This is a genomic window from Corynebacterium sp. LK14, from assembly GCF_008042215.1.
Classification (GTDB): domain Bacteria; phylum Actinomycetota; class Actinomycetes; order Mycobacteriales; family Mycobacteriaceae; genus Corynebacterium; species Corynebacterium striatum.
The window spans coordinates 1-56807 of sequence record NZ_NOVQ01000013.1 but is presented as its reverse complement, the minus strand read 5'-3'; the positions used below and the strand labels follow the sequence as shown (position 1 = coordinate 56807).

At 60.8% G+C, this 56807-nt stretch carries 50 protein-coding genes, 1 tRNA gene and 2 pseudogenes (1 of these 53 running past the window's edge); 27 read left to right on the top strand and 26 right to left on the bottom strand.

The genetic code is table 11. The annotated features are described in order from the left end of the window. Positions 1–13 carry the 3' portion of a membrane protein gene (locus CHU71_RS08835; protein WP_046646379.1) on the top strand. Its footprint begins 641 nt before the window's first position, so only the last 13 of its 654 coding nucleotides appear in the window; its start codon lies off the left edge, out of view; it ends in the stop codon at positions 11–13. Positions 14–19: 6 nt separating this feature from the next. On the opposite strand, the gene CHU71_RS08830 is transcribed toward CHU71_RS08835, so the two are convergent. Together CHU71_RS08830 and CHU71_RS08825 are read right to left on the bottom strand one after the other, a co-directional pair. Beyond that, the gene (locus CHU71_RS08830; protein WP_147760835.1) at positions 20–565 is read right to left on the bottom strand and encodes a gamma carbonic anhydrase family protein; all 546 of its coding nucleotides are present in this window, start codon (positions 563–565) and stop codon (positions 20–22) included. A 2-nt stretch (positions 566–567) separates the two neighbouring features. After that, positions 568–960 (bottom strand): hypothetical protein, encoded by a 393-nt coding sequence (locus CHU71_RS08825; RefSeq protein WP_034657182.1) that lies wholly within the window; start codon positions 958–960, stop codon positions 568–570. A 36-nt stretch (positions 961–996) separates the two neighbouring features. Here CHU71_RS08825 and CHU71_RS08820 point away from each other — a divergent pair, with 36 nt between their 5' ends. The 4 genes from CHU71_RS08820 (at position 997) to CHU71_RS08805 (ending at position 5010) form a co-directional block, all read left to right on the top strand. Next, positions 997–1866, top strand: coding sequence for a patatin family protein (locus tag CHU71_RS08820; protein ID WP_147760834.1), 870 nt, complete (start codon positions 997–999; stop codon positions 1864–1866). 76 nt (positions 1867–1942) lie between these two features. Then, entirely contained in the window at positions 1943–3133 is a 1191-nt protein-coding gene (locus CHU71_RS08815) for an acetyl-CoA C-acyltransferase (RefSeq protein ID WP_147760833.1), read from the top strand. 14 nt (positions 3134–3147) lie between these two features. After that, positions 3148–4224, top strand: coding sequence for an enoyl-CoA hydratase/isomerase family protein (locus tag CHU71_RS08810; RefSeq protein ID WP_147760832.1), 1077 nt, complete (start codon positions 3148–3150; stop codon positions 4222–4224). Between the two features lie 21 nt (positions 4225–4245). Beyond that, positions 4246–5010, top strand: coding sequence for an enoyl-CoA hydratase (locus CHU71_RS08805; protein WP_049062739.1), 765 nt, complete (start codon positions 4246–4248; stop codon positions 5008–5010). Between the two features lie 509 nt (positions 5011–5519). Here the strand turns inward: CHU71_RS08805 and CHU71_RS08800 are convergent. From CHU71_RS08800 to CHU71_RS08790, 3 genes are all read right to left on the bottom strand, one after another. Beyond that, positions 5520–5855, bottom strand: a complete 336-nt coding sequence (locus tag CHU71_RS08800) for a MarR family transcriptional regulator (protein WP_255456424.1) — start codon at positions 5853–5855, stop codon at positions 5520–5522. A gap of 147 nt (positions 5856–6002) precedes the next feature. Continuing rightward, positions 6003–7748 carry an AMP-binding protein gene (locus CHU71_RS08795; protein ID WP_147760831.1) on the bottom strand — a complete coding sequence of 582 codons (1746 nt, stop codon included), beginning with the start codon at positions 7746–7748 and terminating at the stop codon, positions 6003–6005. 145 nt (positions 7749–7893) lie between these two features. Then, positions 7894–8493: a TetR/AcrR family transcriptional regulator gene (locus CHU71_RS08790; RefSeq protein ID WP_370450510.1), complete on the bottom strand. Its 600-nt coding sequence runs from the start codon at positions 8491–8493 to the stop codon at positions 7894–7896. Positions 8494–8653: 160 nt separating this feature from the next. Here CHU71_RS08790 and CHU71_RS08785 point away from each other — a divergent pair, with 160 nt between their 5' ends. From CHU71_RS08785 to CHU71_RS08770, 4 genes are all read left to right on the top strand, one after another. Further along, the gene (locus CHU71_RS08785; RefSeq protein WP_049062742.1) at positions 8654–9862 is read left to right on the top strand and encodes an acyl-CoA dehydrogenase family protein; all 1209 of its coding nucleotides are present in this window, start codon (positions 8654–8656) and stop codon (positions 9860–9862) included. Positions 9863–9871: 9 nt separating this feature from the next. After that, on the top strand, positions 9872–10618 hold the full coding sequence (locus CHU71_RS08780) for an SDR family NAD(P)-dependent oxidoreductase (RefSeq protein WP_005530059.1): 747 nt from the start codon (positions 9872–9874) through the stop codon (positions 10616–10618). A 50-nt stretch (positions 10619–10668) separates the two neighbouring features. Continuing rightward, positions 10669–11490 carry a hypothetical protein gene (locus CHU71_RS08775; RefSeq protein ID WP_147760829.1) on the top strand — a complete coding sequence of 274 codons (822 nt, stop codon included), beginning with the start codon at positions 10669–10671 and terminating at the stop codon, positions 11488–11490. Positions 11491–11573: 83 nt separating this feature from the next. Beyond that, positions 11574–12425 carry a hypothetical protein gene (locus tag CHU71_RS08770; protein ID WP_147760828.1) on the top strand — a complete coding sequence of 284 codons (852 nt, stop codon included), beginning with the start codon at positions 11574–11576 and terminating at the stop codon, positions 12423–12425. Positions 12426–12536: 111 nt separating this feature from the next. On the opposite strand, the gene CHU71_RS08765 is transcribed toward CHU71_RS08770, so the two are convergent. Next, complete coding sequence (locus tag CHU71_RS08765) at positions 12537–13664, bottom strand: acetoin utilization protein AcuC (protein WP_005530055.1); 1128 nt, start codon at positions 13662–13664, stop codon at positions 12537–12539. Between the two features lie 9 nt (positions 13665–13673). Then, entirely contained in the window at positions 13674–16292 is a 2619-nt protein-coding gene (locus CHU71_RS08760) for a GNAT family N-acetyltransferase (RefSeq protein WP_147760827.1), read from the bottom strand. A gap of 179 nt (positions 16293–16471) precedes the next feature. On the opposite strand from CHU71_RS08760, the gene CHU71_RS08755 reads away from it, so the two are divergent. After that, a complete protein-coding gene (locus CHU71_RS08755) occupies positions 16472–17986 on the top strand; it encodes a CoA-acylating methylmalonate-semialdehyde dehydrogenase (protein ID WP_005530051.1) in 1515 nt (504 codons plus the stop codon). 16 nt (positions 17987–18002) lie between these two features. After that, the gene (gene mmsB, locus CHU71_RS08750; protein WP_005530049.1) at positions 18003–18881 is read left to right on the top strand and encodes a 3-hydroxyisobutyrate dehydrogenase; all 879 of its coding nucleotides are present in this window, start codon (positions 18003–18005) and stop codon (positions 18879–18881) included. A gap of 1 nt (position 18882) precedes the next feature. On the opposite strand, the gene CHU71_RS08745 is transcribed toward mmsB, so the two are convergent. Beyond that, the gene (locus tag CHU71_RS08745) at positions 18883–19500 is read right to left on the bottom strand and encodes a TetR/AcrR family transcriptional regulator (protein ID WP_147760826.1); all 618 of its coding nucleotides are present in this window, start codon (positions 19498–19500) and stop codon (positions 18883–18885) included. Positions 19501–19560: 60 nt separating this feature from the next. On the opposite strand from CHU71_RS08745, the gene CHU71_RS08740 reads away from it, so the two are divergent. Continuing rightward, positions 19561–21063: a GntP family permease gene (locus CHU71_RS08740; protein WP_147760825.1), complete on the top strand. Its 1503-nt coding sequence runs from the start codon at positions 19561–19563 to the stop codon at positions 21061–21063. 119 nt (positions 21064–21182) lie between these two features. Here CHU71_RS08740 and CHU71_RS08735 read toward each other — a convergent pair whose 3' ends face one another. Genes CHU71_RS08735 through pth (CHU71_RS08725) form a run of 3 tightly spaced genes read right to left on the bottom strand, consistent with a single transcriptional unit; the run spans position 21183 to position 24470 of the window. After that, complete coding sequence (locus CHU71_RS08735; protein ID WP_110301964.1) at positions 21183–22826, bottom strand: peptide chain release factor 3; 1644 nt, start codon at positions 22824–22826, stop codon at positions 21183–21185. Between the two features lie 60 nt (positions 22827–22886). Then, positions 22887–23726, bottom strand: a complete 840-nt coding sequence (locus CHU71_RS08730; RefSeq protein WP_147760824.1) for an SDR family NAD(P)-dependent oxidoreductase — start codon at positions 23724–23726, stop codon at positions 22887–22889. Between the two features lie 39 nt (positions 23727–23765). Continuing rightward, entirely contained in the window at positions 23766–24470 is a 705-nt protein-coding gene (pth, locus tag CHU71_RS08725) for an aminoacyl-tRNA hydrolase (protein ID WP_050765426.1), read from the bottom strand. A gap of 37 nt (positions 24471–24507) precedes the next feature. Between pth (CHU71_RS08725) and CHU71_RS08720 the strand changes: the two genes are divergently transcribed. Further along, positions 24508–25500, top strand: coding sequence for a nitronate monooxygenase (locus CHU71_RS08720; RefSeq protein WP_147760823.1), 993 nt, complete (start codon positions 24508–24510; stop codon positions 25498–25500). Between the two features lie 60 nt (positions 25501–25560). After that, positions 25561–27015 carry a glyceraldehyde-3-phosphate dehydrogenase gene (locus tag CHU71_RS08715; RefSeq protein WP_046646387.1) on the top strand — a complete coding sequence of 485 codons (1455 nt, stop codon included), beginning with the start codon at positions 25561–25563 and terminating at the stop codon, positions 27013–27015. Between the two features lie 67 nt (positions 27016–27082). Here the strand turns inward: CHU71_RS08715 and ppk2 are convergent, their stop codons facing one another. The 8 genes from ppk2 to CHU71_RS08675 form a co-directional block, all read right to left on the bottom strand. Beyond that, positions 27083–27961 (bottom strand): polyphosphate kinase 2, encoded by an 879-nt coding sequence (gene ppk2, locus CHU71_RS08710; protein ID WP_147760822.1) that lies wholly within the window; start codon positions 27959–27961, stop codon positions 27083–27085. Positions 27962–28195: 234 nt separating this feature from the next. Continuing rightward, entirely contained in the window at positions 28196–29068 is an 873-nt protein-coding gene (locus CHU71_RS08705) for a fumarylacetoacetate hydrolase family protein (protein WP_147760821.1), read from the bottom strand. A 17-nt stretch (positions 29069–29085) separates the two neighbouring features. Next, positions 29086–29634: an aminoacyl-tRNA hydrolase gene (pth, locus tag CHU71_RS08700; protein WP_147760820.1), complete on the bottom strand. Its 549-nt coding sequence runs from the start codon at positions 29632–29634 to the stop codon at positions 29086–29088. Positions 29635–29743: 109 nt separating this feature from the next. Beyond that, complete coding sequence (locus CHU71_RS08695) at positions 29744–30379, bottom strand: 50S ribosomal protein L25/general stress protein Ctc (RefSeq protein ID WP_147760819.1); 636 nt, start codon at positions 30377–30379, stop codon at positions 29744–29746. A 258-nt stretch (positions 30380–30637) separates the two neighbouring features. Then, on the bottom strand, positions 30638–30868 hold the full coding sequence (locus CHU71_RS13190) for a DNA alkylation repair protein (RefSeq protein WP_362911835.1): 231 nt from the start codon (positions 30866–30868) through the stop codon (positions 30638–30640). 161 nt (positions 30869–31029) lie between these two features. Then, positions 31030–32004, bottom strand: a complete 975-nt coding sequence (locus CHU71_RS08685; RefSeq protein WP_147760818.1) for a ribose-phosphate diphosphokinase — start codon at positions 32002–32004, stop codon at positions 31030–31032. A 15-nt stretch (positions 32005–32019) separates the two neighbouring features. Continuing rightward, positions 32020–33465, bottom strand: a complete 1446-nt coding sequence (gene glmU / locus CHU71_RS08680; protein WP_147760817.1) for a bifunctional UDP-N-acetylglucosamine diphosphorylase/glucosamine-1-phosphate N-acetyltransferase GlmU — start codon at positions 33463–33465, stop codon at positions 32020–32022. A 102-nt stretch (positions 33466–33567) separates the two neighbouring features. Further along, positions 33568–34791 (bottom strand): MFS transporter, encoded by a 1224-nt coding sequence (locus tag CHU71_RS08675; RefSeq protein ID WP_147760816.1) that lies wholly within the window; start codon positions 34789–34791, stop codon positions 33568–33570. 79 nt (positions 34792–34870) lie between these two features. Between CHU71_RS08675 and CHU71_RS08670 the strand changes: the two genes are divergently transcribed. Next, entirely contained in the window at positions 34871–36499 is a 1629-nt protein-coding gene (locus CHU71_RS08670) for a multicopper oxidase family protein (protein WP_147760815.1), read from the top strand. A 36-nt stretch (positions 36500–36535) separates the two neighbouring features. On the opposite strand, the gene CHU71_RS08665 is transcribed toward CHU71_RS08670, so the two are convergent. Further along, positions 36536–36874, bottom strand: coding sequence for a hypothetical protein (locus tag CHU71_RS08665; protein WP_147760814.1), 339 nt, complete (start codon positions 36872–36874; stop codon positions 36536–36538). A gap of 799 nt (positions 36875–37673) precedes the next feature. Between CHU71_RS08665 and CHU71_RS08660 the strand changes: the two genes are divergently transcribed. The 4 genes from CHU71_RS08660 (at position 37674) to CHU71_RS08645 (ending at position 44508) form a co-directional block, all read left to right on the top strand. After that, positions 37674–38282 carry a TetR/AcrR family transcriptional regulator gene (locus CHU71_RS08660; protein ID WP_065420416.1) on the top strand — a complete coding sequence of 203 codons (609 nt, stop codon included), beginning with the start codon at positions 37674–37676 and terminating at the stop codon, positions 38280–38282. A 12-nt stretch (positions 38283–38294) separates the two neighbouring features. Next, positions 38295–41945 (top strand): transcription-repair coupling factor, encoded by a 3651-nt coding sequence (gene mfd / locus CHU71_RS08655; RefSeq protein WP_147760890.1) that lies wholly within the window; start codon positions 38295–38297, stop codon positions 41943–41945. Positions 41946–42247: 302 nt separating this feature from the next. After that, entirely contained in the window at positions 42248–43207 is a 960-nt protein-coding gene (locus CHU71_RS08650; protein WP_147760813.1) for an HNH endonuclease signature motif containing protein, read from the top strand. Between the two features lie 275 nt (positions 43208–43482). Further along, entirely contained in the window at positions 43483–44508 is a 1026-nt protein-coding gene (locus CHU71_RS08645; protein ID WP_147760812.1) for a zinc-dependent alcohol dehydrogenase, read from the top strand. A 38-nt stretch (positions 44509–44546) separates the two neighbouring features. On the opposite strand, the gene CHU71_RS13045 is transcribed toward CHU71_RS08645, so the two are convergent. The 5 genes and pseudogenes from CHU71_RS13045 to CHU71_RS08625 all read right to left on the bottom strand — a co-directional run bounded on the left by CHU71_RS13045 (position 44547) and on the right by CHU71_RS08625 (position 49268). Next, the gene (locus tag CHU71_RS13045; RefSeq protein ID WP_275415482.1) at positions 44547–44918 is read right to left on the bottom strand and encodes a Dyp-type peroxidase domain-containing protein; all 372 of its coding nucleotides are present in this window, start codon (positions 44916–44918) and stop codon (positions 44547–44549) included. Further along, positions 44852–45742 carry a Dyp-type peroxidase gene (locus CHU71_RS08640; protein WP_255456421.1) on the bottom strand — a complete coding sequence of 297 codons (891 nt, stop codon included), beginning with the start codon at positions 45740–45742 and terminating at the stop codon, positions 44852–44854. The genes CHU71_RS13045 and CHU71_RS08640 overlap by 67 nt, the downstream gene beginning before the upstream one ends. Next, positions 45742–46815, bottom strand: a pseudogene (efeO, locus tag CHU71_RS08635) (iron uptake system protein EfeO). Before efeO ends, CHU71_RS08640 begins: the two are co-directional and overlap by 1 nt. A gap of 53 nt (positions 46816–46868) precedes the next feature. Continuing rightward, a pseudogene (locus tag CHU71_RS08630) lies at positions 46869–47550 on the bottom strand (FTR1 family protein). Positions 47551–47768: 218 nt separating this feature from the next. Then, a complete protein-coding gene (locus tag CHU71_RS08625; RefSeq protein ID WP_147760811.1) occupies positions 47769–49268 on the bottom strand; it encodes an amino acid permease in 1500 nt (499 codons plus the stop codon). A gap of 82 nt (positions 49269–49350) precedes the next feature. On the opposite strand from CHU71_RS08625, the gene CHU71_RS08620 reads away from it, so the two are divergent. Continuing rightward, positions 49351–50007: a MazG nucleotide pyrophosphohydrolase domain-containing protein gene (locus CHU71_RS08620; RefSeq protein WP_046645431.1), complete on the top strand. Its 657-nt coding sequence runs from the start codon at positions 49351–49353 to the stop codon at positions 50005–50007. Here CHU71_RS08620 and CHU71_RS08615 read toward each other — a convergent pair. Further along, complete coding sequence (locus CHU71_RS08615; RefSeq protein ID WP_046645432.1) at positions 50004–50441, bottom strand: hypothetical protein; 438 nt, start codon at positions 50439–50441, stop codon at positions 50004–50006. The genes CHU71_RS08620 and CHU71_RS08615 overlap by 4 nt on opposite strands. A gap of 208 nt (positions 50442–50649) precedes the next feature. Here CHU71_RS08615 and CHU71_RS08610 point away from each other — a divergent pair, with 208 nt between their 5' ends. From CHU71_RS08610 to CHU71_RS08580, 7 genes are all read left to right on the top strand, one after another. Next, positions 50650–51441 carry a lytic murein transglycosylase gene (locus CHU71_RS08610; protein ID WP_046645433.1) on the top strand — a complete coding sequence of 264 codons (792 nt, stop codon included), beginning with the start codon at positions 50650–50652 and terminating at the stop codon, positions 51439–51441. A gap of 143 nt (positions 51442–51584) precedes the next feature. Beyond that, entirely contained in the window at positions 51585–52862 is a 1278-nt protein-coding gene (gene eno, locus CHU71_RS08605) for a phosphopyruvate hydratase (RefSeq protein WP_005529983.1), read from the top strand. 182 nt (positions 52863–53044) lie between these two features. Continuing rightward, positions 53045–53722, top strand: a complete 678-nt coding sequence (locus tag CHU71_RS08600; RefSeq protein ID WP_147760810.1) for a septum formation initiator family protein — start codon at positions 53045–53047, stop codon at positions 53720–53722. Between the two features lie 87 nt (positions 53723–53809). After that, positions 53810–54358 carry a DUF501 domain-containing protein gene (locus CHU71_RS08595; protein WP_147760809.1) on the top strand — a complete coding sequence of 183 codons (549 nt, stop codon included), beginning with the start codon at positions 53810–53812 and terminating at the stop codon, positions 54356–54358. A 65-nt stretch (positions 54359–54423) separates the two neighbouring features. Beyond that, positions 54424–55380 carry a Ppx/GppA phosphatase family protein gene (locus tag CHU71_RS08590; RefSeq protein ID WP_147760808.1) on the top strand — a complete coding sequence of 319 codons (957 nt, stop codon included), beginning with the start codon at positions 54424–54426 and terminating at the stop codon, positions 55378–55380. 82 nt (positions 55381–55462) lie between these two features. Continuing rightward, positions 55463–55539, top strand: a tRNA-Leu gene (locus CHU71_RS08585). Between the two features lie 348 nt (positions 55540–55887). Further along, positions 55888–56730, top strand: coding sequence for a Bax inhibitor-1/YccA family protein (locus tag CHU71_RS08580; protein ID WP_005529976.1), 843 nt, complete (start codon positions 55888–55890; stop codon positions 56728–56730). Positions 56731–56807: the final 77 nt, after the last annotated feature.

The following is a 56807-nucleotide window of genomic DNA, read 5'->3' as shown; positions in this document are numbered from 1 at the left end:
GCTGAGTCTCTAGCGGCCCCTAGTCGTAGTAGACGTCCTCGAGGGAAACGACGGCGTCGGAAAGCGCCTGTGCCTTGGATAGATCAACGTAGCGTCCGGCGTGAGGGATAAAGGAATGCGATTGCTCATCGCTGAGTTCGCGGCGAACCTTCGCCGGGATGCCGGCGGCGAGGGACTTCGCTGGGATCTCCTGTCCCTCCATCACAAGCGCGCCGGCAGCGATGAGCGAGCCCGGGCCCACTACCGAACGCGACAGCAGCGTGGCCTTCATTCCAACCAGCGTGCCAGCGCCCACGTGCGTGCCGTGCAGCATCGCCATGTGACCAACCGTAACGTCATCCTCCAAGACACACGCAACGTCGTCTTCCTCGTGGATGACGGAATTGTCCTGGATGTTGACGCGGGCGCCTAGGCGAATGGCGCCCACGTCCGCGCGCAGGACGCAGCCGTAGAAGACCGAGGAATCAGGGCCGATTTCGACGTCGCCAATGATGGTGGCGTTCGGAGCAATCCAGGCGCTGCGGTGAATGCGCGGGTACACACCGTTGAAAGGCAAGATGAGCATGATTAATTTTCCTCCACGACGATGGCAAGGGATTCGGAAATTTCGTAGTCGCCCGGCTCGGCGCGCAGGGTCTCTAGGAGTGCGGCGCGCGTGTCCAGGTCGAGCGGGATGGCCCAGCCCTTCTTGGGATCGCGGACGGGGACCTCGGGGCGTGGGGCGGGGGAGAAGAAGACGCGGGTGGTGGAGGGGGCATCGGCAAGCCAGGCGGGCTCGGCGGCGCGGGCGACCTCACGGAGGGCTGCGGCGCCGGAAGAGTCGGTTACGACGATGAGCAAGGTTTCGGCGGAGTGGACCTCCAAGTGGCCGACCTCGACGACGGGCGCGCCGGACTCGGGCGTGGCGAGGCGTGGGGCCTTGGGGCCAGTGAGCGAGCGGAGCGCGTCAAGTAATCCCATGTGAACATGGTAAGCAGCCGCGTACAGTAAAACAACGTGTTTGATGCAAAAAATATCGCCCTGATTTTTGAAGGCGGCGGCATGCGCAACTCGTACACGGCGGCCTGCGTGGTCAAGCTCATCGAGGAAGACGTACAGTTCGGCTGGGTGGGCGGCGTGTCCGCGGGGTCCTCGCACGCCGTGAACTATCTCTCGCACGATGCGTGGCGGGCGAAGGAATCCTTCGTGGACTTTGCCCATAACCCTAGTTTCGGCGGGGTGTCTTCGCTGCTGCGCGGCACGGGGTATTTCAACGCGGAGTATATCTATGAGCGCTCCTCGGACAAGGATCTGCCCTTCGACTTCGAAGCATTTCAGGCGAACCCGGCGGAGATGAATCTTGCCACGACGCGCGCAGATACGGGCGAGTCCGTCTACATCACGCGTGCGGACATCCACGAGCAGTCGGACATGAATATGTACGTGCGCGCGTCCTCGACGCTGCCGCTCATCATGCCGTTGCGTTTTATCGACGGCGTGCCCTATGTGGACGGCGCGCTGGGCGAGTCCGGCGGCATCTCCATCGACCAGGCGGAGAAGGCGGGCTACGAGAAGTTCCTTTTCGTGGGCACGCACCCGCGCGGCTACGTCCGACCGCAGGTCACGCGTCGCCGCGCCGTGCGTCGCGTGCTGGGCCGCTACCCCGCGGTCGCGGAGGCGCTCATCCAACGTCCGGACCGGTACAACGCGTCGAAGGACAGGCTGCTCGAGCTCGAAAAGGAAGGCCGCGCGCAGCTGTTCTTCACCGAGGATATGCAGGTCGCGTCGACGGAAAAGAACGTGGCCAAGCTGCGGGCGAACTTTAACGCGGGGCGCGCACAGATGTACGCCGAGTGGCCCGCGTGGAAGGAATTCCTCACTTCCTAACCGAAAGGGTGGCGCAGGTCACGGATGATCTGTACGATTTATCCTAAATTCGTACAGATTTTTCTCGGGAGGCAATGTGACCCTGCAGGATACCGATATCGTCATCGTGGGCGCCGCGCGCACGCCCTTTGGCAAGTTGCTGGGCGGGCTTGCCGCACTGCCCGCCACCGACCTGGGCGCGCACGCCATCCGCGGCGCGCTTGAGCAGGCGCGCGTGGAGCCCGAGCTTGTCGATGCCGTCGTCTTCGGCCAGGTCCTCCAAGCCGGTGTTGGCCAGAATCCCACGAAGCAGGCCGCGCTCGCAGCCGGGATTTCGCCGCGGGCACATACGACGACGGTGAATAAGATTTGCCTGTCCGGGCTCACGGCCGTCATCGACGCGGCGCGTCTGCTGCGCGCGGGCGAGGCCGAGGTCGTCGTCGCCGGCGGCATGGAGTCCATGACGAACGCGCCGCACCTGCTGCCGCGCTCGCGCGCCGGCGTGAAATTCGGGGCGTTTGAGGCGCTCGATCACATGGAACACGATGGCCTGCGCGCCGCGGACCTGGGTATTTCCATGGGGTCGCTGTCCGAGAAATACGCGGGCCGCTATCCCGTCACCCGCGAAGAACAGGACCACTGCGCGGCGCTGAGTCACCAGCGCGCGCTCGCCGCGACGCAGGACGGCACGCTCGCCCGCGAAGTCGTGCCGCTCATCATCGAGACCCGCAAGGGCTCGGTGACGGTCGAGTCCGACGAGGGCATCCGCGAGGGCGTCACGGACGAGTCGTTGGCCAAGCTCCGTCCGGCCTTTGAGAAGGACGGCTCGATTACGGCGGGCAATTCCTCGCCCATTACGGACGGCGCGGCGGCGGTCGTGCTCACCACGGCCGCGCATGCCGCGGCGCAGGGCTGGGCGGTCCTCGCCGCGCTGCGTTCGGTGGGCCAGACCGCCGGCCCCGATTCCTCGCTGCAGCAACAGCCTGCCGATGCTCTCCTCCGCGCCCTTGAGCGTGAGGGCTGGGACGCAGGCTCCCTCGACCACGTGGAAATCAATGAGGCCTTTGCCGCCGTCGTCGTGCACTCCGCGCGCACCCTGGGCCTTGACCCGGACGCGGTCAACCCACAGGGCGGGGCGATTGCGATGGGTCACCCCATCGGGGCATCGGGAGCGCGCTTGGTCGTGCATGCGGCGCACCAGCTGGCGGCGGGCGCGGGTTCGCGCGCGGGTGTTGCGCTTTGCGGTGGCGGGGGACAAGGAGAGGCTCTGCTGCTCGAGGCGAAATAGAAAGGAACTGTGAGATGTCTGTAGAAATCACTGAGGGCGAGGTTCTCGCTTCCGTGTGCGACGGCGTGGGCACGCTCACGCTCAACCGGCCTCAGGTGCTTAACGCGCTGACCTTGGACATGATTCGTGAGTTCACCCGCGTTTTGCGTGCGTGGGCGGACGATGACGCGGTGCGTCTCGTGCTCGTGCGGGGTGCTGGTGAGCGCGGCCTGTGTGCGGGCGGCGACGTCGCGGCGCTCTACCGCGACGCGGTCGCCGAGGGCGGACCAGGCGACTTCGGCGCCACGTTCTGGCGCGAGGAGTACGAGCTTAACCACTATATTTCGGTCTACCCCAAGCCGTACGTGGCGCTGCAGACGGGCATCGTGCTGGGTGGCGGCATCGGGATCTCGGCGCACGGCAGCCACCGGATCGTCACGGATGACTCGCGCCTGGGCATGCCCGAGGTCGGCATCGGCTACTCGCCGGATGCCGGCGGTTCCTACGTCCTCGCGCGTGCGGCGGATCGGCTGGGCTTCCATCTGGGCTACACCGCGGCCCACGTCGGCGCGGCCGAGGCCATCGACACCGGCTTCGCGGATTACTACGTGCCGCAGGACCAGATTGAGTCGCTCGTGGCACGGCTGCACGAGACCGCGGACCCGGCCGTCATCGCGGAGTTCGCGCAGGACGCCGGTCCGGGCTTCGGCGAAGACCGGGCCGAGATGGTCGAGGCCTACGCCGCGCCCACGGCCGCGGCGACGCTCGAGCGACTCGACGCGCTGGCCGCCGAGCACGGCGAGGAGCACTGGGCCGCGAAGGCCGCCAAGCGCATTCGCCGCAACTCGCCGCTGGGCATCCGCGTGACCGAGGAGGGCCTGGAGCGCGCGGCGCATCACAGCCTCGCGGACGTGCTCACGCAGGAATTCTGGATGTCGCTCAATATGCAGCGCCACCCCGAGTTTGCCGAGGGCATCCGCGCCCAAATCATCGACAAGGACCGCACCCCGCACTGGAAGTACGCAACGATCGTGGACGTGCCGAGCGACGTGGGCGCCCTCTTCGCCCCCATCGACGGCATTGCACCGCCGGATTTCACCCAAAACGTTTAACGCACGACAGAAGGAGACACCATGGCCATCCTCACCGAGACCCGCGACCGCGTCGCGCTCATCACGCTCAACCGTCCCGAGGCGCTCAACGCGCTCAACAAGGCCACGATGGAGGAGGTGACCGCCGCCGTCGCTGAGTTCGACGCGGACGAGAACATCGGGGCTATCGTCATCACCGGCTCCGAGAAGGCCTTCGCCGCCGGCGCCGACATCAAGGAGATGGCGCCGCGCGGCGCGACCGAGATGTACTCGACCAACTGGTTCGCGGACTGGGAAAATCTTACTCGTGCGCGTACACCGATCATCGCGGCCGTCAACGGCTATGCGCTCGGCGGTGGCTGCGAGCTGGCCATGATGTGTGACTTCATCATCGCCGGCGACCGCGCCAAGTTCGGCCAGCCCGAGGTCAACCTCGGCGTTACCCCGGGCATGGGCGGCTCCCAGCGTCTCACGCGCGCCGTGGGCAAGGCGAAGTCCATGGACTTGTGCCTCACCGGCCGCATGATGGACGCCGAGGAAGCCGAGCGCTCCGGGCTCGTCTCCCGCGTCGTCCCCGCAGGAGAGCTCCTCGACGAGGCGCTGAAGACCGCCGCGACCATCGCGTCCAAGTCGCTTATTGCGACGACTATGATTAAGGAGCAGGTCAACGCCGCCTACGAGACGACCCTCGCACAGGGCCTCCTCTTCGAGCGCCGCACCTTCCACTCCATCTTCTCCTCCAACGACCAAAAGGAAGGTATGGCCGCCTTCACCGAGAAGCGCGACGCCAACTTCACGCACTCCTAAAACACGGCGGATTGTCGCGCCACAACAGCGGAAAGCCCCAGAACCCGCAACGACCCTGAGGCTTTCAGTGAGACTAGCTAGTCAGCCAGTTCCCCCTGCTGCGATAGCATCGCGCAAGTAGTTGGCTGCCAGCGTCCCGAGGGCCTTGGTCGCGATTTCGGTAACAATTGCGGTTAAGGTCTTCTTCTAATTCTTGTCGCCCTTGGGTGGTTCAGACGAAGAAGCGGATATGTGTCCTCTTACCTCCCTCCATCACGTAGGCGGACCCCAACGCCTCAGCGCTGGCGATGGCAGTTGGCCCCCGACCCCCATATGTGGCGGTGTAGACCCTGTGTGAACCCGGTTGACAGCACCGTCAGAAGGGGAGCGCTTGCGCGCTCGCTGCCTAGAATACCGAGAAATTAAACTGCTTTCATTGGCCCTGATGTGACCACAAGGCCTGGTGAGGAGCAACAAAAATCCCGCCGGTTCATGTGAGGACCGGTGGGATGTTCGTGTGTGTGCCGAGGTTATTCGACGTCGTCGCCGGCGGCGCGTCGGAAGATCGCGGCGGCATCGACAAGCTCGGCGGCGGCGTCCTGGTCGAGGCTGGCGCAGTAGTCGCTGAGGACGGGGCCGGCGGCGCTGGCGAGCGCGATGCCCTGGTCTGTGATGGTGAGCAACGTCGATCGCTTGTCCTTCTCGTCCGTCACGCGGGCAACGAGGCCTTGGCCTTCGAGACGGCGGACGGTGTGGGTGAGAGAGGCTGGCGGCATGTGGAGCCGGGTGCTGATTTTCGACATGGGCAGCGCGCCGGAGCGTGACCACATGAGGAGAGTGAGGAGCTCAAAGTGAGCAAAGCTCACGCCGAACGGCGCGAGCGCGTCCTCCGCGCCCGCGCGCAAGACGTGCGCGGCGCGGGCGGCGGAGGAAATCGCGGTGAGGCCTAAGGCGGCATCGGCAGCATAGTGCTTCTCCCATTGCCGGCGGCCCTCCGCGATGCTGTCCATGAGTTAGCCTTTCAGGTTCGGGAAGTCTGAATCCGCGAACTCGGTCTGTGCCTTGGTCTCGCCGCCGTCGGCGGAGTGGATATCGGTCTCGCGCTTGCGCAGTTCCACACGCCGAATCTTACCGGAGATGGTCTTGGGCAGCTCGTAGAACTCCAGGCGACGAATGCGCTTGTAGGGGGCGAGGCCGTCGCGGCAGTGCTTGAGGATGGCCTCGGCGGTCTCGGCCGTGGGCTCGTAGCCCGGGGCGAGTGCGACGTAAGCCTTGGGCACCGCGAGACGGATAGGATCCGGGGAGGGGACGACAGCGACCTCGGCCACGGCGGCGTGCTCGATGACAACGGACTCGAGCTCGAACGGGGAGAGGCGGTAGTCCGAGGCTTTGAAGACGTCATCGGCACGGCCGATGTAGAAGATGTAGCCGTCCTCGTCGCGCTCGGCCGTGTCGCCGGTGTGGTAGTAACCGTCGCGGAAGACTTCCTCGTTCTTCTCCGGGAAGTTGAAGTAGCCCGGCGTAAGCCCCACGGGGCGCGGGTCGAGCTTGAGGCAGATCTCGCCGGTGTCGCCAATCTCGTCCGTGGCAGGGTCGATGAGGACGACCTCGAAGCCCGGCAGCGGACGCCCCATGGAACCGGCCTTGACCTTCTGGCCCGGGGTGTTGGCGATCTGGAGGGTGGACTCCGTCTGGCCGAAGCCGTCGCGCACGGAGGTCTTCCATGCCTTCTCGATGGCGTTGATGAGTTCCGGGTTGAGCGGCTCGCCGGCGGCGACGAGCTTCTTCGGCGGGGTCTTCATGCGGTTCAGATCGGCGAGGACGAGCATGCGCCACACGGTCGGCGGGGCGCAGAAGCTGGTCACGCCTTCTTCTTCCATCTTGTCCATGAGGGCTGCTGCGTCGAAGCGCGTGTAGTTGTAGAGGAAGACCGTCGCGCCTGCGATCCACGGCGCAAAGAAATTCGACCATGCGTGCTTAGCCCAGCCGGGTGCCGCGACGTTCAAGTGGACGTCGCCCGGCTCGAGGCCGATCCAGTACATGGTGGTGAGATGGCCGACAGGATACGAGGTGTGGGTGTGCTCCACGAGCTTGGCCTTGGACGTCGTGCCGGACGTGAAATAGAGCAGCAGAGTCTCGTCCGCGGCGGTCTCCTGGGTGGGCGTGTAGGTCTCGGAAGCGGAGTAGCTATCGGAATAGCGTAGCGTCGGGTGGCTGGACTGCGCGTCCGGGGCGTCGCCGACCTGGATCATGGTGAACTCACCCGTGACGTCCTGGAACTTGGCGGCATCCTCGCCGTTGGCGATGACCCACGAGATATCGGCGCGATCGGTACGATCCTGAAGGTCAACCGTACCGAGCATCGCGGTGGCGGGATTGAGGACGAAGCCAGCCTTGATGCAAGCAAGCATGGATTCCCACAGCTCGACCTGGTTGTTGAGCATGACCATGACGCGGGCGCCGCGCTTGACGCCCTGCTCTGTGAGCCAATTGGCGAGCTGGCTCGAGCGGGTGGAGAGCTCGGCGAAGGTGCGGCGGGTGGACGTACCGTCCTGCTCGCAGATGACGAGGGCCTCGCGGTCCTTCGACTCGGCCTCGGTGCCCAGGTGATCAAACCAATCGAGGGCGAAGTTGAAGTGCTCGAAGCGCGGCCATTCGAAGTTCGCGCGAGCGGCTTCGTAATCGGTCTGCACGGAAACAAGCTGGTCGCGGGCGGCGCGGAACTGCTCGGTAACGCTGGGGCTGGAAACAGTAGTCATGATACTCCTCGAGAAGTGTCGGGGGTCCAAGCGGAAGATAATTGTGACCTGCGTCCCAACTCACCATAGTTCGAATTCGAAGTAATGGCTAGGCAATTTTCAAAGTATTTTTGTTTCCGCAGTACAGCGAATAAAAATAGCCGTGTTAGCGCTCGAGGATCCCGTGGAGGACGAGTTGTCCCAACGCGTGATAGGCGGTGGCGGGGGGCAGCGCCTCCGTGTAGGCGCCCTGCTGGATATCGGCCATGGTGCGCTGGATGACCAGCGAGGTAAACGCCACGGATTCGGCGCGAAATTCGCCCGTCGCGACGCCGCGCTCGAGGAGTGTGCGGATGGTCTGTGTCGCGCCGGAGGTGTTGAGGGCGTAGACCTCCTGGGCAACGGGCTCGGTGGCGAGATCGCGCATGAAGGCGGTGCTTGCGGGGGCGAGTGCGCTGGTCATTGCCGTGAAGTAGTCCTCCAGTGCGCGGGCGGCGCTCGTGGCGCGGTTTGCCTCGGGGGCTGTGCGGCGGGTGATCTCTTTGAAGAAGCTTACGAGCACACGGCGAATGATGGCGTCGCGGGTTTTGCCCAAGGCGTAGATAGTGGACTTGGAGCAGCGGTAGCGCTTGGTGGCGTCGTCGATGGTGAAGGACTCGAAACCCTCGGCCAGGAAGTTTGTGAGGAGCGCGGTAAAAATTTCGCGTTGGCGCGCGGTGGGCGGGCGTGCGGCTGCGGGGGACAGCGCTGCGGCGTTCTCGGTCATGGGGCTCATTCCTGTCTGTGTTTCGCGGTTTACCTGCGTTAACTCTAGGTCGGGGAACGCATGGGGGAAAATTTCCGCCCAGGAACCGTGACGTGCACCACGTCATACGATACGATCTTAAATGTAATCGTACTATCCCTTCGGACCTAGGGAGCATCCCATGCCACCGATTCTTGATTCTTCCCATCCGCTCGGCGCGCACCTCGCCGGCATCAAATACCCGCACGCGGACATCCTGGGCGTCGCGGATCGACTGCCCGAAGACGAGCAATCCAAGCTTGCCACCATCCACGAGTTCCTCCAGACCGAGATTCGCCCCGTGGTGGGCGAGTTCTGGGACCGGGAAGAGCTGCCTTTCGACCTGCTGCCCACGATGGCCGCGCACGGCCTCGGCGAGATCGAGCTCTCCGGCACCTCACGTCTCTACCGCGGCCTCGTCTACGCGGAGGTCACTCGCGCGGACGTGTCGCTCTCGGCGCTCGTGGGCATTCACAACGAGCTCGTGGTCGGGCTCATCGACAAGCTGGGCTCGGACGCACAGAAGAAGGAATGGCTGCCGGGCCTGCGCCAGTTTGAGAAGGTGGGGTGCTTCGCGCTCACTGAACCGGACCACGGCTCTGATATCGCCGGCGGCTTGGCCGCCACCGCGGAAAAGACCGCGGATGGCTGGGTTATCAACGGCGCCAAGCGCTGGATCGGCGCGGGTACTTTCGCGGACTTCTCGATCTGCTTCGCCCGCGACATAGAGGACAACGACATCAAGGCATTTATCGTCGAGCACAACCGCGAGGGCGTGACGACGCAAAAGATTGCCCGCAAGATGGGCCTGCGCATCATGCAGAATGCGGACATCAACTACGACAATGTCGTCATCCCGCACGAGAACCTGATCCCGGGTGCGGAGACCTTCGCCAACGTCAACGACTTCCTCTGCTACTCCCGCGCGTGGGTGGGCTGGCAGGGGGCCGGTATCCAGCTCGGCATTTTCGACAAGGCCCGCGAATACGCCGTCAAGCGCGAGCAGTTCGGCCGCCCCATCGCGAAGTTCCAGCTTGTCCAGGAGCAGCTCGCGCGCATTCTCGGCAATGCAACGGCCTCGCTCGCCATGATGGCGCAGGTCGCCGAGGTCCAGGAAAAGGGCCTGCTCGAGATGCCGTTCGCGGCACTTGCCAAGGCCACGACCACGCGCTTGGCGCGCGAGTCCGCCGCGGCCGGCCGCAATATTGGTGGCGGCAACGGCATCCTCACCGAGTATGACTTGTCCAAGTTCATGTCGGACGCGGAGGTCCTCTTTACCTACGAGGGCACCTACGACATTAACTCGCTCATCGTCGGCCGCGCCGTCACCGGTGTGTCGGCATTCGTCTAAGGAGAAACTATGCAGCTCGAGAACATTTCTGCCATCGTCACCGGCGGCGCGTCCGGCCTTGGCGCCGCGACGGCTCAGGCGCTTATCCAGCGTGGCGTGCGCGTCACGGCTTTTGATCTTCGTGCCCCGGAGTATGACGGCGTGGAGTTCGCCGAGGTCGACGTCACCGACGCCGCCGCCGTCCGCGAGGCCGTTCAGGCCGCCCAGTGTGCCGATGCCCCCTTGCGTCTCGCCATCAACTGTGCCGGCATCTGCCCCTCAGCGCGCATCTTCGGGCGCAAGGGCCCGCACGACCCAGACCTCTTCGTGAAGACCATCAATATCAATTTGATGGGCACGTTCCACGTCATGACTGCGGCGGCCGAGGCCATGGCCACGACCGAGCCGGTTGACGAGGACGGCCAGCGCGGTGTCATCATTAATACCGCCTCCGTCGCCGCGTTTGAGGGGCAGGTAGGCCAGGCCGCGTACGCTGCGTCCAAGGGTGCGGTCCATTCGCTCTCGATTACGGCTGCGCGCGACCTCGCGTCGCAGGGCATCCGCGTCAACGCGATTGCACCCGGCGTCGTGGCGACGCCGATGATGGAGCAGATCACGCCCGAGTTCAAGCAGCAGCTCGAGGCCACCGTGCAGTTCCCCCCACGACTGGCCAAGCCCGAGGAGTTCGCCCAGCTGGCTATCTCCATGGCGGAAAACAACTATCTCAACGGCGAGACCATCCGTTTGGATGGCGCGCTGCGCATGCCGCCGCGCTAGAGCGTCTGGAGAGACTACTTAACCCCAGTTCAGGGCTTAAGATAGGAGACTTGAACCAAGCAAGAATTTTTCTGAACTGGGATGAGGTGGAAAATATGGGACGAATTGAATGGAGCAGATATAGCGGCGAAGATATTGAACATGCGATCGCCATGTTTATCGCATCGGAAGACCAATATGCAGAAAAGATTTCGCCGTCACGAGGTGATGGTGGAATTGATATCCTCGTACGATATCCACGAACCATTGTCTACCAGGTGAAAGGCTTCTCTGGTCCGCTAAAAGCTGGACAGAAGAAACAAATTCTGGATTCCATGAAAACGCTCTCCGCCGACGACCGATGGAGCGAGTTGGATGTTGAAGAATGGCATCTGGTCATGCCGTGGGATCCCACTCCTGAAGCCTTGAAGTGGTTGATTGATCAGGGAAATCAGTTAGGAATGAAGGGCGTCGTATGGGACGGGCTGGCGAGATGTGAAGCTTGGGCTGCGAAATATCATGAGATTACTGACTACTATTTCAATGGCAGTCGCGAAACGGTGATTGAAATGGCGGACGCGTTCGTGAAACGCGGTCAGTTGCGCAATTTGATTCCGGAGGGTGCTGACAAGGAAATTGTTGACGTTCGCGATAGCCTGTCATCCGTCTTGGATCAGCTCAATAGGCTGGATCCGCACTACACCTATGGAATCTCAACTGGTCCATTTATCACTACGTTTCCCGAAGCCTTCGATATGCTTCCCGCACCACAGGCGCCAGAATTAGTATTTTCGACGTTACACGTTGTTAATGGACAATTAGTTCGCATTAATGTTTTGCTAAAAATAGTCTTTCAACCGAGCTCCGCCCTATTTCAATCCATTCATTGCTAACGGCGGTACAAGGGTCTCCAGAACATGTAGCAATTCAAAAATCTCTGAGATTCGGTGTACCGCTACACCTCGAGTCGGGGGTAATGGATATCGAAGTTGACGCCCCGGGAGGACTTAGCGGTTCGGCGGCTGAAGGGGCGATAATTCTAACCCCGATCGCAGGCAATCTTGCGAATGCGCCGGAGCTCCGGATTGTTGAGATCGATGAGGGGTTTGATGAGCTCGGTTCGCTAGAACTGGTTCGAGAATATATTGGTACCGGTGTTCCTGATGATGATGGAATTCCCGGGTTTTCCACTAGATTGCGCGATCGTTCGGGAGCGTTTGATATCGAACTTCTGACAGATGTTCGCGATGAACAGACGACTACGACACTTTCAATGAAGTTGCCTCAGGGTTGTTTAGTGGCAGAGTTACGGGCAGTCATTGACTTCTATTTGAAAGTGAAACTTTCGAGAGGTTTGATCGTTGCTCCTCGTTTTGGACCTATCCCAAAGCAGCTTCTGTCGCAGTTGATAATGCTGGAGCCGTCATTTATTGACCATGCAGAGAAAGTGGGCGCTTTCCTCAACGATTTAGCGACTATTCAAGAACATGTTACCTTCGGCGTCCGCGTTCCTTCAGCCGAAGACATTTCCAGAGATTGGATTGAATTGGTTCATCGAATGGCAATACTTCTGAGAGATGGTGCGGTGAGCATGCCAGTTGAATCAGTTCGTACGCATCATGATTCTCGTGAGAAATGGTCCACGGAAGCTACTCCCCTCAATATTGCCTTTGCAGTTGACATTCCTATATCGGGCGAAACTGCAACATTCAATTGCAAATACATTTTTAACGGTTTGCTTAGCGGAGAAGCGATAGAAACCGAAGATGGATTGGTAGACGAATGGAAAGTGGTCGATCGAGTACTTAAAATTGAGTTGGTGGAGTGAACCAAATACGGTAAACAATCCAACTCAATTTCTCGTTCTCCAAGCGGACGGCCCCCTGGACGATACGGTGCGCCACAGCATCCTCGCCGTGGAGTGGCGGGGTACGGCGGCCTAGCCGTAGGCGGGAAGCCCCCAGTAGGGGAAGACCGCGCGGGAGGTCTGCACGACGGCGGGCTCGGGGCGCGTGGCGAGAACCTGGCGCGGGTCGAACTCTGTAAAGTCCGGGCGTGCGCTCCCGAAGTCACCGAGAGTCGCCGAGCCGTGCCAGCCCTTAGGCATGGGCGCGGCCGGGTCGAGGTCCACGCCAGCGACGGCGGCGGTGACGTGCGTCCAGGCGCGAGCGACGGAGTCGAGGTTGTATCCGCCGCCGCCGAGAGCGACCCACTTTCCGTTGGCGTATTGGTCGGCCCACGCCGCAACGGAGCGGTAGGCATGCGCCATGGCGTCGATGCTCACCTCGAGGTCGGCGAGCGGGTCAGCCGCGTGGGGATCGGCGCCATGCTGAGAGATAAGCAGCTGCGGGCGGAAGCGGCTGAGGAGTGCGGGGATGAGGGCGTGGACGGCGTGGAGCCAGGCGGCATCGGAAGGCGAGCGGGGTAAGGCGATATTGACGGCGGTGCCTTCGGCGCCGGGCCCGCCGATGTCGTGCGCGAAGCCGCTGTGGGGGAAGAGGTAGAGGCCGGACTCGTGGACGGAGATAGTGAGCACGCGGGGATCGTCCCAGAAGATGCGCTCGACGCCGTCGCCGTGGTGGGCGTCGAGGTCGAGGTAGGCGACGCGGGTGGCGCCCTGGTCGAGGAGCCACTGGATGGCGACGGCGGCGTCGTTGTACATGCAAAAGCCGGACATGGAATCCGCGAACGCGTGGTGAAGTCCGCCGGCGAGGTTGAGCGCGCGCGGGGCGCGGCCCTCCCACACGGCCTGGGTAGCCTGGAGTGAGGCGCCGGCGATCCTCGCGGCGACGGTGGACAGACCGTGGCTGATGGGATTGTCCTCCGTGCCGAGGCCAAAGCGGCGGGCAGGGACTTCGAGGCGCGTGGCGGTGATGTAGTCCGGGGAGTGGACGGCTGTGAGCTCGGCGGTCGTGGCGGCGGCGGGCTCGACGACCTCGAATTCCTCGGTGAGGTGGAAGTAGTCCGCGAGCTCGTGGGCCAGCCGCACGCGGTCCGGGCCCATGGGATGGTCAGGGCCGAGGGAGTAGCGGCGCATTTCCTCGGCGTTGAAGAGCAATGGCTTCACGGCGGTCTCCTAGCGCAGCGCCCGGGCGAGCGGGTCGCGTTGTTCGTCGAGGGGAGCCACGCGCAGGCGCGCACCGACGACGGCTGTGCCGTCGAGGCCCGTGATGACGGGCGTGAGCTCGCAGTCGACAACTTGGACGAGCTCGTCTTTGAGAGCGGTCAGGCGCATGAGGACGTCTTCGACGCCGTGGAGCTGCGGGGCCTTCGCGCCCTGGTAGCCGGCAAGGAGCGGGGCGGCGCGCAGCTCGCTGAGCATGGTGAGCGCGTCGGTGCGGCGCAGGGGCGGGACGCGCCACGACACGTCGCCAAGGAGATCTGTAGGTAGGCCCGCGATGCCGGCGGAGACCATGGGGCCGAGGACGGGATCCTCGATGGCGCGCATGGTGAGTGAGGCACCGGCGGGCACGGTGCGTTGGATGGCGGGGGCGAGGACGCCGGGATCCTCGCCGAGGTGGAGGTCGCGGGTGAGTTGGGTAAGCGTGTCCCAGGCGCGGGTGAGGGCCTCGGGGGTGTGGATGTGGCGCAGGACGGTGGGCAGCTCGGAGCGGCCGCGCACGATGGGGGAGGTGCACTTGAGGACGACGTCCCAGCCGTGGGATTCCGCGGCATGGAGGGCTTCACCCAAGGTGGGCGCCGGCGTCCACGGCACGATGTCGATGCCGAAGGCGGCGAGGATGGCCATGCATTCCTCGTCCGTGGCCCAGCGGCCAGTGGGGGAGTCACGGAGGATATCGGCGATGATCGCGCGGGTGCCGTGGGTGTCGCCGGGTTCTGACAGTTGGTCCTCGGGCGTGGGGCGGGCGAGCGTGCGGCGCTTCTCGTTGTGGAGGATAGTGGCGAGCGCTTCGAGCGCGTCCGCGTACGTGGCGAAGACAGGCAGCTGGCCTTGGGTTTCCTCGCCGGTGTGGTCCTCGGACGGGAGGTCGAAGCCCACGAAGGAGGCGATGAGCGGGGTGGCGTGTTCGAGGGCGGGCCCGGCGGCGAGCTCGGTGAGCTGCGCGCGGGCATCCTTGGTGATGAACTCGCCGATTTCCACGACGGCGGTGAGCACCGCATCGACAGCGGGGTCCGCGAGAGCCTGTGCCACGGCGTCGCGGATGCTGGCGACGGGCTCGCCCATGACGGTGGTGCCGCGGACGCGCAGGCCGAAGCGACCGGCGGCGCCTTCCATCTGGCGGGTGAGCCCCGCCGAATTGGAGATGACCGCGACGCGCGGGCCCTGGGGGACGGGCTGGCGGGCAAGCAGCTGTGCGATGTCGTACATGGCGTCGCGCCGGGTGACGACCATGGCGCCGGTCTGCTCGATGACCTCGTCGAGGGCCGCGATGGGCGCGGCGGGCTGGGTGACGGCGACGTCGTCTGGGGCTGCAGTATAGCGTGCCGAGTGGAGCGCACGCGACGGCAGGAAGACCACGACGTGCTTTTCTAGGGCGAGGCGACGCAGCACGCGGAAGAATTTGCGGGGGTTACCCACCGTGTCGAGGGAGAGCAGACAGACCTGCGTGCGCTCGTCGTCGCTCCAGAACTGAATGACGTCGTTGCCCGTGACATCCGCGAAGGAGCCGGCCGCGATGAAGGTGGATAGGCCGACTCCGCGGGCGAGCGCGTGGGAAAGCGTGAGCGTCGCGACGCCCGCGGACTGGGTAAAGAGACCAGTGCGGCCCGCCCGCGGCATCGGCGCGGGTGTCGTGTTGAGCCGCACGTCTGGATCCGTGTTGATGATGCCCAACGAGGCTGGGCCCAGGGCGCGCAGCCCATGGTCGCGGGCGGCGAGAACGACGGCGCGGGAGGCCTCTCCCGCGAGGCCTGGGTTTTGGCTGCGGGAGACGAGCACGACGCCGGCCGCATGGACCGCGGAGGCCGCGTCCATGAGCGGGCCCGGGTCGGTGCCGGTCGGGGCGACAACGAGGCCGCCGGGGATGGCGGCGTCGGGGGAGGGGGCATCGGAAAGTTGGGCGAGGGAGCTGGTCGGGCCGTGGAAGGTGGCGGGGGCGTCGCCGACGGTAGCCACGTGGGTGGGATTGAGGAGACGGCGGATGGAGCTGGACTCGGCGCGCAGCTCGCGGCGCTCCATGACCTCGCGGGAGGTGGCGTTGGGCTCAATCCGGAAGTCCACGCTGATGTAGCCGTCCGCGAGCTCCGGCTTGGCGGAGTAGCCCGCGCGGATGAAGACCTGCGCCATCTGGCGGTTTTGGGTGAGCATCTCCGCGAAGAAGCGTTCGACGCCGCCCTCGCGGCCGATTTCGGCGAGGTGCTCGAGCAGGATATTGCCCACGCCCTTGCCGTGGTGGGAGTCCTGAACAAGGAAGGACACGTCGCCCACGCGGGCGGGCAGGAGCGACTCGACAATCCCGTAGCCAGCCACGGCCACGATGTTCCCGCGCTCCTCGACGACGAGGGTGACCTTGTCATAGCCGCGCGTGTCGAGCCAGCGGTCCAGGTCCTCGTTGGTGAGCTCGGGGTGGGTTCCGAAAAAGCGCAGATACTTGGAGTGATCGGAGACGCGACCAAAGAACTCCACGAGGCCCGCGCGGTCCGTATCCCGGACGGCGCGCAGCGTCGCGATGGAACCGTCGTTGAGGATGACATCCGCGTCCCAGGCTGTATACCTGCTGTTTTCGGGCTTCATGCCGTCCCACTCTAGCCAGTGAATGGCGTTCACCCCAGGGGTTTGGGCGAAATCCCATGACACTGGGGCCACTCCAGGGGTAAACAGTGGTTCAGCTCTCGCGAAAGATAGTTTTGTGAGGTGTGTCTCGTTAGGGTGAAAGGCAACGAAACCCCAATCTGGATGCAAAGGAGTCCGCTATGTACACCATTCACCACTACGTCAACGGTGAGGCCTGGGAGGGCACGACCGGCAACACGCAGCCGGTCCTCAACCCGTCCACCGGTCAGGAGCAGGCCGCAGTGGCGCTGGCTGACACGGCGGACGTCGACCACGTCGTCGCAGAAGCGGAGAAGGCCCAGCCGAAGTGGGCGGCGATGAACCCGCAGAAGCGCGTTCGCGTCATCATGGAGTGGATTCGCCTCATCCACGCCAACATGGATGAGCTGGCGCGCACGCTCTCCCTGCAGCACGGCAAGACCTTCGAGGATGCCAAGGGCGACGTCCTGCGCGGCGTCGATGTCCTCGAGTTTGCGCTCGGCGCGCCGCACCAGCTCAAGGGCGAGTACTCCACCGAGGTCGGCACCGGCATCGACACCTACTCCCTGCGTCAGCCGCTCGGCGTCGTCGCGGGTATTACGCCGTTTAACTTCCCCGCCATGATCCCGCTGTGGAAGGCTGGCCCGGCGCTCGCCTCCGGCAACGCGTTTGTCCTCAAGCCCTCCGAGCGCGACCCGGAGGTTCCGGTCCGCCTCGCCGAGCTCTTTATCGAGGCCGGCGGCCCGGCCGGTGTCTTCAACGTTGTCCACGGCGGCAAGGAAGCCGTCGACACGCTGCTCGACAACCCGACCATCAAGGCCGTGGGCTTCGTGGGTTCCACCCCGATTGCGAACTACATCTACGAACGTTGCGCGGCCAACGGCAAGCGCGCCCAGTGCTTCGGCGGCGCGAAGAACCACGCCATCGTTCTACCGGACGCGGACATCGAGGCCACCGCGGATGCCTTGGCCGGTGCCGCCTTCGGCGCGGCCGGCGAGCGCTGCATGGCGCTGTCCGTTGTCGTTCCCGTGGGCAAGGAGACCGCGGATAAGCTCCGCGAGGCGCTCATCCGCAAGATCCCGGACCTCAAGGTCGGCCACTGCCTTGACCCGGAGGCGGACTACGGCCCGCTCGTCACCGCGGACGCCCGTGACCGCGTCAATCGCCTCATCGGCGAGGGCGTCGAGGCTGGCGCTGACCTCGTCGTCGATGGCCGTGACATCGACATGTCCGGCAAAGAATTCGAGGGCGAGTCCCTCGCGGGCGGCTTCTACTGCGGCCCCTCCTTCTTCGACAACGTCACCGCAGACATGTCCATCTACACCGAGGAAATTTTCGGCCCGGTCCTCTCCATGGTCCGCGCGGAGACCCTCGAGGAAGCCATCTCCTACCCGAACGACCACATGTACGGCAACGGCGTGGCCATCTTCACCCAGAACGGCGGCGCGGCCCGCGACTTCGTCAAGAACATCAACGTCGGCATGGTGGGCGTCAACGTCCCTATCCCGGTCCCCATCGCTTACCACACCTTCGGTGGCTGGAAGGCCTCCGGCTTCGGCGACCTCAACCAGCACGGCCCGGACGCTTTCCGCTTCTACACCAAGACCAAGACCGTCACCTCCCGCTGGCCGGATGACCAGAACGCCGGCCCGCAGTTCACCATGCCGGTCATGTAAGAAAGGACTGATTTCAATGACCACCATCGCATTCATCGGCCTGGGCAACATGGGCGGCGGCATGGCTGCCAACCTGGTCAAGGCAGGCCACACGGTCCACGGCTTCGACGTCGTGGAGGAGGCCCGCGAGCGCGCCAAGGACAACGGCGTGGAGATCATCGCTTCGGCTGAGGAGGCCGCCCAAGGCGCTGACATCGTCATCACCAGCCTGCCTAACGGCGGCCTGGTCAAGCAGGTCCTCGAGCCCATCATCGCGGCCGAGGACACCGCCCCGCTCTTCGTCGATGTCTCCACCATCGCCGTTTCCGAAGCCCGCGAGCTTGCCGATGCCGTCTCCGCCGTCGGCTCCCGCTTCCTCGACGCCCCAGTCTCCGGCGGCATGGCCGGCGCCGCCAACGGCACCTTGGCCTTTATGGTCGGCGGCGAGAAGGAGGACTTCGACAAGGTCAAGCCGGTACTTGAGGTCATGGGCAAGTCTGTGACGCACTGCGGCCAGACCGGCAACGGCCAGGCCGTGAAGGCCTGCAACAACATGATTCTGGCCATCCAGCAGATTGCCCTGTCCGAGGCCCTCGTCCTCGGCGAGCGCCTCGGCCTCGACCACCAGGCCTTCTACGACGTGGTCTCCAACGCGACGGGTAGCTCCTGGTCGCTCACCGTTAACGCGCCGGTGCCAGACATCGTGCCGGGCTCGCCGGGCGACAACGACTTCAAGCCGGGCTTCGCCGCAGCACTCATGCTCAAGGATCTGAAGCTCGCCATGGCCGCGGCGGATGAGACGAAGACCGATACCGTCCTGGGCAAGATTGCCACCCAGCAGTACGCCAAGCTCGTGGACGAGGGGCACGGCGGCCTCGACTTCGGCGCGATTATCAACGACGTGCGCGCGAAATAGTTCATGCTCGCCGGTGCGCGCAGCGTTCCGGCGAGTGCCCGTCCAGCATCTCCTGGAGGACGGGCGCGTAGTACTCGATGAGCGTGTCCGTGTGGAAGGCCTCGAATTCCGTATCCCCGAAGCGGCGCATGAAGCTCAAACCCATGAGCAGTGCCACTGCCGACTGCGCCCGCAGCTCCGGCGAGGGACTCGGGTGCGGGGCCTCGTCCCGGATGCGCTGGGCGAGTACTTGCAGCAGGTCTGACTTGATGCGCTTGCCAATCGCGTTGAGGCTCTCCGGCGCACCCGCGGCCACGGAGATGTTCCGCGCCATCGAGTAGGGCGCATTGTGCGGGGCCGTGAGCGTTTCGATGACCGCGGTCCGTCCGAGCTCGCCAAACGGTCCGGCAAACAGCGCGGCTGAAGAAGCCGTGAAATCCACGGTGGCCTCGAAGAGGCTGTCCTTGTTACCAAAGTGCTTGACCACGAGCGCCACGGACACGCCCGCGGCCTCCGCGATGTCTTTGAGCGAGACCTGCGCGAACGTGTGCTCGCTAAAGAGCACGCGCGAGCATTCCAAAATCCGCTCCCGCGCGCTCGGCTTTACCTCGTTCGGCTCCTGTGCCGGGCCTGTATCCATGTCGCTTATCGTAGCGCCCGCCCCGCGGGCGCACGATGCTTTTCTAGGAAGGTTCTTTCGATGGTCATCTCGCTCATAGGCGTGGTCCTCTCACTCATATTCCTTGTCGTCTTCGCTTATCGCGGCCACTCCGTGGTCGTCGTCGGCCCCGCCGCCGCGCTCATTGCGGTGCTCTTTGCCCGCGAACCGGTCATGGGCACGTACACCCAGATCTTCATGCCGGCGCTCGGTGGGTTCATCGGGAAGTATTTCCCGCTCTTCCTCTTCGGCGCGATCTTTGGCTACCTCATGACCTCGACAGGCCTGGCACGCTACCTCGCCCGCGGTATCACCGCGCTCTTCGGGCCGAAACGCGCGATGCTCTCCACCGTTATCGCCACCGCGCTGCTTACCTACGGCGGCGTCTCCGCGTGGGTCGTGGCCTTTACCATCGTGCCGATTGCGACCGCGCTCTTTAAAGAAACCGGCATCCCCAAGCGGCTTATGCCCGGCGCCATCGCGCTGGGCACCATCACCTTCGCGCTCGCCGCGTTGCCGGGCTCCCCACAGATCCACAACGCCATTCCGACGAGCTACTTCGGCACGAATACGTACGCCGCGCCGGTGTTCGGCATCCTCTCGGCCCTCCTCATGCTGGTGGCTGGAATGGCCTGGCTCGAGTTCCGCATCAAGCAACTCCAGCGCGGCGGCGAGCGCTTCGAGCCGATCGACGCAAAGGGCAACGTCATCCCAACACCCGAGGGCATCGGCGATACTGGCGACGAAGCCTCCGTTGACATCGGCGGCGAGTCCTTCGACACCAATTCCGGCGGTCATCTGACCACCCACGCGCCACTGGGTATCAAGGAACCGTCCGTCAAGGTCCAAGGCATGTTGGGTCTGCTGCCCATTCTCGTGGTCATCGTGGTGAACTTCGCGATTGTCTACTTCTTCTCCAAGTCCTGGACCGCTGACTACCTTGCCCGAGAAAAATACGGCGAGACCTCTCTCACAGCGCTGCTCGGCATCTGGTCGCCGACCATCGCCCTGGCGCTCGCCGTCGTGGTCATCATCGCGATGTTCCCCTCGCGCGTGAGCACCTCGCTTAAGGAGCTATCCGAAGGCGCGAAGAACGCCATCCTCCCGTGTTTTACCACCGCGTCTGAGGTCGGCTACGGTGCCGTCATCGCGGCGCTGGCCGTCTTTGCCGTCATCAAGAACAACATGCTCGCCATCGCGGATAACGCGCTCGTGGTCTCCACCGTGTCCACCGGGGTCATCTCCGGCATCACCGGCTCGTCTTCCGGCGGTCTGTCCATCACGATGGAAACCCTCGGCGAACAGCTCGCGCAACTGGCCACGGAGCAGGGGATCAGCCTCGAGCTTATGCACCGCGTGACAGCCATGGCCTCCGTGAGCTTCGACTCGCTGCCGCACAACGGTGCGGTGCTCACCATGCTCATGGTCTGCGGCATGACCCATCGCCTGTCCTACAAGGACGCGGCCGTCGTGACCATCATCATCCCGCTCGCGACGTTGGCCATCATGCTGGGACTCAACAGCGTGATTCCCGGCTTGTCCTAAAAGATGCTCGCTGGGTAACGAGCGCGGTGGGTTATTGACACTTCAGGCCGGGGAAGCCCCAATCCATGCGACTTTGTGGGGCTTCCTCGGCCTGAAACGAAAATCTTCTGCGCCGCAGGTTAGTCCGCGACGAGCGGTTCAATTGTCAGCTCCGGGTGCTCCTTCTCCACGAAGGCGAGCTTCCACTTGTCGCCGAAGAGAGCGATGAGTTCACCGTCGGTGCGGGTGAAAATTTCCACGCCACGCTGGCGGCCGAGCTCCGGCGCGGACTCGGCGTCGGTGCGGCGGGCGACGGAGTAGGGGATGGGCTCGGTGACCGTCTCCACGTTGTACTCGACCTCCATGCGGGCCTGCATGACCTCGAACTGCATGGGACCCACCGCAGCCATGACAGGCGCGGCGTCGCCACGGGTTTCGTTGCGCAGGATCTGGACGACGCCCTCGGCCGCCAGCTGGTCGAGTCCCTTACGGAACGCCTTGTAATCGCCCAAAGACTTCGCGCGCAAAATGCGGAAGGCCTCCGGGGCGAACTGCGGCATCGGCTTGAACTGAACCTTCTTGCCGGCGTAGATGGTATCGCCAGGCGCCAAGGAACCAGCGTTGACCAAGCCAACAATGTCGCCAGGGAAGGCACTGTCCACTGTGTCGCGGGTGCGTCCGAAGACTGTCAGCGCGTACTTCGTGGAGAAGCTGCGGCCCGACTGGGCGTGGCTGACCTGCATGCCACGCTCGAACTCACCGGAGACCACGCGCATAAACGCGAGGTTATCGCGGTGCTTGCGGTCCATGCCTGCCTGCACCTTGAAGATGACACCTGAGAAGTCATCGGTGATCTCACGCGTTTCGTCGATTGCCGCCGCGCCACCAGAGCCAGCTGCCTCGATGGCCTTCGGATCGGAATCGCGCGAACGCGGCGCCGGGGCGATGGCGCACAGAGTGTCCAGAATCTGGTGCACGCCAAAGTTGAGCATCGCGGATGCAAAGATGAGCGGGGAAGTGATGCACTGCTCGAAGAGCTCTTGATCGTGCAGGGCGCCGTCGGCAGCCAGGAGCTCTGCCTCCTCGACAGCGGTCTCCCAGGCATCACCTTCCTTGGCTTCAGCGTCGCTCGGATCGTAATGCTCCTCAGGTGCGATCGTCGAGCCACCCGCAGTACGGATGAAGTGGATGTAGTTATCCGCCTCGCCGTCCTCATTGATGTGCGCCAAGCCGCGGAAGTCGCCAGCGATGCCTACCGGCCAGTACAGGGGAGTCGGCTGCAGCTGAATCTCGTTGAGGATTTCATCGACCAGCTCCAGCGGCTCGCGGCCCACGCGGTCCCACTTGTTGATAACCGTAATGATCGGCAATCCGCGGGCCTTGCACACGCGGAAGAGCTTGAGGGTTTGGGGCTCGAGGCCCTTGGCGGCGTCGATAAGCATGACCGCGGCATCCACGGCCGTGAGAACGCGGTAGGTATCCTCCGAGAAGTCCGCGTGACCTGGGGTGTCAACGAGGTTGATCATGAAGGGCTCGCCCTCATGGTTCTCCGGCGCGTACTCAAACTGCAGCGCGGAGGAAGCTACCGAAATACCGCGTTCCTTTTCCATCTCCATCCAGTCGGAGACAGTGGCCTTGCGGTTGCCCTTGCCGTGCACCGCACCGGCTTCATTAATAATGTGTGCGTGCAGCGCCAACGCCTCAGTCAATGTGGACTTACCGGCGTCTGGGTGGGCGATGACGGCAAACGTGCGGCGGCGGGTGGCTTCGGAGGCAATACTCATGCGGGCTAGTTTAGCTGCCCTTTGCGTCGACCCCTGAATTGCGCCATCACAGACGCACGGCTAGTCCCAACTAACCCCCAACTGCTCGCCCAAATCATCGAAGATGCGGCGGGCCACGGCCGGCTTCTTAGCCATCGGGCGCCGCAGACCCAGCTTGCGTTTGTTGTTGTAGTACTCGCCGGACTCGAAGTGAATCCCCGGCGTGCCGGTGAGGAAATACGCTAGATTGTCGCCACCTTCCTCCGCTCTGCCAAAGCTCTTGGACAGTGCGCTGGAGTAGAACTTCCGAGTCCGGCTATGAGAAGTGCGCGCAAAATTGGTGGCTAGGACACCGGGGTGGAAGGCCACGGAGGTCATGTCGTGGTTGTGCAAGTAGCTGGTGAGCAGGATGTCCCCCAACTTCGCGTTGCCGTAGGCACGCTCGGCGGTGAATTTCTGGAAGGTATTTGGGTCACCTGGGTCGAAGGCAGACATCAAGAGATTAGCCACGGATGCAGTCTGCACGATGGTGGCGTCGGTCTTGCGGAGCTTGTCCCGCAGCAGTGAGGTCAACAAAAATGGAGCCACGACGTTTACCTGCCACGTGCGTTCGAAACCATCTGCGGTGGTGAAGGGCCCGTCAAAAACGCCCCCAGCGTTGTTGCCCAGTGCGTGAATTTCCTCAAGTTCGCCGAGTTCGTCCGCCAAGCGCCGCACCTGCCCGAGGGATTCAAAATCCGCTACGTGGTAGCTCGCGCCCACGCTTTCGGCTACCGCGCGAGTTTTGTCCGGATTACGCCCCACCAGCACCAATGTGTCTTGTGGGCGCTTCGCACGCAGGGTGCGCGCGGCTGCGGCACCGATGCCATCGGAAGCGCCAGTAATGACTATTGTTTGCGATTCGTGTGGGGCGTGGCTCATGAAAATTTAGTTTAGGCGTAAACAGGTCCGTGTGGTGGGTTACTTGCGGGAATGAATCTCATTCTGTGCGCTTTGGATCCCAGAACTTACGATGAGGCGCACGGCGTCGGCAGCCGTCTCGATCGCGGCGTCGAAACCTGCGTCCGCGTCGATCGGACCCAAAACGTAATCAGGAATCGAAGAACCCTTGGGCGGGCGGCCAATGCCGATGCGCACACGAGGATAGTCGCGAGTACCCAGCCGCTCCGTCAGCGATTTCAGCCCGTTGTGGCCGTTTTCATTACCTCCAACCTTGATTCGAATCTTGTTCGGCGGCAGATCCAGCTCGTCATGGATAACGAGGACCCGCTCAGCCGGAATGCCCAATTGCTGCGCCAATGGAGCAATAGGATCGCCGGACAAGTTCATAAACGTCGCCGAGCGCACCACAAGAACCGGCGTGTCTGCAACATTCAACGGTGCAGCGGTGAGGGAGTGGCCGGCCACCGGCTGCAAGAGTTCCCCGGATTCCGCCAGCAAATCGTCGACGGCCATGTATCCCACGTTATGGCGGGTGGCTGCGTACTTGGCGCCCGGATTGCCTAAGCCCACCACGAGCCATTCGGCGTCGAGGTCTGCAGCTTCGAGAGCCGCCATTGACGACGCCCCCGTTTCCTTAACGGAGGACCCGAAAAGCCGCGACACGAGCCGCGCGAAGAAGCTGCCCGCGGAAGAGTCAGCAGAAGATGAAGCAGAAGCAGTCATGTGCCCTCACAATTGGTCGAGATCTAAGGTGGACGCTATGAGCGCCATTCTAAAAAGCCTAAAAATCAGAGTACTTCCCGCCCCCATGGCGGGTGGCCCCACCACGCCTGACAGCGTCATTGCTGCAGAGCACAACGGCTCCTTTGGTGCGTTGGCGCTGGGGACGGCGTCGTTAAACGCTGCTCAAGAGCAGATCGAGGCGTGCCGGGGACACCGCTTCGGCGTTAACCTTTTTCACGCGCAGGAACCGCTAAGCCCAGCCAATATGGAGGCGGTGAGTGCTATGGCACAGGAGCTGGGCGTTTCGGTGCCGGAGGCGGACCTGGAATTCGGCTGGACGGAGAAACTGAACATGGCGCTCGACGCGGGCGCTGCGGTGCTGTGGTCGATGTTCGGGACGTTTACGGAGGAGGAAATCACGTGCATTCACGCCGCTGGGGCAGAGGCGTGGACCACGGTGACCACCCCGGCCGAGGCAGTGGAGGCGGCGCGCCGCGGCGTCGACGCGTTGTGCGTGCAGGGCCCCGAGGCAGGCGGCCATCGCGGCGTGTGGGATGCGGAAGCAGAACCTGATTGGCGGCCGCTGGAGGAGCTCGTGTTCGCTGTGCACGCCGCGCTTGGCGACGCCCCCATTCCTCTCATCGCCGCCGGTGGCATGCGCAGCTCCGCGGATGTCGAACGAGCGTTGGCCTGGCCGGGGGTGGTTGCGGTGAGCTGTGGCTCGGCCTTCCTTTTGGCGTCGGAAGCAGGCACTTCGCCGGTTAACCGTAAGCTCCTTGCGCGTGGCGGGAGGAGCGTTTCTACGCGTGCCTTTTCCGGGCGTTATGCGCGTGGATTGGAAACGGAATTTACACGAAGCAACCCGCAGCTTTCTCCGCTTTACCCCTATCTCAATTCGATGTTGAAGCCGCGGCGTGCCCAAAAGGACCCGGCGGTGGGCTATTGCCTCGTGGGAGAAGAGGTTGAGAAAATCAACGGGGGTAGTGTGGCGGAGATCCTGCACCATCTATGCCCAAACGGGCACTCATAACAGTTAATATTTACGGTTGAATGTTGGTTTACCCCCATGACGAGTAAAGGAAAAGAACACGTGACTGCGAACGCACAGGTTGGACACGCTGACTGGAACGAACGTCTCGAGCTTGCTCAGGAGATGATTCCGCTCATCCACCAACTGCACCGCACCAACAATGTCGTGACCACCATCTACGGTCGCGTCTTGAGTGGCGTGACGGACATCGACATCATGAAGGCTCACCGCTACGCTCGCCGTATCGCGAACCGCGAATTGTCCACCGCAGAGACCCTTCCCATCCTGAAGGAACTGTGCGACATGAACCTCGGCACTGCCTCCATCGACTTGGGCCGCCTGGCATCTGGCTACGCTGAGTCCAACTCCACCAGTCTGCGCAACTACCTCGAGCAGGAGCTCGTTGACCTGGTTGGCGCTGCCGTGGACAAGGAGTGCACCGACGTTGTGCTTTATGGCTTCGGCCGCATCGGCCGTCTGCTGGCCCGCATCTTGATCGCTCGTGAGGCTGCTTACGGTGGTGTTCGCCTGCGCGCAATTGTGGTCCGCAAGAAGGGCGACGGCGACATCTTCAAGCGCGCCTCTCTGCTGCGCCGTGACTCCGTCCACGGTGCTTTCAACGGCACCATCGGTGTGGACGAGGAGAATGAGGTCATCTGGGCAAACGGCACCAAGATTCAGATGATCTACGCCAACGACCCAACCGACATCGATTACACCTCCTACGGCATCGACAACGCCGTCCTCGTGGACAACACTGGCGTATGGCGCGACCGCAAGGGCCTGGAGCAGCACCTGGAATCCAAGGGTATCTCCCGCGTCCTGCTGACCGCACCGGGCAAGGGTGACCTGAAGAACATCGTCTACGGCATCAACCACGACACCATCGAGGACTCCGACAAGATCATCTCGGCTGCATCCTGCACCACCAACGGCATCACCCCTGTTCTCAAGGTCATCAACGACCGTTACGGCGTTGTCCACGGTCATGTGGAGACCGCGCACTCTTTCACCAACGACCAGAACCTGATCGATAACTTCCACAAGGGCGATCGCCGCGGCCGCGCAGCTGGCCTCAACATGGTTCTGACGGAGACCGGCGCTGCAAAGGCCGTGTCCAAGGCCGTTCCGGAGTTCGAGGGCAAGCTGACCGGTAACGCTATTCGCGTTCCTACCCCGGACGTGTCCATGGCTGTGCTGAACCTGGAGCTGGAGAAGGAAGTTGAGCGCGACGAGGTCAACGACTTCCTGCGTAACGTTTCCCTGCACTCCGACCTGCGCCAGCAGATTTCCTACATTGCTTCCCCAGAGGTTGTTTCCTCTGACTTCGTGGGATCCACCCACGCAGGCATTGTGGACGGTTTGGCAACCATCGCTTCCGGTAAGCACCTGGTTCTCTACGTGTGGTACGACAACGAGTTCGGCTACTCCAACCAGGTCATCCGCATCGTTGAGGAGATCGCAGGCGCTCGCCCACGCGTGTTCCCAACCCGCGTTGATGCAACTGAGCTCTAAAACTTAAAGTGCCGCTGGTTCCCCTTCTCTGTAAGGGAGACCAGCGGCCTTTTAGTTGCGGTGGGTGCTACTTTTTCTTTTTCTTCTTCTTTCCATCGGACTTCTTGGCGGCGGCCACCTTGCTGCGCTCAAGGTTCGAGGCCACGTCTGGGACGTAGGCAAACTCGTCGCGTGGCGGGCGCTCGTACTCCTCGCCGGAAGACTCAGGGCGCTCCGGAATTTCTGGGACGTCTTGCTCGACGTGCTGATAAGGAACCATCTTCAAGATGTGATTGATGACGTTGATGCGCGAGCGCTTTTTGTCCTCAGATTCGACCGTGTACCACGGTGCGTTCGGGGTATCGGTATGCACAAACATCTCGTCCTTAGCGCGGGAGTAGTCTTCCCAACGGGTGATGGATTGAAGATCCATAGGGGAGAGCTTCCAGCGGCGAAGCGGATCGTTGCGGCGAGACTTGAAGCGTGCGATCTGCTCTTCATCAGACACGGAGAACCAGTACTTCAGCAGGATGATGCCGTCTTCGACGAGCATGTTCTCCAGCTGCGGGGCCTGGTGTAGGAAGCGAACGTACTCCTGCTGGGAGCAAAAGCCCATGACACGCTCGACGCCGGCGCGGTTGTACCAGGAGCGGTCAAAGATGACGATCTCGCCCTCGGTAGGAAGCTTTTCGATGTAGCGCTGGAAGTACCACTGGCCAGCCTCACGGTCGGTGGGCTTGGGCAGTGCTTCGATTCGGCAGGTGCGAGGGTTCAGGTACTGGGTGATGCGTTTGATTGCAGAGCCCTTACCTGCGGCGTCGCGGCCTTCCATGATGATGACAACACGGGCGCCGGTCTCAACTACCCACTGCTGCATTTCCACGAGTTCTGCTTGCAGGCGCTTGAGCTCTTCCTCGTATGCTGCCTTGTCAAGCTTTTCGGGGGACTTTTTCTTATCTTTGCTCATTCTATTAATTTTAGCCTCTAGCTGCGGAAATATTTAATGGTTTGGATAAAAACTCACCCCCGCATTGCGCTGAGTCGGCCTCTGCGGCCGCGATGCGCGGTGGAAAGCCTGAGCAGCGTAAGCAGAGCATGCCGCGCGTCGCTGACTCAGTCCAAGGTAGTCGTGTGCGGGTCACGCAAACAGTATTAGTTTTAACAGGTATGGCTATGGGAAGGGGATTTGAAAGGAAGTTACCTAGCTACCTTGGCAGGTGCATTCCGCGCCGCAGCCGACCGGGGGCTCACCAAAATGCGTGGTGTTGGAAATCTCTCCCAAGCCGTCGATAGCAATCCGTACATTTTGCCCATCCTGGATAAAAGCTTGCGGGTCGCGCGCAAAGCCCACGCCTTCTGGGGTGCCAGTCGCAATCACATCGCCGGGATTGAGCGGGTAGAGCTTCGAACAAAAAGCGAGGAGCTCAGCCACAGAGAAAATGAGGTCATCGGTGTCGTCGTCCTGGCGGATATCCCCATCGACGGTGGTCTTCACAGCTGCATGCCCACCTGGTGCCCACTCATCAGCGGTGGTTAGCCACGGCCCGAAACCAGCGGTGCGGTAGAAGGACTTACCGGCGTGGAACTGAGTGGTACGACGCTGGTAGTCGCGTAGCGTGTAGTCATTCATGATGGCATAACCAGCGGCGTAGTTGAGCGCCTCTTCAACCGGTACGTTGTGCGCACGAGTACCAACGACCACGGCTAACTCGCCCTCATAATCGAGCTGCTTGGTGCCCCATTCAGGAATGTAAATATTATCGAAAGGCCCGGTGAGGGCTTCCGGGAACTTGATGAACAGAGTCGGCTGCGTGGGCAGTTCGCGGCCCATTTCCCGCGCGTGCTTAGCGTAATTAACACCAACGCAGATGATTTTTCCAGGGGAGGGGATAACTGGCGCGAGGTCCTCATTGCGAAAGACAATGGGTTCGCCAGACAATTGTGCCGACTTCTGCCAATCTTCGGAGCGCAACAGCTCGCCGACGTCCTCGAAATCGAGCCCCACGCCGACGCCTGGGCCGTCGACGCGAATGGCTGTTGTTCCGTATTGGGTGCGGAGCGTGGCAAGTCTCATGGCGGACAGTTTACGCGTTAAGGAAGACGAGTTTCCTGAACTACCCGAATAATTTCGTCGGCTGCGTCGGCACAAATAATGGGGATTTCCGCCTTTTCCTGCTTCGACCAAGGCTTGAGCACAAAGCTCGCGGGGTCCATACGTCCCGGTGGGCGCCCAATACCGACCGAGAGGCGCTGGTAGTCCTTGGTTCCCAAGGATTTGGTGGTGGAGCGTAGACCGTTATGTCCATGATCGCCGCCGCCGAAGCGGTGCTTGACGACGCCGAAATCAAGCTCCAGCTCATCGTGCACCACGATGAGCTGGGCAGGGTTCATTGAAAAGTACTGCAGAAGGGCCTTGATTGGTCCCCCGGATAGGTTCATGAAGCTTCGCGGCTTGGCCAAAACGAGTTTGGAGGAACCGAGGCGGGTCTCAGCGAGCTCAGTGTTGGATTTCTTGTGCACTGAGAAGCTTGTGTAGTTCTGGCCCGCGATTTCATCGACCACGTCAAAGCCGATGTTGTGGCGTGTTCCTGCGTATTTGGGGCCTGGATTGCCAAGGCCAACAATGAGAAAACTATTCACTGCGCTATTGTCTCATGCTGCGAGGGATTTTGACCCCGAGAAGGGCATAGTAAAACGGTGAAACGCCCGAGCTAGACGTAAATCTAGCGCGGGCGCAGAGAAGAGCGATTTACTCTTCAGACTCTTCGGCGGACTCAGCGCCAGCCTCAGCGCCGCCTTCCTCAGCAGCCTCAGCAGCTTCCTCGAGCTCTTCGTCAACCTCAGGCAGGGAGATGGAAGCGATGATGGTCTCTGCATCTGCAACCAGGGTGGTGTCTTCTGGCAGGGTGATGTCGCCAGCGGTGATGACAGCGCCGTCCTCGAGGCCTTCGATGGAAACGGAGATCTCCTCTGGGATGTTCAGAACGTCTGCCTCAACGAGGAGGACGTCAGCATCCTGAATGGACATGAGGCCCGGTGCCGGCTCGCCCTCGAGAGTAACCGGAACCTCAACCTCAACCTTCTCGCCACGCTTGATGGAGAGGAGGTCGATGTGGTCGATGTCCAGGGTCAGAACGTTCTGGTCAACGTGCTTGACCATGACGAGGTGCTGCTCGCCCTCGAGCTCGAGCTCAAAAACAGCGTTGACGCCGTGTGCGCGAACCAGTGCGGTCAGCTCGATGCGGTCAACAGCGAAGTGCAGAACGTCAACGGCGTGACCGTAGACAACGCCTGGGACCTTGCCAGCAACGCGCAGGCGGCGAGCGAAGCCCTTGCCGAACTCGTTACGTACTTCTGCCTTCAATACCGGGCGGGTGTTTGCCATAGTAAAACTCCTAGTGTCAAAGATTGGTGCGGCGAGACTTTAGCGAGTTCGAAAACGGCGAAAGCCTGCCGATGGTCGTCTTGGTCGAGTCATCGCAGGCTTAAAACGTGTGAAATAACTTCTAATCGCGTCGATAACGGCTTTCCGATTCCGGGCAGCCCTCGCCGAGACAGCAAAAATTCTAACACGCAGCGCCGAGAGCAGGCAAGTTACTTCTGCTCTTCTTCGCCAACTACAGAACTATCGAAATTGAGTTGCTTAGCGGTGGTGTTTCAATGCTTCTCTGCGCGTGAGGTTTGCGACGTCATGCGAGCCTAGGAAGCCCAAAACCCAGGTGGGATTGGTGCGATAGAGATCGCGCAACGCCCAGCCGATGGCTTTGCTAATGAAGAATTCATTGCCAAAGCGGGTTCCTGGGAGGTTTTCTTTGATGGCATCCGCCAGTAGTTGCAGATCGGTAGCCTCACGTTTGCCGAGCTGACTGATAATCGCGGCGCGGCGTCGTTGCGCAAAGGCTCCAAAACCGCGCGCACTTCGCAGAAGGCCTCTGAGAGATTATCGGTCAAGGTCATCTATTTCTGTTTGGGGGGAATGGAAAGACCGCCCAGCTGTGTGCTGGACGGTCCTTTTACGTGCTGCTTATGAAGCGCTTAGTTTGACTCGAAGAGCGTGGTTACGGAGCCGTTTTCGAAAATCTCGTGGATGGTACGAGCCAGCAGCGGAGCAATCGACAAGACGGTGAGGTTGGACCAGCCCTCGGTGGACTGCGGAAGGGTGTCGGTGGTGATGACTTCCTCGGCACCACACTCGGACAGACGCTCGCGAGCTGGGGCGGAGAAGACGCCGTGGGTACAAGCGATAACGACGGACTTCGCGCCAGCTTCCTTAAGGACACGAACAGCGCCGGCGATGGTTCCGCCGGTATCGATCATGTCGTCGAGCAGGATGCAGTCCTTGCCCTCGACCTCGCCGACAACGCGGTTAGATACGGTCTCGTTAGCAACCTCAGTGGAACGGGTCTTGTGAACGAAGGACAGTGGGGCGTCGCCAAGCTCATGTGCCCACTTCTCAGCCACCTTGACGCGGCCAGCATCCGGGGAAACCACAGCGAGGTTATCCAGGGAGTACTTGGACTTGATGTAGTCCACGAGGATCGGCATTGCGTGCATGTGATCAACGGGGCCGTCGAAGAAGCCCTGAATCTGGTCGGTGTGCAGATCCACGGAAACGATGCGGTCCGCGCCAGCAGCCTGCAGCAGGTCAGCAACGAGGCGAGCGGAAATCGGCTCGCGGCCACGGTGCTTCTTATCCTGGCGTGCGTATGGGTAGAACGGCAGGATGGCGGTGATGCGCTTTGCGGAACCACGCTTGAGCGCATCGATCATGATGAGCTGCTCCACCAGCCACTTGTTCAGCGGCTGGGTGTGGGACTGCATCACGAAGCAGTCTGCACCACGCACGGATTCCTCGAAGCGGATGAAGATTTCACCGTTAGCGAAGTCGCGAGCAGTGGTTGGAACGAGGTCCGTCTTCAGTTCCTTGGCCACAGCCTCAGCCAGTTCTGGGTGTGCACGCCCAGAAAAGAGCTTCATGTTCTTGCTGCTGCCGGTTACCTTGCCTGTCATGGGCGGTAATTCCCCTTACTTGTTGTTGTCCTGTGCGCGGGCGGCAGCCTCAGCTGCCGGAGTTCCCGGACGCTTCTTTTGAACCCAGCCTTCGATGTTGCGCTGCTTGCCACCGGAGACCACGAGTGCTCCCGGAGGAACATCTTCCTTGATAACTGTACCCGCACCCGAGTACGCGCCGTCACCGACATTGACTGGTGCGATAAACATCGTGTCAGATCCGGTGCGCACGTGGCTGCCGATTACGGTGTGATGCTTGTTAACACCGTCGTAGTTGACGAATACGGAGGAAGCACCGATGTTGGATTCCTCGCCCACGGTGGCGTCGCCGATGTAGGTCAAGTGCGGAACCTTGGAACCGCGTCCAATCTGGGCATTCTTTGCCTCGACGAAGCCGCCGAGCTTGCCGTTTTCACCGACCTCGGTCTTCGGGCGGATGAAGGTAAACGGGCCGACATTGGCGTTAGCGCCAATCACAGACTCGGAACCGTGGGTGCGGATGACCTTGGCGCCCTCGCCGATGGTCATGTCGGTCAGGGTGGTGTCAGGGCCGATCTCGGCGTTATCTGCGATGGAAGTCTTTCCCCACAATTGGGTGCCCGGATGGATGAGAACGTCGGAGCCGATGGTGACGTCCACGCCGATCCAGGTGGTTTCCGGATCCACGATGGTGGCGCCACCGCGCATGGCGGCTTCCACGGTGCGGCGGTTGAGCTCGCGGCCAGCTGCGGCGAGCTGGACGCGGTCATTGACGCCTGCCAGCTCGCCGGCGTCGGCAGCAATGTGCGCGCCGACGTTGTGACCGGCGGTGCGGGCGATTTCCAGAACATCGGTGATGTAGAGCTCGCCCTGGGCGTTGTTGGAATCCAGCTTGGTCAGGGCGTCTCGCAAAATAGCGCCGTCGAAAGCGAAAACGCCGGAGTTGACCTCATCGATGCTCAGTTGCTCAGGCGAAGCGTCCTTTTGCTCGACGATGGCCTTGACGGAACCGTCCGTGTCACGCACGATGCGGCCGTAACCGGTTGGGTCATCCAGCTGCATCGACAGAACGGTGACTGCGTTACCGGCGGCCACGTGGGCGTCGTAAAGCCCGCGGATGGTTTCCGGACGCAGCAGCGGAACGTCGCCGTTGGTGACGATGACGGTGCCGGTGAAGTCGGGGAGTGGGGCAAGGCCGCACTGTACCGCGTGGCCTGTGCCGTTCTGCTCCTCTTGAACGGCCTGTGCGACCTCGCGGCCGAGCTCTGCAGCAATAGCCTCGACGGCAGGGGAGACCTGGTCGCGCTGGTGACCGACCACAGCAACGAGGTGCTTGGGGTTAAGACCAGCTGCAGCGTGTAATGCGTGGCCGATGAGTGGGCGCCCTCCGATTTCGTGCAGTGTCTTTTGCTTGGCGGACTTCATGCGGGTGCCAGCGCCTGCCGCTAAAACAACAATGGCGCAGTCAGTTGTATCTGCCACGAGTTTCTTCGTTCTCCTGTGGTTGGGTCTTAGGGGAGTATTGCCTCACATCTTAACGCCGGGGTGCGCACTGGGGGCAAGCGGCGGCAAGAACGCCGTCTCTTATTTCGAGACCTCACGCAACATGCGGGCTCGCCAGGCGCCCACACAACCCAATGCCGCGAGGAAGAGCAACGCGGCGGTTGGGCCAGCCAGTGAAATCACTGCCGAGATTCCGCCCACCACGAGCAAGATGGCACCCATCATGGTGTTAGCGGCGCCCACATAAAAAGTGCGCTTGTCACCGCCAGCCATGTCCACGATGTAGGTCTTGCGTGCCACGCGAATTGCCGTGTGTGCCAGATTGACAAGGAAGAATCCCAACGGCAGCGCCCACGCAGTTACCCAGTGAGGGGCCCACTGCGCGCAGGCAACGACTGCCAGCAACGTCACTGATGCGGCGGCAGAGGCCCATGCCATGACCAGCCGGGAAGATCGATCGGACCAGATGCCGGAAATCTTGCCGCCGACCAGGCTGGCCAGGCTGGAAGCGAGCACGAACCCACCTAGACCGCTGAGCGCAGTAGTGCCGGCTTGGTGAGACAGCGTGACAATGAACGTCGTGGACAATGCCGTCACGAGGAGAAGCGCACGCACGTTGACGAAGCGGCGGAAGTCCGCATCCTCGGTATAGAGTCCCCACGTGTCACGCCACCAATGCGACTGGCTGGGGTCTTGGGCATTGTCTGGAACCGGTTCATCGATGGCGTGGAACACCGCCGCGGCGATGAACCAGCTGGCCGCGCCGCATCCCAGGACCGTGGCTAGCCCGAGCGGTGGAAATTGGCCGAGGGCCGCGAGCACCAAACCGATAAGCAGCGTTATTGCGCCCGTGGCTTGGGCAGCAAGGCCGGTGACCTCACCGCGGCTGCCCTTTGAGATGGTGCGTCCCTGAACGTCCTTGCCGGTGAGCGAACACAAAGCGCGAAAGACGGAAAGCACCGCCAATGCGGCAATGGTGACAACACCGAGAAGCCAGCCGTGGAACAGTGCTGCAGCGACGGCAACGACGACGGCACAGCAGCCCTGGATGAGCGAGCCCCAGACCCACAGCTTCTTGCGCGCTGGCCGGGAGGTTACCCAGGGTCTGAGTGCGGCCTGCGGCAGCATCGATCCAGACTCGCGGATAGGGACGAGGAGCGCGGTGAAGAAGTGAGGGACTCCGACCTGGGCGAAAAGCCAGGGGAGAACCGTCTTGCCGGACACCAGTTGGTCGCCGATTCCTTGCAGCGCATTGGACCACGCGAAAAGGCGGGCAGGACGAGTTTCATTGTCTGGGATTGACATGGTTTAAAGCGTATGTGATTCAGGACCGCTTTAGCCTAATCCGGCGCGGTGGCGTCGCTATTTTAATAGTCTGGGGTACATGGCTTTTTCGCGTCGAGTGTTTTTCAAAGGCGGATTGCTCGTTACTACGGCAGTGGTCGCGGGGTCTGCGCTGGCAGCTTGTTCTTCGAATAAGGATCAGCCTGCGCCGGTGGGTTACGACTCCGAACCGCGCCCGCTTCCCATCCCGCCGGTATTGAAAGGCGAGATGGAAGGCGATACCCGGGTATTCAAGCTCACCGCCCAAGACGGATACTCCGAGGTCATTCCGGGCAACAAGAACACCCGCACCTGGGGCTTTAACGGCCCGTTCCTCGGCCCGACGCTGCGCGCCCACAAGGGCGACAAGGTTCGCGCGGAAATCACCAACAACCTGGTGGAAATGACCACAGTGCACTGGCACGGAATGAAGCTTCCGGCCTATTCCGATGGTGGACCACACTCGCCGATTGAGGTAGGCAAGACTTGGAAGCCACAGTGGGAGATCGTGCAGCCAGCGGCTACCGTTTGGTACCACCCGCACCCGCATATGGCCACGGCAACCCATGCCTACCGCGGACTTGCTGGCATGTTTATCTTGGACGACGACGTATCGGATAAGCTCGACATTCCTTCTGAGTACGGCGTGGATGACATTCCGGTGGTCATTATGGATGCGAAGTTCACTGAGGACGGCCAGCTCGATCACCAGGTTGACGGCACGCTCGGTCTCCTGGGCACTACCCCGGTGGTTAACGGCATCACGAATGCTTCTTTCGCCGCGACCACGCGCCGGGTTCGTCTGCGCTTGCTCAACGGCGCTTCGATGCGTTTCTACACGCTGGCCCTGGATAATGGGACGCCGTTTAACGTCATCGCTACTGACTCCGGGCTTCTCGACGCCCCCGTCGAGGTCGACGAGCTGCTCATCGGACCAGGCGAGCGCATCGAGGTCCTCGTGGACTTGGAGCCCGGCAAGGACGTGGTGTTGCAGTCGGTGCCGCGCAAGGACAACTTCAGTATCCCCGAAGATGAGTACTCCGCGGACTTTGGCTTCAAGGACAGCTTTGACATCCTGCATATCACCGCGCCGGGGGAGGATGCGCCTGCAGCGCCAGCTCTGCCGCAAACCTTGGACCCCGCGGCTGCCGACGTCCCATCGGCCGAGGGGCTGACTGAGCGCGAGTTCGTGCTCAATACCTTCATGATTAACGGTGAGACCATGGACATGGCCCGCGTGGACACCGTGATCGAGGAAGACAAGCCTGAGGTATGGACTGTGACCAACGAAAATAGCGATTGGCCGCACAACTTCCACATCCACAATTCGCGTTTCAAGGTCTTGTCTTATGACTATGGCGATGGCAAAGACATCGCGGTTCCGACGATGGGCTGGAAGGACATCGTCAATCTTCCGCCCAAGGCAACCGCCAAGCTGCTCGTGGAGTTGGGCTACTTCCCGGATAAGACCATTCCGTACATGTACCACTGCCACATGCTCCTGCACGAGGACAAGGGCATGATGGGTCAGATGGTTGTGGTGAACAAGGGCGAAAAACCTGACGTTCGCGTCAAGCCGGCGGCGCTTGTATTCGAGAAGTCTGCTGGGGCGTCGCATAGCGCACATGCTGGGCAAGTAGTGGACTCATCCCGTAGCCCGTACGCGACGCCGAGCGCGGAGGCTTCCTAGCGCTTAAGTGTCCTTTATTGTGGCCGTGCAGATGATTTAGTCAGGCTCCAAGACGCTGAAGAAGCAAACTTCCGGAAAGTCCGTCATTACGGCAAAGAAGATTTCGAGCAGTCGTTCACCGAGGTGATCTAGGTAGTCTTCAGTGAGCGCTTGCCCGTCTGTCGGCTGCAGCTCGATGCGCACCTGACAATTGCTCTTTTGCCACTGGCCACTTGGATCCTCTGGTGGTATTTCAAAATCTTCTTGCGGATCCATATCTAGAACTACGGATATCACAGTGGCTGCGGTGAGCTGATCCTGCAGGTGACTTTCCAGGCAGAGCAACAGGCGCTCGGCATCCGTGGCCGTGGCGTGCAGGTAAAGAGCTTCCAGCATGTTTTCCCTATTTAGCGTTAGCGGTCAACTACAGGCTCGGGGCTGTCGCGCAAGAGAGTTTAGTATCTGTTTCAAAACTAGGCTTGGCACGATGTGTAATATTTGAAGTTTTCGAGGCGAAAATAACAGACAATTTCAGAGCGCACTCTCGTCTAAGCTCTAATTCCTTTAACTCATCAAGAGTTTAAGCAGTACTACCCAGATCCTGATGTAGCTGAGTCGCTAAAGGCTAAAGCTCCCGAGGTTTATGAAACTTGGATTGCGACGACTCAGGACTCGATTGAGACGGAGAACTATGCCCGCAGAAAAACGGTTGATGGTTCATTTAAACCTTGCTAGGAGAGGTCAGCTAATCGGCGCTTTCAGCGTAGTTGCAGTGCTGCTCCTGGGTGGTTGGTGCGCGTATTTGGACAAAACGTGGATTGCTGGATTCCTTGTAGGAATCGATGTTGTTGCTTTGGCTGCGGTATTTGTGCCAGTTAAGGAGAAATCTACAAAGAGCAACGGCTCAACCTAGAAAGACGGGAAATCCTTCAAGATTTCGTCCGCATGCCCTTTTGCTACTTAGGCCTTGGGCCTTATTGTCAAAGCTAGAAACCCCCACCGACCAGCATTTTTAATGGTCGGCGAGGGTCGGAAGAAGCTTCCCCACCAGGACTCGAACCTAGAATGACGGTACCAAAAACCGTAGTGTTGCCGATTACACCATGGGGAATAACCGCGCGCTCAAGGCGTGCGTTGCTAATAGTACCTGACGCACATGCCTTAATTACAAATGCCACCCACTAAGCTTGATCGCATGGTTCGACAGAGGATGACTGGACGCGAACGTCGCGAGCAATTGATCGTGATTGGCCGAGCGGCTTTTGCCGAGCTGGGCTTCGACGGCGCCAGTGTGGAGGAGATTGCGGCGCGAGCTGGCGTTTCCAAGCCCGTGGTCTATGAGCACTTCGGAGGGAAAGAAGGCCTCTATGCGGTCATCGTAGACCGTGAGATGCTCGCGCTGGAGGAGGTGATTACGCATTCGCTTAGCGACGGCACCTGGCGCGAGCGCATCGAGAAAGCCACTGTCGCACTTTTAAATTACGTGGAGCAAGAAACCGATGGATTCTTAATCCTCGTGCGTGACTCCAAGCCCGGCGACGAACGCTCCTATTCCACTTTGCTTAATTCCTCCGTGGGGCAGGTTTCCTATATCCTAGGCTCCGCCTTCGAGCGCCGCGGCCTCGACGCGAAACTGGCAGGACTTTATGCCCAAGCGCTAGTCGGCATGGTCTCGATGACCGCCCAATGGTGGCTGGACACCCGCCAGCCGGCAAAGGAAGTGGTGGCTGCGCACATCGTAAACTTGTGCTGGAATGGGCTGTCTGGAATGGAAGCTAAGCCAAAATTGAGAGGAACTAACTAAGTGGCAACGCCGATGCTCGCCGGACTACTCAAGGTCGCGGCTTCCGACCCGAAACTCAAAGGGCTTGCCACCCAGGTAGGCGAGCCACACCTGCACATCACCGGCATCGACCAAGCGCGCCCGTGGGCTATCGGCACGCTGGCGAATCAGGCGCCCGTGCTTGTCGTCACCGCCACCGGCCGTGAGGCCGAGGACCTCACCGCGGAGCTAACCGCGATGATGGGGGACAAGGTTGCCCAGTTCCCGGCGTGGGAAACCCTTCCGCACGAACGCCTTTCGCCCGGCGCGGATATCGTGGGCCGCCGCGCGCAGGTGCTGCACCGCATTGCAGAAGGCAAGCTGCGCGTCGTCGTCACGGCAGCGCGTGGATATAGCCAACCGATCTTGAAAAACGTGGAAGGCCGCAGCCCGATCAGCCTGGCCGAGGACATGGAAATCGAGCTCGAGGCCATCGTCTCCCAGCTGGAGTTTCGTGCCTATAAGCACGTGGACATGGTGGCCAAGCGCGGCGAGTATGCCGTCCGCGGCGGCATCTTGGATGTCTTTCCCACGACGCTCGATTACCCGGTGCGTGTGGAGTTCTGGGGCGATGAAATTACCGATATCAGGCAGTTTTCCGTCGCCGACCAGCGCGCGATTCCAGAGATTGAGGTCGGCGCGGTGGACATCTTCCCGGCGCGTGAGCTTCCGATTACTGACGACGTCGCCAAGCGTGCCCAAGACCTTGCCCTGCAGCACCCGGGCAATGCTGCCCTCGTGGAGCTTTTGACCAAGGTAGGTGAGCATATTCCGGCCGACGGCATGGAGGCGCTGCTTGCAGTGCTTAGCGACGCCCCGCTGGTTACCCTTCCCGAATTCATGCCGGAGGGTACCCACGTGCTGCTGGTCGCGCCGGAAAAGATTCGCACCCGTATTGCGGATCTAGAGTCCACGGACGCGGAATTCTTGGCTGCCGGTTGGGAAGCCGCTGCCATGGGGGCGGATGGTCCTTTGGCTGCTGAAGGCCTGGATACCGAGGCCGCTAGCTACCGTTCCTACGAGTCTTTGGAAGCAACGTGCGCTAACGCGAATTTGCCGCTGTGGACCTTTGCTCCTCCTGGAATGTTCATGGCCGACGAGTCGCAGACCTTGCCGCTCGAGTATGAACCGGGCCCGACGCCACGCGGTGACGTCAAGGAGATCGACGCCATGATGGCGCAGCTGCTCGCGCATACCCGCGATGGCGGCCGTGCGGCGTTTATTGCGCCGGCTCAGGGTGCTATAAAGCGCATGGTGGAACGCTTTGCCGAGAAGGGGATTCGCACCAAGGTCGCAACGCCCGGCTGGGAACCGACCCCGGGTGAGGTCACGCTATACCAGGCGCTCTCGCATGCGGGCCTGGTGTTCCCCAAGGCACGCAGCCAGGGTGGCGCCACCAAGGAGGCCCTGCCGCTGGTTGTGGTGACGGAGACAGACCTGACGGGTAACCGCGTGGGCGACATTGCCGGCGCTAAGCGACGCCCCGCCAAGCGCCGCAACCGCGTCGATCCGCTCGCATTGAAGCAGGGCGATCACGTGGTGCATGAGACCCACGGCATCGGCCGCTTCCTGAAAATGGCTGAGCGCACGATCCAGTCTGGTGACGAGACCTCGCGCCGTGAGTACATCGTCTTGGAATACGCGGCGTCGAAGCGCGGCCAGCCGGCCGATCAGCTCTGGGTGCCGATGGACTCGCTGGACCTGTTGTCGAAGTACACCGGCGGCGAGAAGCCGACGCTGTCCAAGATGGGCGGCTCGGACTGGAAGAACACCAAGAAGAAGGCGCGTGCCGCTGTCCGCGAGATCGCGGGCGAGTTGGTGGAACTTTATGCCAAGCGTCAGGCTTCGCCGGGCCACCAGTTTGCGCCGGATACACCGTGGCAGGCGGAGATGGAAGACAACTTCCCGTACGTCGAGACTGAGGACCAAATGCTGGCCATCGACGCGGTCAAAGAGGACATGGAGTCCACCGTTCCCATGGACCGGGTGGTCGTGGGCGACGTAGGCTACGGCAAGACCGAGGTAGCGGTGCGCGCAGCCTTCAAGGCAGTGCAGGACGGAATGCAGGTGGCGGTTCTCGTACCTACCACTCTGCTTGCGCAGCAGCATGCGGATACCTTCCGCGAACGCATGACGGGTTTCCCGGTCAATATTCAGGTGCTGTCCCGCTTTACGTCGACGAAGGATGCCAAGGAGATTGTCTCCGGCCTGGCAGACGGTTCTGTCGATATCGTCATCGGAACGCATCGCCTGCTGCAAACAGGTGTGCATTGGAAGAACCTGGGCCTCATTGTGGTTGACGAGGAGCAACGCTTCGGCGTCGAGCACAAGGAACACATCAAGGCGCTTAAGGCTTCGGTGGACGTGCTGACGATGTCGGCGACGCCAATTCCGCGCACCCTCGAGATGTCCATGGCGGGTATCCGCGAAATGTCTACTATTCTGACCCCGCCGGAGGACCGCCATCCGGTCCTGACTTATGTGGGTGCCTACGAGGACAAGCAGATTGCCGCGGCCATTCGTCGCGAGCTGTTGCGTGATGGCCAGACTTTCTTCATCCACAACAAGGTCTCTGATATTGAGAAGAAGGCGCGCGAGCTCCGCGAACTCGTGCCAGAGGCCCGCATCGTGGTTGCGCACGGCCAGATGAACGAGGAAGCCCTCGAACAGACCGTGCAGGGTTTCTGGGATCGCGAGTACGACGTCCTGGTTTGTACCACCATCGTGGAGACAGGCTTGGATATCGCGAATGCCAATACGCTCATCGTGGAGAACGCCCACCACATGGGCTTGTCCCAGTTGCATCAGCTGCGCGGGCGCGTGGGTCGTTCCCGTGAGCGCGGCTATGCCTACTTCCTGTACCCGAAGGGCGCCACGCTGACGGAGACTTCCTACGACCGCCTGGCCACCATTGCGCAGAACAATGATCTGGGCGCCGGCATGGCCGTGGCGATGAAGGACTTGGAGATGCGTGGTGCCGGTAACGTGCTGGGTGCCCAGCAGTCCGGTCACATTGCAGGCGTGGGCTTCGACCTGTACGTGCGGTTGGTGGGCGAGGCGGTTGAGACCTTCAAGGCCTTGGCACGTGGCGAGGTTCCCAAGGCCACTGACGACGGCCCGAAGGAGATCCGCATCGACTTGCCAGTCGACGCCCACATCCCTGAGGATTACATCAACTCTGAGCGTTTGCGCTTGGAGGTCTACCGTAAGTTGGCGGCGTCCAAAGACAATGCGGACCTGCAGCTGGCAGTGGAGGAGATGGAGGATCGCTACGGCCCGCTGCCGCAGCCGGTTACTCGTTTGCTTGCGGTAGCACGCTTGCGCCACCAGGCCCGCCGCGCCGGCGTCTCGGACATCACGGTCCAAGGCACGCGCATCAAGGTCCACCCAGTGGAGCTGCCAGACTCCAAGCAGGTTCGTCTCAAGCGCCTGTTCCCCGGCTCGAACTACCGCGCCGCAGCTAAGGCTATTCAGCTCAACTTCCCGAAGGCCGGCCGCAACGTCACGGACCCGAAGCTACGCGACGTCGAGCTGCTGCAGTGGGTCGCGGACTTCCTGTCGCAGATGTTCGACATCGATCAGGCGGACGTCACCGGCGGCAAGACCCCGCGGAAGATGGGCAACGTTATTTCCGTGAGCGAGTAGCGCTTTCTAGAAGTTGCGCAGGAACGACAGCGTGCTCAGTGCAAAGAGTATCGCCGGGCCCGCAAACAGCGGTCCAAGCCCGGCCTCGCTGGCCGCGGCGAAGAGCGAATCCATAACGCTATCCTTTCAGTCCGCCGATTGATAGTGGGCCTTCAAGCTAACCGAGGCCACCGGCACGCTCGCGCCGAAATGCGCGGACCTGCACGTTTATCCCCTCGTTACCCCTGTTCGAATACCCCTGTTCGACAAATACATTGGACAATCGGTTGCAGGCTTTCCGATGCCTCCTTAACCTCCGTGGCATGACCGTCTCCATCTTCGATGCTCTTGCTCTCGGCGTCGATTCTCTCAAGGAAGCCGCTGGCCTCACCGTGGCTGAACTCCGCGACCGCGGCCTAACACTCGCCGACGCCAAGTTCATCCACCCCTTGGCCGCCGTCTACTGGCGCACTAAGCCCAAAGGCATCGCCGAGGCCCGCAAGGCCGCCCGCGCTGCCGGCCATTCCCTGCGCGTGCTCGCCCGCATCGAGGTGCTCGCCGCGCGCTGCGACGACCCCAACGCCGCCCGCGTGACCTTGTGTGGCACGGCGGAGACCAAGCTCGATGAGGTCGGCGCGCAGCTTGCCAAGCCGAAGACCCGCGTGGAGTCCGCCCGCCATACCTATGGCAAAGACGGCTGGCACCGTTTGGTGATTAACACCCAAGACCCGTGGCTGATGGACATGCTCGGCGCGCTGCCCGGCGACGACCTGCTCGACGGGTTCAAACAGTTCGTCGCTGGCGGGGAGCAAATTCAGGCCCCAGCCCGTGCTGCGCACGTAGTTATTCGTCTCGACGAGCATGAGGAGTACCTCGCTGAGGGCAAGCTTATTCGCGCCACGGACGGGACGGTGCGCCCGGCGCGCCTATTGGCTCAGGAAAAGCTGGCCGAGGTCGGCTACGTCACGTTGGTGACCAATTGGGGCGAGCCGGTGGATTGTTTTAAGTCGACGCCGATCTTCAACGAGAAGCAAACACTCATGGCGTTTGCGCTGCATCCGCAGTGTATTCACCCAGGATGTGTGACCCCGGCTCTGTTGTGCGAGCGTGACCACTTCATCCCGCGGAACAAGGGCGGTGACACGAACGTCGCGAATCTTGTGCCGTTATGCCGTTTCCATAACGGACGCAAGGCCGACGAAGATTCGTATACCCGCGATGCCGAGGGCAATTACTGGTACGTCACGCCCTACGGCAAGCGCTACCTCTGCACCGTGGACTAACCCCCACAAACGACAACCCGGCCGCGGCCGGGGCGATTCGGCATGCCTTCGCGCGGTATGGGGAAACGACCGCGGTTAATGAAATAGGTATTCATTTATGCAGGTCGGGGGTAAAAATGCAATCTTTGCAGACTGAATGCTCTATATCACTCATCGCGTCGGATTCGTGTTAATTCACAGATTTGCGGAATTTGCAGCGGGGTAGAGCGGTTCACGCGCGCGGGCGAGATTTCTAGTCTGGGTGACGTCATCGACCCGTAGTAAAGGAGTACATAATGAGTGATACATTCACCGCCGCTGTCGTCGAAGAATTCGGACCTACTCTGAATATCCGTGAGGCGGATCTTCCGGAACCGGGGCGCAACCAAGCGCTCGTGCGTAACCTTGCGTCGGGCATCTGCCACACGGACGTCCACGCCGCGGAAGGCGACTGGCCGGTTAAGCCGGAGCCAGCCTTCATCCCGGGGCACGAGGGTGTGGGCGAAGTGGTCAAGCTGGGACCAGGCGAGCACACCGTCGAGGTAGGCGATATCGTGGGCAACGTCTGGCTGTGGTCCGCGTGTGGTGTGTGCGAGAAGTGCCGCACCGGCTGGGAAACGCTGTGTGACGAGGCGGAATATGGCGGCTACACCGTGGACGGCTCGTTTGGCGAGTACATGCTCGTGGACACCCGCTACTGCGCACGCATTCCGGAAGGCTCGGACCCGATCGAGGTCGCGCCGATTCTCTGCGCTGGCGTCACGGTTTACAAGGGGCTCAAGGTCTCAGAGACGCGCCCGGGCCAGTTCATGGTCATCTCCGGCATCGGTGGACTGGGACACATCGCGGTGCAATACGCCGTCGCCATGGGCATGCGCGTCATCGCGGTGGATATCTCAGAAGAGAAGCTAGCGCTGGCGAAGAAGCACGGCGCCGAGTACACCGTCAACGCCAAGGAAGCGGACCCGGCCGAGGCCGTTACTGAGTACACCAAGGGCGGCGCCCACGGCGTGCTCGTTACGGCCGTCCACCCGCAGGCGTTCGGCCAGGCCATCGGCATGGCGCGCAAGGGCGGCACCATCGTCTTCAACGGCCTGCCGCCGGGAGAGTTCCCCGCGCCCATCTTCGACATCGTATTCAAGGGCCTCACCATCCGCGGCTCGCTCGTGGGTACACGCCAGGATCTCGAGGAGGCGCTCGACTTCTACGCCCGCGGCATGATTAAGCCGACGGTCGAGGAAGTCAAGCTCAACGAGGTCAACGAGGTCTTCGAGGGGCTTATCAAGGGCGGCATCGAAGGCCGCCGCGTCATTCGCTATTAGGGCGGAGTCCGCGCCGCACGAACGCGGCGCGGACGCATCTAGGCCGTGGCCTCGAACAGCGTGCGGCCCCACCAGTCGTCTTCGCCGGTGGTGCCCGGAGGGCAGGCGAAGATGGAGGAGGACTCGTAGCGCACGTATTCGTTCATCTTATCCGACTTTGCCAGCTTGGACTGGATCGGGATGAAGCGTTGCTCAGGCGAGTTCACGATGGACACGAAGAATAGGCCCGCATCGAGGTGTCCGAAGTCGTCGATTCCATCCGTGAAGTTGTACGCGCGGCGCAGCATGCGCGCGCCCTGGTTTTCCTGATGGCTCGCTAAGTGCGAGTGTGCCGTCAGCGGAATCACCGGGCCAGAAGTGCCGTGGTATTCGTCCAATGGCAGCTCGTCGAATTCGTCGCTGCGGCCCAGGGGAGCGCCGCTGCCCTTGGAGCGTCCAAAGGTCTCCTCTTAGTCGGCAAGTACCTGGCGGTCCCAGTTTTCCAGGAGCATGCGGATGCGGCGAAAGTACCGCCGTCAAACCACGAGTCGGTCCCAGAGACCCACACGTGTTCGTTGACGATGTCCTGATCTTCAGCCTTGATGTTGTTCGTACCGTCTTTGAATCCAAAGAGGTTGCGCGGCGTTTGCTGGCCGCGCGTGGTGGCAGTGGCGTGGCCGAATCCTAGCTGGGACCATTTGTATTCCACGACTCCGCTGCCAGCGCGCGCCAGGTTGCGGATGGCGTGGATAGCCACCTGCGGGTTGTCAGAGCACGCCTGGATGGCGATGTCGCCGGAGAACTTCGGCAAGTCTTTGAGCTCTTTCGGACGCGCCGACCCCAGGCCAAAGCGATCGTTGAAAAGCGAAGGCCCAAACCTAATGGTGATCGTGAGGTTCGCAGGCTCCAAGTCATAGGCCTCGCCGGTGTCCTTCGGCACCGAGTGCTGGCCGACGTCCTCAATCGTCTCATCCACTGTGGTCTCGCCGCGGGTCATGCGGCGCGCCATAGCGGTCCACTTCTTGAGCAGCTCCTCCAACTCAGAGCGCTCCTTAGTCACCACGTTAAAAGCCGCGAAGTGCATGCGGTCCTGCTGGGCCGTGGTGATGCCCGCCTGGTGCTCGCCGTCGAACTTGATGGCAGCGTCGCCAGAAGTGGTACCGGCAGAATTAGTCGCGCAACCAGCCACAAGCGTGGTGGCGCCCAAAGCGGATGCGCCCGTCAGAAATGCGCGGCGGCTGAATGCGAATGACATTATTTAGCCACAACTTCCTGGACGGTGGAGACCTTCTCAGTCAGGACATCGAGGGCGTCGGAAAGCTCCTTGTACTTGTCCAGCAGAGTCTGCACCTTCTCGAAGCGCTCATTGATCAGCAGCTGTGGATCGCGCTCATTGAGAGCCTTCTCCAGGGAGGCGATGGCTGCTTTCGAGCCGTCCAGGTTGGCCTGGAAGTCATAGAGGTCGGTGTGGGAGAAGATGTCTTCTTCACCGGCGATCTTCGAGGTTGCAATCTCGTCCAACAGGCCCTGGGCGCCGGAGGCAATCTGAACCGGAGTCAGAGTGTAATCGTCGGCTGCGACGCCGTCGACAAGCTCAGCGATGTCCTTCTTGAGCTGGGCGGCATCCTTCTTGGTCTCGTCGGTGATCTTCCTGTTCACCCACAGATCCTTCTCAATCTTGTGGAAGCCGGTCCAGGTGTCGCCCTCTTCGATGTCGGCCTCGCGCAGGTCGATGCGCGGGTCGAGGTCATCTGGGAAGGACTCCGCCACGGGCTCGATGCGCTCGTATGGGGTGCGGGCAAGCGCGAAGAGCTCCTTGGATCTTTCAAGGTCGCCTGCCTCGATGGCGGCAACGAACTCGTCTACCTGGCCCTACAAGTTATTGGTTTGGGAGCGGACGTAGGAGATGTAACCGTCAACAGCCTGGGTCAGAACCTCATCCTCGGTGGCGGCAACTGCCTCGCCGGTGACGTTGAGCTTCTGGGAAATGCCGTCGCCCACCATGCCTGGCTTACAGGTCAGGGTGTACTCGCCCGGATCGGTGATCTGCACAACCAGCTTGCGGGTAGCACCCGAGCCGATGTTCTCGACCTCACCAACCACGCGGCCGCCAGAGGTGTAGACGTAAAACTCAGTGGTCTTCTTGCTGTTGTTCGTCACGTCGAACGAGGAGGTACCAGTGGTGGCCTCGGCTCCGGAGACCTCACAGGACTCGTCGGAGGCGGTGACGGTGAAGTTGGTGGACTCTGCCTCGTCGACCTTGTCCGCACACGCGGAAAGGCTCAGTAGGGCAGCGGTGCCGGCGACGGCAGCGAGAATGCGCTTCATTGGGTTTGTTCTCCTTGGTTTAAAAAATTGTGAGGCGATGAGATAGAAAAGTGTTAGTGCGCCATGCTTTGCGTGTCTGCTTGCTGCTGCTTAGCTGGCTTTGGCGCTGGGGCAGGGCGGAGGAAGAGATACATGGCGACGACGAGATAGACCGCCCATGCGATCATGGACAGCAAGGTCGGCGCCGGCACGAGGTTGAAGATTCCTTCGATCAAGGTCGCAAGTGCAGTGCCAGGCGCAATGACGTTAGAGATGTCGAAGGCGAGTGTGTGCAGGCCCGGCAGCAGGCCAGCTTCCTGCAAGTCCGTGATGCCATAGCGCAGGATGCCCGCAGCCACGACGACCAGCAAGATGCCGGTGACTTTAAAGAAGGTGCCGAGGTTGATGCGCACTGCGCCGTAGTACATCGCTACGGCTACGGCTACGGCGATGAGGATGCCTAGGGAAAGGCCGAGCGCCGGCGTCATGGTGGAGCCGTAGGCAAAGGTATCGAACACCAGCAGCGCTGTCTCGATGCCCTCGCGGACCGCGGCCATGAATGCCAGGACGAAGACGAAACCCGCGCCCACTGCGATGGCCGCCTCCAGCTTTCCCTCGAGTTCTGCCTTCATGTTCTTCGAAGCACCGCGCATCCACAGCAGCATGTAGGTGACCAACGCCACTGGCGACGCCGACCCACACCCACCGCATATGGTCCTTACGGCCGGACTTGGCTAGGTAGGCGGCGAGGATCATAACGACCATGGCTGCTTCAAGACCTTCGCGCAGGCCGATGAGCAAGTTAGCAAAAAGCAGCAATTTCTTTCAGGGCAGTGACGAAGGGACGGTGTTCCGCCACTTGAATTATCTAACCAAGGTAAGGCTAACTTGAAATTTATTTGGCGTGATTTGGCGCAAAAAGAAAAGAGGCAACTCACACGTCGTGTGGCTACCCCTTTTAGGAGTTAAGAAGCTTAGAGTGCCAGACTGCCGGTGCTCAGACCCCAAATCGCAGCGATCGCGCCGATGAAGACGATGGCCACGACGCACCATTCAAATGCGTTGAAGACGCGCTCCTTCTTATACAGGCGCGTTCCCACGTAAGGGATAAGACCTGGAATAACGGCGAGCGCACCGAGCAAGACATAAACCAGGTCGGCGGCGTAGATAAGCCACAGCGAGTAAACGAATGCGATGGCGCCGATGACGATATGACGGCGGTTTTCCCGCTTCGAGATTTCCGGGCCCGAAAGATCGAACTTCACACCTGCGTGCGGGTGTGAAAGGCCCTTGCCGCGGATACCCAGTAAAAGCAGGTAGAGCGAGGTGAAGATATAAGGCAGCAGGTACATGATTGTGGCCAGCTGCACCATGGCGTTATATGAGGTCTCATTCAAGAAGAACACGATGATGAAGACCTGAATAACAGCGGTGGAGATAAACTGCGCTACCCATGGGGCGCCGGCCACGTTGATGGTGCCGATCTTGCGAGGCAGCAGGCCGTCGATAGCCATCATTACGATGGGCTCAGCACACAGCATCTGCCAAGACACGTAAGCGCCCAGCACAGAAAGGCAGAGGCCGATGGAGATAAAAGCCGCGCCCCATGGGCCGACGACAGCCTCTAGTACGGAAGCCATGGAGTTATCCGGCAATGCTGCCAGTTCAGCTTGGGAGAGCACGCCGAATGACAAGGTGGAGACCGAAACCAAAAGCGCCAGCACGGAGAAGAAACCGATGACGGTGGCACGGCCGACGTCGTTGCGGGAGCGGGCCTGCTTGGAGTAGACGGAGGCGCCCTCTACACCGATGAATACCCACACGGTGTAGAGCATGATGCCCTGAATCTGCTCAAAGACGGTTGAGCCGGAGTCCTCGCCCCAGAAATCAAAGGTGAACTTATCCCAGCTAAAGCCGAGGAAAGCAATGAAGACCATGAAGGCCAGAATCGGCACTATCTTGGCAATCGAGGTCACCATGTTCATCACAGCGGCCTGCTTAATGCCGCGCGTCAAAACTGCAAAAATGGCCCAAGACATTACCGACACTGCGATGGCGGAGGCCCAGCGATGATCGGCGTCGAAAAGCGGCACATAGTGGCCCACGGTGTTAAAGAAGAGTGTGGCATACCCCACCTGTGCGATTACGGAGCCAATCCAGTAGCCCCAGCCTGCGGTAAAGCCGATGAAATCACCTAGGCCCGCGCGGGCGTAGGAGTACACACCGGAGTCGAGGTGTGGCTTGCGGTGCGCCAAGTACTGGAACACGAACGCGACAGAGAGCATGCCCACGCCGGCGATGAGCCAACCGATGAGCATTGCGCCGGGACCTGCAACCGAGGCGATGTTTTGAGGGAGCGAGAATATTCCACTGCCCACGGTGGAGCCGATAATCAAGGCGACGAGAGTCCACAGAGTCACCGTGTGATTGCGCGATGACTCGGCGTTCGCCGGGGAGGAAGTAGTGGAGGTCATTCGACTAAAATACCCCGCAAAAGCCACGGAGCGAAGTCAGCATTTAAAACCTGATTACTAAACTGCCCTATACTTTGTGGCCATGACTGTTCTGCTGCTCGATGAACGCTGGCCCACGATGATTCCGATGGAGGCCCAGGGCTTGCTCTTGGGTCCAGTTTCATTTACGGGTGAAGTTCCAGTGCGTGTGCGATGGAACTTCAGCGATCTCCTTTCGGGAGAGGATCCAACCGGGCTCGGGCTGCTCGTTTCTACCGACGCGCACGACGAAGAAGTAGAAGCGCGCCTGGCGGCAGGCGAAAAACTGATTGAGGCGCCCTCGCGCCAGGATCCGATGCTTCAAGCCCGCGAAGCGATGATGCAAGCGGTGCGGATAGGGCAGTGGGAGCGGGCGCAGACTCATGAAAGCCTTTTGCCGTACTTGGCGGAAGAATCTCAAGAGTTTGCGGAGGCGGTCCGGGAACGCGCGGGGGATGAAGAATTGTGCAAGGAGCTTGGCGACGTCCTTCTGCAAGTTCTCTTCCATGCCGAGCTCGCCTCGCGGCGAGGCGCGTTTACGCTTGACGACGTCGCGGCTTCCTTCGTGACCAAACTTCGCTCGCGCGCACCGTATCTTTTTGATGGAACCCGTGAGCTAGTCGACGTCGAAAAGCAAGAGCTCCTGTGGGCAGAAGGAAAGGCCCGCGAGAAGTCGCAAGCCTTGGGTTTAGACTCCGGAAATTTGGAATCGGAGTCTTAAAGCTTCGGCAGGTTCAGGGTGGAGGAGAGCATTGGCAGGTAGTCCGAAATCTGGGATGACAGGCCGGTGCCGCCGGTGAGCAGGGTGTCCTGCTTGACGATGCCGCAAGCCAGTGCGCGGTCGGCGGTCAGGCCGGAGTACTTGATGGCTGCGATAGTCAGCGGGGAGATCTGAGCCTTCCGCTCGCCACCGAGATTCTGCAGGTTGTGTGCGAGTTGATTGCGGGTGGTGTTTTCATCGAGCAAAACGCCCGGGGTGTTCTGATCAATTAGTGTCAGGGCGGTGCGGACGGTGCCGCAGTCGGCTCCGGAGATGAGCTGCGCTGCGAGGCTGTTGATGTCGCCCAGCAGGTTCTGGGCCTGTGCAGCAGCCGGAGTGGCGGTGCCAAGGGCGATGGTGGCCAGGGCTGCGGCGGCGATTCGGCGGATGTTCATGTGACTCCTTCGGGAGGGGAAATGCGGGTTGAGTAAGAGGAGGGTTAGGAAAAAATCCAGACTTAACAGGGTTACTGTAGCGCAAAATGTTACGGGTGTGAATATAGCGACATAATTTTTGCTAGTTTGCTGGATTTCTTCTGGGAGGATGCTCTCTGTCGAAGTGTCAGGTGGGGCAGGGATGTGTTGCCCGTTAAGATTGCTACCCATGACTAAGCGGCTGCGGAAACTCGGGGGCTGCGGCCTAGCCGCAGTCCTCGCTGTGGTCGTTATCGTTTCCCTTGTGGGCTGGGTTCTCTCCGCATTGGGCAAGCCAGCGACCTTGAAACAGCTGCAACCCGTGCCAGATGCCATGCCACCGTTGGCGGGAATGGCGGTACCCGATATCGACGTGCACGCTGAGGGGCGTACAGCCGACAAACTAACGTATTGGTCCTCCCAACTGGAAGCTGAAACCGGTATCTCCGGTCAAGCGTTGCGGGCCTATGGAAATGCAGAGCTTATTGCTCGTGACGCATGGCCAGAATGCAATCTTCACTGGACGACCCTTGCGGGGCTGGGATGGGTGGAGACCCGCCACGGCACATACAACGGAAACTGGTTCCGTCCGTCGAAGTTGGATGAGAATGGCTATCCCGATCCGCCGATTATTGGCATTGCGTTGGATGGAACGAATGGGACGGCCCATACGCCGGATACCGATGGTGGGCATTTTGATGGCGATGCCGAGTTTGATCGCGCAGTTGGCCCGCTCCAATTCATCCCTTCCTCGTGGGAACATGTCGGCCGTGACGCAAACGGGGATGGTGTAGCCGATCCCAACCAAATCGACGATGCAGCACTCGGTGCGGCGGCACTCTTATGCTTTGGTGGAAGAAATTTGTCGGTTCCTGAAGATTGGCGTGCAGGCGTACTTAATTACAACCAGTCGGAGGACTACCTGCGACGCGTGGCTGCTGCAGCCAATGCTTATTCGATTCCGCAGCCCGCTGCTTCGTAGAAAAAATCACGTTTTAGCTCACTATGTGACTTTCTGTCCGACACGTTCCGAAGTTTTCTGGAACAATTGGCGGCAGGTGATTTGGGGCAAGAAACCCAAAGCACATATCTAAACCAATTTGGCTCAATAGGAGTGAAAGCAGCATGGCTGACATCATCCACGTATTTGCTCGAGAGATTCTTGATTCCCGCGGTAACCCGACCGTCGAGGCAGAGGTTTTCCTTGATGACGGTGCACACGGCGTAGCCGGCGTCCCGTCTGGTGCTTCCACAGGTGTTCACGAGGCACACGAGCTTCGTGACGGTGGCGAGCGCTACCTGGGCAAGGGCGTTCTCAAGGCTGTTGAGAACGTCAACGAAGAGATCGCTGACGAGATTGCTGGCTTCGAGGCCGACGACCAGCGCCTCATCGACCAGGCCCTCATTGCCCTCGACGGCACCGAGAACAAGTCTCGCCTCGGCGCAAACGCCATCCTGGGTGTTTCCATCGCTGCTGCTAAGGCTGCTGCTGAGTCCGCAGCCCTACCGCTTTACCGTTATATCGGCGGCCCGAACGCCCACGTTCTTCCAGTTCCAATGATGAACATTGTTAACGGTGGCGCACACGCTGACTCTGGCGTTGACGTTCAGGAGTTCATGATTGCTCCAATCGGTGCTGAGTCCTTCGCAGAAGCACTGCGCATGGGCGCTGAGGTTTACCACTCCCTGAAGTCCGTCATTAAGGAAAAGGGACTGTCCACCGGTCTCGGTGACGAGGGCGGCTTCGCACCAGAAGCTGAGTCCACCAAGGCTGCTCTGGACCTTATCGTTGAGGCAATCAAGAAGGCTGGCTTCGAGCCAGGCAAGGACATTGCCCTGGCACTCGACGTTGCTTCCTCTGAGTTCTTCAAGGACGGCAAGTACCACTTCGAGGGTGGCGAGCACACCGCTGAGGAGATGGCCAAGGTTTACGAGGAGCTCATCAACGAGTACCCAATCGTCTCCATCGAGGATCCGTTGCAGGAGGATGACTGGGAGGGCTACACCAAGCTCACCGCAACCATTGGTGACAAGGTCCAGATTGTTGGCGACGACTTCTTCGTCACCAACCCAGCCCGTCTGGCTGAGGGCATCGAGAAGAAGGCTGCTAACGCTTTGCTCGTGAAGGTTAACCAGATCGGTACCCTGACTGAGACCTTCGACGCTGTCGAGTTGGCTCACCGCAACGGCTACCGCACCATGATGTCTCACCGCTCCGGTGAGACCGAGGACACCACCATCGCTGACCTTGCAGTGGCACTGAACTGTGGCCAGATCAAGACTGGTGCACCGGCTCGTTCCGAGCGCGTTGCTAAGTACAACCAGCTGCTGCGCATCGAGCAGGAGCTCGGCGAGGGCGCTGTCTACGCAGGCCGCTCCGCATTCCCTCGCTTTCAGGGCTAATTCCTCGGGGCTAGCGCCCCAGAGTTAATTGCCTTTGAGCGTTAACGACGCCGCCGTCCGCAGGTAATTCCTCCCATTCAAGGAGGGACCGCCGCGGGCGGCGCTTCTTTTTGTGAGAATTTACTCCAATCACACGCGCGTCACCCGTTTCAAACAGTGCCCGCCGCTAGGATAGGAACCCTATGGCACGCCAGAATCACACTTCCAAGAAATCCCGGACCACTGTTCCAGTGGTTTCGCGTGCCACTAGACAGCGAGAAGCCGCGGCTAAGGCGAAAGCCAAGGGGGCGTCGCAACGCATTAAGTCAATGGGCCGCATGGATATTGTTGGCTTTGCCGTAATTCTCGTGGTTGTGCTAATCGTGCTGCTCACCATCGCGGTGCCATTGCGCAACTATTATCACGTGCGTTCTGAAACAGCCCGGCTCGAGCGATCCATTGCCGCAAAGCAAGCGGAAAAGGAAGAGCTGCTGGAAGAGATTGATAAGTACCGCTCCGAGGACTACTTGCAGCAGGAAGCGCGTCGCCGTTTTGGCGTTATTGCGGAGGGCGAGACCGCATACCGCATCATGGATAACCGGATGAATCACAACAATACGGTGACTACCGACAAGCTGAGCGATGTAGATTCTCGTCCGTGGTATGAAATTCTTTGGGGGTCTATCTCTGAAGATGAAGACGCAAGCGTGACGGGGTCGACAAACACCGATCCAGGACACCTGCCGACGGTTGCGCCGTCGTCTGGCCCGGAGGCAGTACCGGGGCAGGAAGTCCCTGCTGGCGACGGTGAGCCTGCAGTTCCAGGAGCTCCCGTAGCGCCGGCAGCTCCCGCAGCGCCGGCAGCTCCTGCAGCGCAGTAGCGCTTTGTAGCCTACAACCGTGGAGTTTTGTGGTCGCAGTGAATCCTAAGCGTCTTAGAGTTGCACTGGCATGAGACAATAACGGTCATGATCGTCAACGATGCAGATCTCGAAATTGTTAAAGAGCAACTTGGCCGCGCTCCGCGTGGTGTGCTCGACATTGCTTATCGCACACCGGACAACCAGCCGGCCGTGGTGAAGACTTCCCCAAAGCTACCTGACGGCACGCCATTTCCTACCCTCTACTACTTGACTGACCCGCGCCTGACTGCGGAGGCTTCGCGCCTCGAGGTAGCGCACGTCATGAAGTGGATGGAAGCTCGATTGGCAGAGGATAAGGAACTAGCTGAAGATTACAAGCGTGCGCACGAGTATTTCCTCGCTAAGCGCAACGAAATCGAGGACCTAGGAACCACCTTTTCCGGCGGTGGCATGCCTGATCGCGTGAAGTGTCTCCACGTGCTCATCGCATATGCCCTCGCTGAGGGGCCACATCACTTCCGTTTGGGCACGGAGGCAGTTGCATTGGCAGCAGACCACGGCCGACTGCGTGGTACTGCTATTCCGCAAGATTGGCCCACCATCGAGGAGCTCGGTATCGACTTGAGCCAGTTCGATTTCTCGAACGCCGAGTAGCACACGCGTAATAAGAACCCCGTTGCTGCCAACGCACACTTAATTTTTGAAGGGAAAGAGTTTCAATGACTCGCGTCGCCGCCGTTGATTGCGGAACCAACTCAATTCGGCTCCTCATCTGTGAGGTTCAGGAAGACGGAAAGATTCGTGACATCGTACGCACGATGGAAATCGTCCGCTTAGGCCAAGGAGTTGACGCAACAGGGGAGTTCGCTGCTGAAGCTCTGGAGCGTACTCGCGTGGCGCTCGAAGGCTACGTCCAGCAGATGAAGTTCGAGAATGTCAAACGTGTGCGCATGGTGGCTACATCCGCTACGCGAGATGTAAAGAACCAGCGTGAATTCTTCGACATGGCGGCGCAGCTGCTTGGCCAAATCCAACAAGGGGCACAGGCTGAGGTCATCACCGGCGAAGAAGAGGCTTTGTTGTCTTTCAAGGGAGCGGTCACTGACTTGGCGTCACACAAGGGACCATTTTGCGTCATCGATCTCGGCGGCGGTTCTACCGAGTTCGTGGTGGGAACAGCAGAAGGTGAGATCCTGGGTGCGCACTCAGCACAGATGGGTTGTGTTCGCTTGACTGAGCGCATCATGAGGACGGATCCGCCGACGGAAGCAGAGATTGAGATCGCTGCTGACTACGTGGAACAGCGTATGCAGGAAGTAGAGAAGATCGTTCCGATTTCGGACGCACAGACCTTTGTGGGCTGTGCTGGTACCTTCACCACTCTGTCAGCCTTGGCACAGGGTCTAGAGCGCTACGACGCCGATGCTATCCATGGTTCTGAGCTACGCTTTGATGCGCTGCGTGTGCTGACGCGTCAATTGATGGACGTGCCTTCCGACGTCCGCGCGCTTAACCCAGTCATTCATCCTGGTCGTGCCGATGTTATTGGTGGCGGATCGGTGGCCGTTGAGGGAATTATCCGAATGATTGAACGTAACAGTGATGCAAAGTCCTTCTTCATTAGTGAGAAGGACATCCTCGATGGGATCGTTGCCGGTATTGTGGCTGACCTGTAAGTATCGCTAACGCCATCCCTCTCGGGTACCCCACTGTCGGCGTGTGCATGTGGGGTGCCTTAAAATAGGAGCACACCTTAAAGCCCCTATAGCCCAATCGGCAGAGGCAGTTGACTTAAAATCAATTCAGTGTGGGTTCGAGTCCCACTGGGGGCACCAAATTTGTAGGTCATGGGCTTTTGTCCATGACCTTTTGCTCTGCAGAACCAGTTTGCATTTGTGCGCTAAACCTGTCATTTCGTGAATTGGGTGAGGTGGGACGTCGGAAAGCGCGTGCGCAATGAACCCCAAGCGTAACGATAAGTGAAACCCGGGATTTCGATTCCCCGAGGCACTGCAAAATAGTTCAAAGTAAAACCGTACGGCTGGGAACTTTTGAAGTATTGCACGCGTTGAACTTAGTGGAATCTTAAATAAAACCGCTTGGCCCATATGGTGCGTGATTACTGTTAGGCTGGGCGTTCGCTAACCCTAGTGACTAAACCTGTGAAAGGAATCGGTACCTTAATGCGTTCAAGCAACCCGGTAATGAACTCTTTGACGAAGAGTCAAGGAACTTCTACCAATCCGTTCGGTAACAACAACCCTTACGATGCTGGCCAGAATGTAAACTCATTTGGCCAGCAGGGATATGGACAATCAGCCGGTCAGACTTCTGAGCGACCAATGACTGTCGACGACGTTGTTACTAAGACCGGCATTACGCTCGCGGTGTTGATCGTCTTTGCAGTTGCCAACTTCTTCATCGGCACTCAGGTCAACTATGGTGCGGCAATCTTGTTGACTGTAGTTGGTGGCTTGGGTAGCTTCATCGTCACGCTAATTGCTGCGTTTAGTAAGAAGTTCGGCTCTGCGCCGCTGACGCTTACCTACGCTGTACTCGATGGTTTCTTTGTTGGTGGCTTCTCGCTTCTGTTTGCTGGCGTTAACGTTGCCGGTTCTGACGGTATGGCACTTATCGGCCAAGCAATCATGGGTACCGTTGGCGTATTCATCGGCATGCTTGTCATCTACAAGACTGGCGCTGTGAAGGTCACCCCGAAGTTCAACAAGATCATGTTCGGTCTTATCGCTGGTGTGGCGGTTCTGGCTCTGGGTAACTTCATCGGTGCTATCTTCTTCGGGTTTAGCCCACTGCGCGATGGCGGCGCGATTGCCATCATCTTCTCTTTGGTCTGCATCGTGCTTGCAGCGATGTCCTTCCTTACGGACTTCGACCACGCTGACCGTCTCATCCGACTTGGCGCTCCGTCCAAGACTGCATGGGGCGTTGCACTCGGCCTGACTGTCACCTTGGTCTGGCTCTACACTGAGATTCTGCGCCTGCTGTCCTATTTCCAAGACCGCTAACGGTGTTCTGAATAAAGTAGCTTTTCTTAGACCCCAGCTTCCAAGGCGAGCCCTTGGCGGCTGGGGTTTCTTATATG

Excerpts from the sequence above, each read along its gene's own strand:
- CHU71_RS08830 (WP_147760835.1), bottom strand. The coding sequence starts at position 565 with ATGCTCATCTTGCCTTTCAACGGTGTGTACCCGCGCATTCACCGCAGC.
- CHU71_RS08825 (WP_034657182.1), bottom strand. The coding sequence starts at position 960 with ATGGGATTACTTGACGCGCTCCGCTCGCTCACTGGCCCCAAGGCCCCA.
- CHU71_RS08810 (WP_147760832.1), top strand. The coding sequence starts at position 3,148 with ATGTCTGTAGAAATCACTGAGGGCGAGGTTCTCGCTTCCGTGTGCGAC.
- CHU71_RS08805 (WP_049062739.1), top strand. The coding sequence starts at position 4,246 with ATGGCCATCCTCACCGAGACCCGCGACCGCGTCGCGCTCATCACGCTC.
- CHU71_RS08795 (WP_147760831.1), bottom strand. The coding sequence starts at position 7,748 with ATGACTACTGTTTCCAGCCCCAGCGTTACCGAGCAGTTCCGCGCCGCC.
- CHU71_RS08790 (WP_370450510.1), bottom strand. The coding sequence starts at position 8,493 with ATGACCGAGAACGCCGCAGCGCTGTCCCCCGCAGCCGCACGCCCGCCC.
- CHU71_RS08785 (WP_049062742.1), top strand. The coding sequence starts at position 8,654 with ATGCCACCGATTCTTGATTCTTCCCATCCGCTCGGCGCGCACCTCGCC.
- CHU71_RS08780 (WP_005530059.1), top strand. The coding sequence starts at position 9,872 with ATGCAGCTCGAGAACATTTCTGCCATCGTCACCGGCGGCGCGTCCGGC.
- CHU71_RS08770 (WP_147760828.1), top strand. The coding sequence starts at position 11,574 with ATGGATATCGAAGTTGACGCCCCGGGAGGACTTAGCGGTTCGGCGGCT.
- CHU71_RS08760 (WP_147760827.1), bottom strand. The coding sequence starts at position 16,292 with ATGAAGCCCGAAAACAGCAGGTATACAGCCTGGGACGCGGATGTCATC.
- CHU71_RS08755 (WP_005530051.1), top strand. The coding sequence starts at position 16,472 with ATGTACACCATTCACCACTACGTCAACGGTGAGGCCTGGGAGGGCACG.
- mmsB (WP_005530049.1), top strand. The coding sequence starts at position 18,003 with ATGACCACCATCGCATTCATCGGCCTGGGCAACATGGGCGGCGGCATG.
- CHU71_RS08745 (WP_147760826.1), bottom strand. The coding sequence starts at position 19,500 with ATGGATACAGGCCCGGCACAGGAGCCGAACGAGGTAAAGCCGAGCGCG.
- CHU71_RS08740 (WP_147760825.1), top strand. The coding sequence starts at position 19,561 with ATGGTCATCTCGCTCATAGGCGTGGTCCTCTCACTCATATTCCTTGTC.
- CHU71_RS08735 (WP_110301964.1), bottom strand. The coding sequence starts at position 22,826 with ATGAGTATTGCCTCCGAAGCCACCCGCCGCCGCACGTTTGCCGTCATC.
- CHU71_RS08730 (WP_147760824.1), bottom strand. The coding sequence starts at position 23,726 with ATGAGCCACGCCCCACACGAATCGCAAACAATAGTCATTACTGGCGCT.
- pth (WP_050765426.1), bottom strand. The coding sequence starts at position 24,470 with ATGACTGCTTCTGCTTCATCTTCTGCTGACTCTTCCGCGGGCAGCTTC.
- CHU71_RS08720 (WP_147760823.1), top strand. The coding sequence starts at position 24,508 with ATGAGCGCCATTCTAAAAAGCCTAAAAATCAGAGTACTTCCCGCCCCC.
- ppk2 (WP_147760822.1), bottom strand. The coding sequence starts at position 27,961 with ATGAGCAAAGATAAGAAAAAGTCCCCCGAAAAGCTTGACAAGGCAGCA.
- CHU71_RS08705 (WP_147760821.1), bottom strand. The coding sequence starts at position 29,068 with ATGAGACTTGCCACGCTCCGCACCCAATACGGAACAACAGCCATTCGC.
- CHU71_RS08695 (WP_147760819.1), bottom strand. The coding sequence starts at position 30,379 with ATGGCAAACACCCGCCCGGTATTGAAGGCAGAAGTACGTAACGAGTTC.
- CHU71_RS08685 (WP_147760818.1), bottom strand. The coding sequence starts at position 32,004 with ATGACAGGCAAGGTAACCGGCAGCAGCAAGAACATGAAGCTCTTTTCT.
- CHU71_RS08675 (WP_147760816.1), bottom strand. The coding sequence starts at position 34,791 with ATGTCAATCCCAGACAATGAAACTCGTCCTGCCCGCCTTTTCGCGTGG.
- CHU71_RS08670 (WP_147760815.1), top strand. The coding sequence starts at position 34,871 with ATGGCTTTTTCGCGTCGAGTGTTTTTCAAAGGCGGATTGCTCGTTACT.
- CHU71_RS08665 (WP_147760814.1), bottom strand. The coding sequence starts at position 36,874 with ATGCTGGAAGCTCTTTACCTGCACGCCACGGCCACGGATGCCGAGCGC.
- CHU71_RS08660 (WP_065420416.1), top strand. The coding sequence starts at position 37,674 with ATGGTTCGACAGAGGATGACTGGACGCGAACGTCGCGAGCAATTGATC.
- mfd (WP_147760890.1), top strand. The coding sequence starts at position 38,295 with ATGCTCGCCGGACTACTCAAGGTCGCGGCTTCCGACCCGAAACTCAAA.
- CHU71_RS08650 (WP_147760813.1), top strand. The coding sequence starts at position 42,248 with ATGACCGTCTCCATCTTCGATGCTCTTGCTCTCGGCGTCGATTCTCTC.
- CHU71_RS08645 (WP_147760812.1), top strand. The coding sequence starts at position 43,483 with ATGAGTGATACATTCACCGCCGCTGTCGTCGAAGAATTCGGACCTACT.
- CHU71_RS08640 (WP_255456421.1), bottom strand. The coding sequence starts at position 45,742 with ATGTCATTCGCATTCAGCCGCCGCGCATTTCTGACGGGCGCATCCGCT.
- CHU71_RS08625 (WP_147760811.1), bottom strand. The coding sequence starts at position 49,268 with ATGACCTCCACTACTTCCTCCCCGGCGAACGCCGAGTCATCGCGCAAT.
- CHU71_RS08620 (WP_046645431.1), top strand. The coding sequence starts at position 49,351 with ATGACTGTTCTGCTGCTCGATGAACGCTGGCCCACGATGATTCCGATG.
- CHU71_RS08615 (WP_046645432.1), bottom strand. The coding sequence starts at position 50,441 with ATGAACATCCGCCGAATCGCCGCCGCAGCCCTGGCCACCATCGCCCTT.
- CHU71_RS08610 (WP_046645433.1), top strand. The coding sequence starts at position 50,650 with ATGACTAAGCGGCTGCGGAAACTCGGGGGCTGCGGCCTAGCCGCAGTC.
- eno (WP_005529983.1), top strand. The coding sequence starts at position 51,585 with ATGGCTGACATCATCCACGTATTTGCTCGAGAGATTCTTGATTCCCGC.
- CHU71_RS08600 (WP_147760810.1), top strand. The coding sequence starts at position 53,045 with ATGGCACGCCAGAATCACACTTCCAAGAAATCCCGGACCACTGTTCCA.
- CHU71_RS08595 (WP_147760809.1), top strand. The coding sequence starts at position 53,810 with ATGATCGTCAACGATGCAGATCTCGAAATTGTTAAAGAGCAACTTGGC.
- CHU71_RS08590 (WP_147760808.1), top strand. The coding sequence starts at position 54,424 with ATGACTCGCGTCGCCGCCGTTGATTGCGGAACCAACTCAATTCGGCTC.
- CHU71_RS08580 (WP_005529976.1), top strand. The coding sequence starts at position 55,888 with ATGCGTTCAAGCAACCCGGTAATGAACTCTTTGACGAAGAGTCAAGGA.